The sequence below is a fragment of the Streptomyces sp. NPDC001443 genome (assembly GCF_053597355.1).
In genome coordinates, this window is record NZ_JBSFIA010000001.1 from 64,846 (window position 1) to 119,860 (window position 55,015).

Below are 55,015 nucleotides of genomic sequence, written 5' to 3' on the forward strand. Positions count from 1 at the left end.
TCCTCGTAGCGGGTGACCAGCCAGGCGTGCCCCTCGCCGTGCGGCAGCCTGATCCGGGTGACCGGCTCGTCGCGCAGGACCTCGTCCAGGAAGGGGTCGGGGTCGAGGGCGGGCAGGTCCTCGACGGGCCAGAACCGCACGGGCGGGGGCGGTGCGGCGGCGCCCGGGGCGGTGGAGGGCTCGGAGTCGGGGTCGAAGGGCATGGCACACCACTCCCGTGCGTCCTGGGGTACCGGGAGCCGGCTGGGGCTTCCGCCATGGACAGCCTGCCCGAGCCCGCGGCCGGGCGCGCGCCGGTGCGGCCGTTCGTGGGAGGCCAGGGGGCAGGGGGCAGGGCCGTGGGTGGGCGGTCGGCGGTGCGTGGGCCTGGAGACTTCGGGCCCGGCCGTCTATCTTGCGGCCGTCTGTCCTGCGGTCGGCCCCGGCGGGCGGAGGTGGCGGCGTGCGGATGCGTACGAGTACGGGTTCCCGCGTGCGTACGAGTCCACGTGCGTGTACGAGTTCACGTACACGCACGGGTACGCGGCCACGCTCACCGGTGTGGGCGTGGGCGTGGGCGCGGTCGCGGCCCTGGCCCCGGGTCCGGCCGCGCTCCCGGGTCGTGGAGCACCGCACCCGGCGCCGTCGCGCACGGCTGCGGCGCGCGGTGTGGGGGACGGGTGAACTCCTCGTCACCGCCGGGCTCGTGCTGCTGCTTCTCGTCGTCCACCAGCTGTGGTGGACCAACCGCGAGGCCCGGCAGGGCGCCGATCGCAAGGTGCAGGCGCTGGAACGGCAGTGGGGCGCGGAGACGGATCCGTCCGCCGGCGGCGGTGCCGCCGGTTCCGCGACGGCCTCCGGGACCGGGGCCCCCGAGCCGGCCGCGTCCGGAGGCCCGAGCGGCACCCGCGCCACCGCCGGCCGGCAGGCCGCGGCACCCCGGTGGTCCCAGGCCTACGCCGTCCTCGACATCCCCCGCCTGCACCTGCGCGTCCCCGTCGCCGAGGGCACCGGCAAGCGCGATGTCCTGGACAAGGGCTACGCCGGCCACTATCCCGGTACCCAACAGCCCGGCCGGGCGGGCAACTTCGCCGTCGCCGGGCACCGCAACACCCACGGCGAGCCGTTCCGGCACCTGGACCGGCTGAGGAAGGGCGACGAGGTCCGGGTGGAGACCGGGGGCGCCGTCTACACGTACACCGTCGACCGGACGCTCCCGCAGACCTCGGCGCGTGACTCCGGTGTCATCGCGCCCGTACCCCGCAGCCTGGTGCGGCCCGGCTACGGCTACCGCGCCCCCGGCTTCTACATCACCCTCACGACGTGCACCCCGGAGTACACCTCCCGCTACCGCATGGTGGTGTGGGGCACGCTCACTTCCATGCGGCCACGCTGACCGCGCCGACCGCGGCGAGGGCCGCCGACACCACCATCGCGATGTCCGCGCCGTGCGCCAGGCTGCCCGCCGAGGTGGCGATCGCGATCGTCAGGGCCACGCCCGCGCAGGAGCCGATGTAGCGGAAGGTCTGCTGCGCCCCCGAGCCCATCGCGGCACGCTGGGCCGGTACGGATTCGACCGAGAGCAGCGGCAGGGCGGCGTTGAGCAGGCCGCTGCCCACACCCGCGACCAGCATGCCGGGCAGCAGGCGCGGCCAGGAGCCCGCGTCGAGCGCGCCGAGCATGGCCAGCACGCCGACCGCGTGCAGCGCGAAACCGAGGGCCAGCTGGTGGCGCGGGGCCATCCGGCCCGCGAACCGCCGGGCCTGCAACGCGACCGCGAAGGACAGCCCGGACCAGAGCAGGAACAGCCACGCGGTCTCCAGCGCGGAGAGCCCGAGGGAGCGTTGCAGCAGCGTCGGCAGGAAGCTGAACAGGCCGATGACGGCGAGGCCGGTGAACAGGCCGCCCGCCGAGGAGGCGAGGAAGCGGGGCCTGCGCAGCAGCGCGAGGTCGATCATCGGGGCGGCGGAGCGGCGCTCGACCAGGGCGAAGGCGCCGGTGAGCAGCACGAACGCGGCCAGCAGCAGGCCGACCGGCGCGCGCAGCCAGCCGTCCCGGCCCAGGGTGAGCGCCGCGACCAGGGCGACCAGTGCCAGCCCGAAGGTCACCGCGCCGGGCAGGTCGGGGCGGCCGCCGCGCGGGGCGCGCGACTCGGACAGGGTGCGCGCCGAGAGCCCGGCCACGACCAGGGCGGCGGCGCCGAGGACGGCGTAGCCCAGCCGCCAGTCGGGCAGCGACCCGGTGAGCAGCGGGCCGACGGCGATGCCGCCGCTGACGAACGCGCCCCACACGCCGGTCGCGTGCAGCCGTCCGCGCGGGGTGGGGAAGGCGTGCACGAGCAGTCCCAGGCTGCTGGCGAGCAGGGCCGCGCTCGCCGCGCCCTGGGCGACCCGGGTCAGGGTGAACAGCCAGGTCGAGCCGGCGAGGGCGCCGAGCGCGGTGGTCAGGCCGAGCGCGAGCGTGCCGGCCACGAAGATCCGGCGGCGGCCGTAGTCGTCGGCGAGGCTGCCGGCGACCAGGAGCAGGGCGGCCAGACCCAGCGGGGTGCCGTTGAGCAGCCAGGCCTGGGCGGAGACCGGGGTGTGCAGGTCGGCGGCCATGTCGGGGAGCGTGACCATCGGCGCGGTGTACGTCATCAGCGCCACGGCGGTCGCGGCGCTGGTCAGGGCCAGGGTCGCGCGGGGGCGCGCGGGCGGGTCCGGGTGCTGCCCGCGCACCGCGCCGGTGGCTGTGCCGGGGGTCGTGGCGGGGGAGTCGAGCCGGGTCATGGCTGTCCTTCCGGGGACGGCGACGAGCGAGTTCGGTCAATGAACTTACTGACGCCTCCGACCGTAACATCCATGGTTCGGTCATTGAACCAATAAGAGGGAAAGTGGCTACAGTGGACGTCATGGCACTGGGCAAGGACTACGCATCGCAGGAGTGCTCGATCGCCCGAGCACTGGAGATCGTCGGCGAACGCTGGACGCTGCTGGTGATCCGCGACGCCCTCTACGGCGTACGGCGCTACAACGACTTCCTGGTCCACCTCGGCATCCCGCGCGCGGTCCTCGCCTCCCGGCTCCAGTCGCTGCTGGCCGAGGGGATCCTGGAGAAGCAGCGCTACCAGGAGTCGCCGCCGCGCGACGAGTACGTCGTCACCGAGCGCGGCGCGGCCCTGTGGCCGGTGCTGCGCTCCCTCGGCCGGTGGGGGCGCGAGAACATCGACGGGTCCGTGCTGCGCGAGTTCCGGCACGCCGACTGCGGCACGGAAATCGGCTCGTACGGCGAATGCCCCGCCTGCGCAACCGTCGTACCGGTTCCGGACGTCCTCATGTTGCCGGGACCGGACCTCGATCCGGACCCGGCGAACCCGGTCAGCCGGGCCCTGCTGAAGCCCAGGCGACTGCTGGAACCCGTCGTCATGGAACCCGTCGGCGCGGAATCCGCCGACGGGGATCCCGCCTGACGGATCCCCTCCGGCGGATCGCGTACGGCCGGCAGGGCACACGCACGACCGGCAGGGCACGCACGGGTACGAGAGGGCGAGAGGAGAAGGGGCGATGATCCGCAGCCGGGCCGTGGTGCGCCCGCTCGCCGTGCTGCTGGTCCTGCTGCTCCAGATCGCGCTGCTGGACACCGGCAGCCTCTCGGCCACCGTCGCATTCGCCGCGACCGCCGCGGCCGCCTCCGCCCTCTGCCTCTGTGCCCGCCTCGCCGCGCGCTGCGCACCCGCCGTGCCGCCCACCCGGGTGCGTACGGCCATCCGCGACCGGGCCCGCCGTACGGCGTTCCTGCCCCAGCGCGACCCCGACGCCCCCGGCCGGCGCAGGCCCAGGGCCCCCGGACCCGCCCTCCCGACGATCTCCGCGTAGGCCACGTCGGCCGGGCGCTTTCAGGGCACCGCACTTCCTTCCTGCGGTGACCCCGCACCCTCCGACGTGACCGCACCCGGATCGTCATGCCGTCGCACAGCCACCCGCTCCCGGCACGACGAGACCCCCGGAGGGCTCAGCCATGTCCGTTTTCGCGCACCTCGTCGAGCAGCTCGCCGACCTGCTCGATCCGCTCTTCCACGCCTCCGCGGCCGCCGCCGCGATCGTCCTGTTCACCGCTCTCGTACGACTCCTCGTGCATCCCCTGTCCCGGGCCGCGGCCCGTGGCGGCCGGGCCCGGGCCGCGCTGCAACCGCGGATCGCCGAACTGCGCAGGCGGCACGCGAAGAACCCCGAGAAGCTCCAGCAGGCGGTACTGGAACTGCACGCCGAGGAAAAGGTGTCGCCGCTGTCGGGCTGCCTGCCGAGCCTGCTCCAACTGCCCGCGTTCTTCGTGCTGTACCACCTGTTCTCGAACCGGACGATCGGCGATGCCCCCAACGACCTGCTGAATCACCGGCTGTTCGCCGCGCCCCTCGGCGGCCGTTGGGCCGACGCCCTGGCCGACGGCGGGGCGTTCGGAGCGGCGGGACTCGTGTACGTCGGACTGTTCGTGGTCGTCGCCGCCGTCGCCGTCTTCAACTACCGCCGTACGAAGCAGATGACCGCGACCACGGCCGGTGTCGGGGACGGGGACGGGGGCGGCGCGGGCGAGCGGCTGCCCGGTCTCGGCGCGGTCGGCAGGATCATGCCGTTCATGTCCTTCTTCACGCTCTTCACCGTGGCGGTCATGCCGCTGGCGGCCGCGCTGTACGTGGTGACGAGTACGACCTGGAGCGCGGTGGAACGGGCGGCGCTCTACCGCTGACGGCCCGCCCCCGCATTCCGCCAGGCGGCCTCCGGGGCGATCCCTTTCGGTCCAGTCCGTGAACAGAGTCTTGCGGACTGGACGGGGAGCTTGGACGATCGACCGGTTCTTCGATGGCCGTGTCCGTCGGCCGGGCGCCCGCGAGCGAGGGAGATGGTGACCATGAAGCTGCTGCGAGTGGGTGCGGCGGGTGCGGAGCGGCCCGCGCTGCTCGACGCCGGAGGCGTCCTGCGGGACCTGTCCGGCCTCGTGGCCGACATCGACGGGGCGCTGCTCGCCGACGAGGCCGCGCTCGGCCGTGTCCGTGCCGCCGCAGAAGCCGTCGAGGGCGACGGCGGGCTGCCGGTGCTGGACCCGGACGGGCTACGCGTCGGGCCGCCGGTGGGGCGGATCGGGAAGGTCGTGTGCATCGGGCTGAACTACCACGACCACGCCCGGGAGACGGGGGCGGAGCCGCCCGCCGAGCCCGTCATCTTCTTCAAGGCGGCGGACACCGTCGTGGGACCGGACGACACGGTGCTCGTACCGCGCGGTTCCACCAAGACCGACTGGGAGGTGGAGCTGGCCGTCGTCATCGGACGGACCGCCCGCTACCTGGAGTCGGCGCAGGAGGGGCTCGCCCATGTCGCGGGGTACGCGGTGGCGCACGACGTGTCCGAGCGCGAGTTCCAGATCGAACGGGGCGGGACCTGGGACAAGGGGAAGAACTGCGAGACGTTCAACCCGCTGGGGCCGTGGCTGGTCACCGCCGACGAGGTGGCGGACCCGCAGGGCCTCTCGCTGCGGCTGTGGGTCAACGGGGAGCTGAAGCAGGACGGGTCGACCGCCGAGCAGATCTTCCCCGTGGGTGAAGTGGTGCGTTACGTCAGCCAGTTCATGACCCTGTATCCCGGCGACGTGATCAACACCGGTACTCCGGCGGGGGTCGCCCTGGGGCGGCCGGAGCCGAAGCCGTTCCTGCGGGCCGGGGACGTGGTGGAGCTGGAGATCGACGGACTCGGCCGCCAGCGGCAGGAGTTGAAGGACGCTTGAGCGCTCCGCCGGGGGCGGGGCGGGGTGCGGGCGGTGGGCGCGGGGCCGTCGTGGCTCGTCGCGCGGTTCCCCGCGCCCCTCGACCGTCGCGTCAGCCCAGCAGCTGTGCGAGCCGGCGCCAGCCGGCCCTGGGCAGGGAGTCCCGTGGGTCGCCGTCGATCAGCTGTAGTGCCACGTGGTCGGCGCCCGCCTCGCGGAAGCTCTCGATCCGCTCCCTGATCCGGGAGTCGTCGCCCCAGGCGAACACCGCGTCCACCAGGCGGTCGCTGCCGCCGTCGGCCAGATCGTCCTCGGTGAAACCGTTCCGGAGGAAGTTGTCGGTGTAGTTCGGCAGGGAGAGGTAGACGGCGAGTGCGGCGCGGGCCCGGTCACGGGCCAGTGCCGGGTCCGTCTCCAGGATCACCTTCAACTCCGGTGCCAGCAGCGGACCATCGCCGAGGATCTCGCGTGCCAGGGCCGTGTGTTCGGGGGTGACCAGGTAGGGGACCGCGCCCGCGGCCCGGTCGCCCGCCAGCTTCAGGGTCTTCGGGCCGAGCGCGGCCAGCACCCGGCGCCCGGCCGGCACCCCGGCCGCGTCCAGGGCGTCGAGATAGGAGACCAGTGCCGAGTACGGACGGCGGTACTGGTCGGCGATCTTGGCGTGGCTCACCCCGAGACCCAGTACGAAACGGCCGGGGTGGGCCTGTTCCAGCTCGGCGAAGCGGGCCGCGCTGTCGGCGGCCTCGTACTGCCAGATGCTCTGGATGCTGGTGCCGACCACCAGCCGGGAGGTCGCCGCCAGGAGCGGCGCCGCGTGCCGGGCGTTGCTGCTGCTGCCCAGCCAGGCGGCTCGGAAACCGAGTTCCTCCAGCTCGGCCGCGGATTCGGCGAGTTCGCCGCGTCGGGCCGGGTCGTCATGGCGCAGGCCGGCGCTCCAGATGCCGTACCGTCCGACGGTTTCCTTCAATGCGTCTAATGCGTCACTCATCGCCCGCGGTCCCTCCGGTTGGGTGCTGCGCCGTGCCGTGCCGTGTGGCGCCGGTCGTACAGCGGTCCCAACCGGAGGGACTCCCGGATCATTCCGTCACAGGCCCAGGAACTGCTCCAGGACCTCCACCACGAACCGGTGGTCCTCCAGCTGCGGCAGCCCGGAGACCGTCACCGAGCCGATCACGCCGACGCCCTCGACGTTGATCGGGAAGGAACCGCCGTGCGCCGCGTACGCGTCGGGGTCGAGACGGGAGGAGTCCTCGAACGTGGTGCCCTTGGCCCGGAACCGGGCGCCGACGAGGTAGGACGCCGCGCCGTAGCGCTCGACGACCCGGCGCTTGCGGGCGATCCACGCGTCGTTGTCGGGGGTGGAGCCCGGCAGCGCGGCGTGGAAGAGCTGCTGGCCCGCGCGGTGGATGTCGATGGCGACCGGGGCCTGGCGTTCCCGGGCCAGCTCCACCAGGAGCGAGCCGAGGGCCCAGGCGTCGTCGTGGGTGAACTGGCGGAACACCAGCCGGCGTTCCTGGGCCTCCAGGTCCGCCACGCTCGGGGTGATCTCGGGAGTGAAGCGGGGGGTGACCTCGCGAGCGCTCATCACAGGTTCACCGCCACGCCGTCGCGGGCCGAGCGGCGGGCCGCCTCCAGGACGTCGAGGGCCGCGGCCGCCTCCAGCGCGGTCACCGGGTTCGGGCCGCCGTCGGCGAGGGCCTTCGCCACCGCCGCGTAGTAGGCGGGGTAGTCGCCGGGAAGCGTCGGTACGGCGTCGCCGCCACCGGACAGCGGGGACTCGCCGGAGCCGAGCCGGCCCCACAGCGGCTCGGGCTCCGTGCCCCAGCCGGCGCCGGGGCGCTCGCCGTCGCGCAGCGCCGCCTCCTGCGGGTCCAGGCCGTGCTTGACGTAGCCCGCCTTCGAGCCCAGCACCCGGAAGCGCGGGCCGAGCTGGGCGGTCGTCGCGGAGACGTAGAGGTGGGAGCGGACGCCGCTCGCGTGCGTGAGGGCGATGAAGGTGTCGTCGTCCGCCGCCGCGCCCGCGCGCCGGACGTCCGACTCGGCGTACACCTGCGTGACGGGGCCGAACAGGACGAGCGCCTGGTCGACGACGTGGCTGCCGAGGTCGTAGAGCAGACCGCCGATCTCCGCCGGGTCGCCGGACTCGCGCCAGCCGCCCTTGAGCTGCGGGCGCCAGCGCTCGAAGCGCGACTCGAAGCGCCAGACGTCGCCCAGCTCGCCGCCCTCGATCAGCTTGCGCAGGGTGAGGAAGTCGTTGTCCCAGCGGCGGTTCTGGAACACGGACAGCAGCAGGCCGCGCTCCTCGGCGAGGGCCGCGAGCTCGCGGGCCTCGGCCGCGGTGCCCGCGATCGGCTTGTCGATCACGACCGGCAGACCGGACTTCAGCGCGGCCGTGGCGAACGGCACGTGCGTCTTGTTCGGCGAGGCGATGACGACCAGGTCGAGGTCGGCGGAGCGGTCGAACAGTTCCTCGGCGTTCACGGCGACGCGGACGTCCGGGAACTCCTTGCGGGCCTGTTCCTGGCGCTCGGGGTTCGAGGTGACCACCGTGTCGAGGACCAGGCCCTCGGTGGCGGCGATCAGGGGGGCGTGGAAGACGGAGCCGGCCAGGCCGTAGCCGATCAGGCCCACGCGGAGGGGGGTAGCAGTCATGCCCCCTACTTTCGCAACGCTGTTGCCAAAGTGCAAGCGCGGGGGAGAATGGCGGGGTGAACAGGACCAGGGGTGGCAGTGTCGGCGGGAGCGCCGGCAGCGGCGGTGCGGTCGGCGGGACCGGGACCGGGAGTGGGGCTGGGGCCGGGGCCGGGAGCGGTGGCGGCGGGAACGGCGGCGGCCGTACGGGCGCGACGGCCGGCGCCAATCTGCTCGCGCTGCGCAGCCACAACACCGCGCTGGTCCTCGACCTGCTGCGCACGGCGGGCACCGGGGGCGCGGACGGCATAAGCAGGCTCGAACTCGCCGAGCGGACCGGGCTGACCCCGCAGGCCGTCAGCAAGATCACCGCCCGGCTGCGGGCCGAGGGGCTGGCGACGGAGGCGGGGCGGCGCGCCTCGACCGGCGGCAAACCGCGCACGGTGCTGCGACTGGTGCCCGAGGCGGGGTACGCGGTCGGCGTGCACCTGGACCGGGACGAGTCGCGGGCCGTCCTGGTCGACCTCGCCGGGAGCGTGGTGGCGGAGCGGGGCGGTCCGCTGGACCTGGGAGCGGGGGCCGAGGCCGTGGTCGCGGCGGTGGCTCGGGAGGCGGAACTCCTGGCCGCGGCCCGGCGCTCCGGCTCCCTCCTCGGGGTCGGCGTGGCCCTGCCGGGCCCCCTCGACCACACCCACGGCGTACTGCACCGGGTCACCGGCTTCCCCGAGTGGGACGGATTCCCGCTGCGGGACGCGCTGGCCGGACGGCTCGGCGGGGTGCCGGTGGTCGTCGACAAGGACACCAACGCGGCGGCGCTCGGACTGGCCGTCGGCGGCGAGGGCGGCTCCTTCGCCTATCTGCACCTCGGCACCGGACTCGGCGCCGGGCTGGTCGTGGGAGGTGGCGTCCACCGGGGCGCGCGCACCGGGGCGGGGGAGTTCGGGCACCAGGTCATCCAGCTCGACGGGCCGCCGTGCGGCTGCGGCGACCGCGGCTGCATCGAGGCCCTGTGCCTGGACGCCGTGGCGCGCGGCGACATCGAGGAAGCGGCCCGGGTGCTGGGCGCGGGCGCGGCGAACCTGGTGGGACTGCTCGACATCGACCAGGTGCTGCTCGGCGGGCGTACGGTCGCCGCGGCGCCGGAGCGGTTCGTGCGGGGCGTGGCGCAGGTGCTCGACGCGCGGGCCCGGCGCGGGGGCGCGGCCGAGGGCGCCGTGCCGGTGCGGGTGGCGCCGGGCGGGGCGCGCGCGGTCGCGGAGGGAGCGGCGCAGTTGCTGCTCGGGCCGCTGTTCGGGCGGGACGACACCTGAGGCGGGGGAGCCGCGGGCGAGTGTGCGGCTCCTGGGTCTGCCGGGTCCGGGTCTCCGGGGCGTGGGGCCGTGGTTCCCGGGGCGGCAACCGGGGGTGCGCCGATCGGACGGAATTGCACACTCGTTCGAGTTCTGTCGTCCTTCGGCCCGGCACGGCGTCAGGGCCCGGCCGCCTTCGTCGGGCAGGGTCACATGACCATGCGACCGTGCACGCCCGCTTCCCTGTGTCTGATGGCAGCCGCCGCCCTGCTCCCCGTAGCGACGGCGCCCGCTTCCGCGGCGACCGCTGCCGCCGTGACCGCCTCCGACCCGACCTGTGCCACCTCCGACGGCAACGCCTTCCCCCTCACCACCCGGATCCGCGGCGGCCCCGGCTCCTACGAGCCCGGCGGTGGCTACGGCACCTGGTACCTGGACCTCACCAACACCACCACCCGCCCCTGCGCGGGCATCCACCCGGTCGTCGTGCTGGTCGACGGGCAGCACACCCTGAAGCCGACCCAGCCGCTCCTGGAGTTCTACGACGGCCCGCGCCCGCGTGCCGTCCGCTTCGAGACGACCGACGAGGACGAACTGGTCGGGGCGTTCGACGCGGAGGACGACGGCAAGGACGACTTCGCGGGCTTCACGGTCGCCCCGCGCAAGACCCTCACGGTGAAGGTCCGGCTCGCCCTCACCTCCGACACGGCGGCCAAGGACATCACCCTCAACGCGGCCGTGGTCCAGCGTCACAAGGACGACGGCGACTGGGTCGGCGAGTCGAACGCCTACCGCTTCCGCGTCGCGACCGACGCGGATTCCGACGCCCATCCCGACGCCGACGCCGACTCGGGTACGGGTACGGGTACCGGTACGGGCACGCATCCCGACCCGAACCCGAACCCGAACCCGAGCCCGAAACCGAACCCGAAACCGAACCCGAACCCGAACCCGGACACCGAGGCGGGTGCCCACGCGCGCACGGACACCCCGGCCGCCACCGGCACCGTACGCCCGCCCGGCGCGTCGTCCCCCCGTCCGAGTCCTGGTACCGGTACCGGGACCGGCAGTGATCCGGACGCCGCGCCACGCACCCCCGGCGGTTCCCCCGCCCCCAGCGCCGCCCCGCGGCCCCGCGCCTCGGGCACCTCCTCCGCGTCCGCCACCTCCTCCGCGTCCGCCACCACTCCCGACGACTCCACCGGCCCGGCCGCTTCCGCCTCGGCCGACGACGTCCCCTTCGTCGAGGAGCTCGCCGGTACCGGCCTCGGCGCCCCGGCCGCCGTGCTCGCCGCGACCCTCGCCCTGCTGCTCGCCGGCGGTGCGCTGGTGCTGGTACTGGTGCGCAGGCGGCGCTGACCACGGAGCGGAAGGCCGGTTCCGCAAGATCGGGCCTGTGCCTAGGCTGGGGCTCACGTACCGCGTACGGCAGGAGACCTCGCACATGGCAGACCGCAGGCCCATCGAGTCGTGGCTCACCGACATGGACGGTGTGCTGATCCACGAGGGCGTCCCGATTCCCGGCGCCGACGCCTTCATCAAGAAACTCCGTGAGTCCGGCAGGCCGTTCCTCGTGCTCACCAACAATTCGATGTACACCCCGCGCGACCTGCACGCACGGCTGCGGCGCATGGGCCTGGAGGTGCCGGTCGAGTGCATCTGGACCTCGGCGCTGGCCACCGCCCAGTTCCTGGACGACCAGCGGCCGGGCGGCACGGCGTACGTCATCGGCGAGGCCGGCCTGACGACCGCGCTGCACGACATCGGCTACATCCTCACCGACCACGAGCCGGACTACGTCGTGCTCGGCGAGACCCGGACGTATTCGTTCGAGGCGATGACGAAGGCCGTGCGGCTGATCCTCGGCGGCGCCCGCTTCATCTGCACCAACCCGGACGAGACCGGCCCCTCCGCCGAGGGCCCGCTGCCCGCGACCGGCGCCGTGGCCGCGCTGATCACCCAGGCGACCGGCCGCAAGCCGTACTTCGCCGGCAAGCCCAACCCGCTGATGATGCGCACCGGCCTCAACGCGATCGGCGCCCACTCCGAGAACAGCGCGATGATCGGCGACCGGATGGACACCGACGTGCTGGCCGGCATGGAGGCCGGGATGCGGACGTTCCTGGTGCTCACCGGGCTGACCCGGCCCGAGCAGGTCGAGGACTTCCCGTACCGGCCGTCGGAGATCGTGGACTCCATCGCGGATCTCGTCGAACGGATCTGAAACGCCCGGCACCGGGCGATCCACCCGTACGGAGCAGCGCGGCCCCGGCCGGGGATGCGCGGCCGTGCCCTCCGGAGGAGCCTCCAGGTACCAGGAGGTTTCACGATGGGTTCAAGGAACGTCGCTCTCTGCGCCGGTGTCGCGGCCGTCGTAGCGGTACTGGCACCGGCGGCCCGCGCCGCGGCCGCACACGCGCCCTCGGCCGCCCCCGACACCCCAGCGGCGGCGGCCGCGCACGCCCCCGCGGTCGTCCCCGGCGCCGTCCCCGGCGCCGTCGACGGCGGCGGTGGCGGCGGTGGCGCCCCCTTCGTCTCGGTGGACATCTACGCCGACGGGCCGGGCGCCTCCCGCCCCGTCACCGGCCTGGTCCTGGCAGGTGCCGCCGCCACCGCCGTGATGCTCCGCGGCACGCGCCGCGGCCGCGGGACGGACTGAAGGTCACCGGCCCGGTCGGCGGCCCGCTCCCCCTTGGGGACGCCGGCCGGGCCGGTCCTCGACCGCGTGCGCACGGGTCGCGGGAGTAACCCGGCGAGCGACGCGGGAGGTCGCGAAGGCCATGGTGAGTGCAAGGCCGGCCGGGGCCGGGGCCGTCCGAGAAGACTGTAGAACGGATGGGTCCGCGGGCCTAGAGGGCGTATGACACCGGGTTCTCGTGCCATGGCTCTCCGTCATCCCCGCAGGTGGCCCCCGAGCGCGCCGCGTCGAGGCCGTAACCGCTCGCTGACAAGTTCGGACGACCCGTGGGCGTACGGGCAGGTATGCCAGGATTGGCACCGGGAAAAACTGGGCAGAACAGTGCGCTCTAGGGGGAGTTGGATGTATCGCACGAGGGGGGCGCGGTCCTCGGTCAGGGGTGGGATCTCCGTGGTGGCGCTGGGGGCGGCGCTGGCTGTCACGGGATGCTCCTCGGGCGGCGGGGACGACGGCGAGCCGGGCGGCGCGGCGAGCGCCGGGGTCACCCAACAGCCCGAGCGCACCGACCCGTTCTGGGTGAACCCGGACGGCAACGCGGCACGGCAGCTCGCGTCCTACGCCAAGGCAGGCCGTGAGGACGAGGCCGGGCAGATCCGCAAGATCGCCGAGCAGCCGACCGGTGAGTGGATCGGCCCGGAGAACCCGGAGCAGGAGGCCCGGGGCTTCACCGAGGCCGCCGACCGGGTGGGCCGCACCGCGTTATTGGTCCTGTACGACATCCCGCACCGCGACTGCGGCCAGTACTCGCAGGGCGGCGCCGGCGACGGGGACACCTACCGGGCCTGGATCGACGGCGTGGCCCGGGGCATCGGGGACCGTCCCAGCACGGTGGTCCTGGAACCGGACGCCCTGCTGCACCTGGTGGACGGCTGCACCCCGGAGGACTTCCACGCGGAGCGCTACGACCTCCTGCGGGGCGCCGTCGACAGGCTCAAGTCCCTGAAGAACACGAAGGTCTACCTCGACGCGGGCAACGCGGGCTGGGGCCACCCCGACCAGGTGGCGGACGCGCTGCGGCGGGCCGGTGTCGCGAAGGCCGACGGCTTCGCGGTGAACGTCTCCAACTTCTACTCCACGAAGGACTCCCTCGCCTACGGCAGGCAGCTCTCGGCGAAGGTCGGCGGCAAGCACTTCGTCGTCGACACCAGCCGCAACGGCAACGGGCCCTACACACAAGGCGATCCGGACGAGCGCTGGTGCAACCCGCCGGGCCGGGCGCTGGGCACGCCGCCGACGACCAGGACGGCGGACGCGCTGGCCGACGCCTACCTGTGGGTCAAACGGCCGGGGGAGTCGGACGGCGAGTGCAAGGGCGGCCCCAAGGCGGGCCAGTGGTGGCCCAAGTACGCACTGGGCCTGGCGCGGGCCACCCGCTGAGGCCGACGGAACGGTCATCCGGCCGGCGGTGTCCCCGCGCCTTGAGGGGCGCGGGGACGCCCACCGGCCCGTCGGCTAGGGCACCTTCACCCACTGCGCCTCGCTGGGCGTGCCCCGGTCGTCGTCCACGAACAGCATGTACCAGCCCGACGGCACCAGGTTGCGGCTCTTGGGCACGGTCACCGTGATCCGGTCGCCGGAGGCGGTGAAGTCCAGCGCCACCGACCGCTGGTCGACGTCCGTGACATGGGTCGAGGCGCTCGGCCGGATCAGCCGTACCTTCTTGATCGCGGCGGCGTGCCGCGAGGTGAACGTGCCCGTGCCGCCGCGCGCGATCGTCCGCGGGCCCCCGGACAGCGACGGCCGCGCGTCCCGGTAGAGGTAGGGCGGTGTGTAGATCTCGATGCGCTGCTCGAACGTGCCCGGCTTGGTGTCGGCCCTGTCGCCGTACAGCGGGTCCGAGCCGAAGAACATCACCCGTCCGTCGGGCAGCAGCAGCGAGCCCGAGTGGTAGTTGCGGCCCACCAGCGGGTCGGCCACCCGGTCGAAGGTGTTGGTGTCCGGGTGGTAGATCCGGGCCTGGAGGATGTCGGAGTCGCCGCGCCCCCGGTAGTCCCGCGAGCCGCCCGACACCAGCACGGTGTCGTCCGGCAGCACGGAGGACTGCGGGTACCGGGTGCCCTCCTCCAGGGTCGGCCCGTCCGTGAACGCAGGGTGGGCGTCCTTCAGGTCGATGATCCGCGTCCGGTCGCTGGACAGCTTGGACTCGCCGACCCCGCCACCGCCGATCACCATGAACCGCTCGCCCTGCGCGGGTGGCAGCAGCACCGTGCCCGACGTCTCCAGCCGGTCGGGGTCGCTCAGTCCGGGCAGCTTGGTGAACCGGTTGGTGGCCACGTCCCAGACGCCCGGGTCCCGGCCGACGTTGTCGGGTCCGTAGCCCGCGTTGGAACCCGAGTAGAAGATCTTGCCGTTCTGCATCAGGAACAGCGCCGGATACGTCGGGAACTGACGGATCGTCGAGGTGTAGGTCCACTTCCCGGTCGCCGGGTCGAAGATCTCGTTCTTGCCCGGGACCAGCTGGCCGATGTCGTCGAGGCCGGAGACGCTGAGGATCTTCCCGTCGCTCAGGGTGGTGAGCGTCGGGTACCAGCGGGCCTCGTTCATCGGGTCGACCTTGATGTACTTCTCGGCGACCGGGTCGAACTCGTAGGCGTCCCGGATTCCCTGGAAGTCCTTCTTGTCGAGCGCGAGCTTCTGCGCGATGCCGTACGTGTTGCGGGCGTCGACCCCCGTCAGGCCCTGGACCAGATAGTTGTCCTGGGTGCCGGTCTCGTACGCCGAGCCGCGTTTCTGCGCCTCGACGTAGATGCGGCCAAGACCCGGATCGTTGCGCAGGAACCGGCCGGTCGCCGGGTCGAACACCTTCTTGGCGCGCGGTACGAGCACCGGGTCCTTGGAGACGAAGGTCTTGCGGTTCTCCTTGCCGGTGAACCGGGTGCCCGCGTGCAGGGTGATCGGCCGGTCGGGGTTCTCGTTGTGGACGATCATCAGGCCGCCGGCCTTGGTGACGTCGCCCTTCAGCTTCTCGTACCGCTTGGTGCCGCCCGCGATCAGGATCCTGCCGTCGGCGAGCTGGGTGTGGCCGGTGCAGAACAGGTCGCTCGGCGTGGGCACCTTCTTGACGGTGCCCTTGACCGGGTCCCAGATGCGGCTGTCGAACTTCTTGGCGTCGAAGTTGTCCTGGTTGTTGCCCGATCCCGCCACGAGCAGGACCTTGCCGGTGTGCAGCAGGACGGCGTGGATGGTGTCCTGGCGGTACTCCTCGGGGAACTCCACGATCTGCCAGTGGCCGTTGTCGGCCTTGTACTGCGGTCTGTTGATCGCGTACTCGTGGTACTTCTCGGTCCCGAAGCGGTACATCCACGGGCCGTTCATCCCGGCCAGCGCGAGGACCACCGCCGTTCCCACCGCGAGTCGCCGTGCGCGCCGTCGGCCGGCTCGCTCGCTCATTCCTCACGACCTCCGGGTCCGCCCAGGGCTATCTGCATGGTCTGGTCGCCGCTCCCGCTCGACGCGGCCCGGCCGGGCCGGGGCGCCGGGCCGTGCGCGGTGTGCGGACCGTGCGGTCCGTGCGGCGCGTGGGAGCCGTGGGCCGCGTCCGGCCCGGCCGTGGTGACCTGCGGCGGGACCGCGTCCCGCGGCTCCGGGGCGGGTCCGGCGGCCTGCTTCCCGGTCCGGCGCAGCGTGTACCGCCAGGCGAGGATCGGCGACGCGGTGATCAGCAGGGCGAGCGAGGCCCAGACCACCATCGCGGGGTGGGCGTGCCCCTGCGCGAAGCCGGCCGTGATCGACCCGGCGAACACCACCATGAAGAACAGATGGATACGGAAGGTCCCGAACAGGGTGTCCGGACTGGCCGAGTCGCCCTTGGGCGTCACCACGAACCGGCTCTTGCGGCGCAGCACCGTGTCCATCAGCGAGCGGGCGTAGATCGGCGCGGACAGCGCCGACATCACCATGCCCGCCACCCCGCCGGAGCCCTCCGGCTCGTGCGGGGAGACGTTGTGCCGCCGGTTCCAGACGTACAGGCCGATCTGGAGCGCGGAGGCGTTGCCGTAGAGCATCAGCCACGCGGTCGGGTCGATGTCCACGCCCGAGGCGCCCAGGCCCAGGAACAGCGCGCAGCTCAGTGCCGCGAGGATCCAGTTCAGGGCCGACATCGGATAGAAGATGATCATCATCGTGTAGTTGAAGAGCTTGCCCGGCGGCAGCGAGAAGAAGCCCTTCCAGTACTGCTTGAGGATGGTCTCGTAGGTGCCCCGGGACCAGCGCAGCTGCTGGGTGAAGAAGTCCGTCCAGGCGTTCGGCCCCTCGCCGACCGCGAGCACGTCGGGGGTGTAGACCGACCGCCATTTCTTCCCGGTGGCCGGATTGCGGTGCCGGTGGATCTCGAACCCGGTCGCCATGTCCTCGGTGATCGAGTCGTACAGGCCGCCGATCTGCTTCAGCGTCCTGATGCGTACGGCGTTGGAGGTGCCGACGAACATCGGGGCGCCGTAGAAGTTGCCGGCGCGCTGGATGAGCGCGTGGAAGAGGAACTGCTGCGACTCGGCGGCCTTGGTGACGAACGTGTCGTAGTTGCCGTAGACCTGCGGGCCGATGACGAAGCCGACGTCCGGGTCGCGGAAGAAGCCGAGCATCCGCTCCAGGTAGTTGGGCAGCGGCACGTGGTCGGTGTCGACGGAGGCGAAGTAGTCGTACGCGTCGCCGTGCGCCTCCAGCCAGGCGTTGTAGTTGCCGTGCTTGGTCTTCGCGCGGTGCGGTCCCTTGGGCCGGTTCCACTTCTCGACGCCCTTGCGGGAGAAGTGGTGCACGCCGAGCCGGGCGCAGACCGCCTTGACGTCGGGGTCGTCGCCCTCGTCGAGCAGCCATACGTGCAGCAGTCCCCGGTGGCGCAGCCGGACGGCGGCCTCCAGGGTCCGGGTCACCATCTCCAGCGGCTCCTTGCCGGGCACGAAGGAGGTCAGGAAGGCGACTCTGGTGCCGGTCTCGGGCACGACCGGGACCGGGTCGCGGGCGACCAGCGTGGCGTGCGCGTTCGACAGCACGTTCATGCAGCGGAAGAACTCGATCAGGCCGATCGAGACGAGCATGACGACGTCGAGCGCCGGCAGCCAGGAGTAGGCGGGGTAGTCACGCGAGGTCCAGTGCTCCGGCCGCAGCAGCCAGCCCAGCAGGACCAGGGACAGCAGAGGCGCGGCGCCCAGCATCAGGGCGGCCCGGATCCGGTGCGGCTCCTGCGAGAGCAGCGAGCGGTACTCCACCCGGTACGGCTTGGCCGGGTCGGGCTGGGTCAGCGGACCCGCCAGCCGGCTGTAGTGCTCGTAGTCGTATCTCGGCAGTGTCCTCTTCGCCCGGCGTAACTGGCCGGTCGGATGCGTGGGCACTCTCAGCTGTACCGTCTCTGACGGATCTGGATTGTGCCGGGCGCCCGTCGGCGTCGACGTCATGAGTCATCCCCCCACAACACGCAGGTCTGCGCGTGCCTGTCGGTTTCTGACACCTGCCATGGACCCCCCGGCCCGCACAGGTGTTTCAGTGGCGAGGCGCAGTCGCCGTACAACTCATGGACACGGAACTGCGCACTCCCGGTTGCGGGGCGCCCCCCTGGACACACCCCCGTGAACGGGTTCCTTCTCCCCGCATCAACGGCAACCGGCTTCTTGTCCCCCAAGTGCCGTCAATCGACGGCATTCCGGGAAACAGGGTTCTACGGCGTCCGGCCTGATCGCAAGACGCGAAACGCGGTGTTTACCGGTCATACGCGCTCATTGTTGCAGCCGTGGGGGAGTTGTGGATCAGTTGTGGACAGTCGGGTGCGAATGTTTCCGAAGTGATTTCTTACGGCTGTTTCTGGCTGCTTCTGCTCGAATCGCATCCCCCGAGCGCACCGTGCACGATGTCCCGGCGCCGGCGGCAGGACGAGCTTCTCGATCGGCTCCTGGAGGTCTCGGGCTGCCATGGCGAGAGAGTGTTATCCGGCCACACAACGAAGAAGCCCCTCGCTGCTGCGAGGGGCTTCTTCCGTCTGTGCGCCGCCAGGGACTCGAACCCCGGACCCGCTGATTAAGAGTCAGCTGCTCTAACCAACTGAGCTAGCGGCGCTTGCTGACGTCGTTAACTCTACATGACGTGCGGAGGTGCTTCCGACCACCTCCCGACCGCCTCCCGGCCGCCCCGGAGCGGCCCCGGCCCTTCGGCCCCCTCCGGCCGGCCGCTGTACATCGTTCGGACCGTCAACATGCGCACCCGGAAGACAGTTGGGAAACTGATCTACGTGTACACGCGCGGACAGGCCCACCTGGAGTGTGAGGGGAATCGCACATGAGGACTCCGGTATTCGAGGAATTCGATCCCGCGAGCGACTGCGACTGCCCGGGTTGCGCCCTGTGGCGCCGTGTCCTGCCCTTTTCCCGCACCCGCACCGCCGGCCGTCCGGCCGTCCATCGCGTCCTGGCCGTGGCTGCCGCCTCCGCCGCGTCCGCGGCGTTCGGCGCGGTGGCCGCGGCACCCGCGCACGCCGCCCCGCACGGACCCGCCCGGCCCGACGTCCCCGCAGGTGACGAGCCCGGCGTCCCCGCAGGTGACGAGCCCGGCACCCCGCAGGGCGGCAAGACCCCGCTGCACGGTCCCGGCCGTGGGCAGAGCGGTGCGCCGGGCGGGCTCAAGACGGCCGGGACCACCCGTACGGAGATCATCAACCGGGCGAAGAAATGGATCGACGCGAAAGTGCCGTACAGCATGCTCGCCTATTGGTCCGACGGCTATCGGCAGGACTGCTCGGGTTTTGTCTCCATGGCCTGGAACCTGCCCGGAAACGAATGGACGGGCAGCCTGGACCAGTACGGGGAGCGCGTCACGAAGAAGACGGTCCAGCCCGGCGACATGCTGCTGTTCCACAACGTGAAGGACCCGCAGAAAGGCTCGCACGTCGTCATCTTCGGTGGCTGGACGGACCACACGCACACCTATTACACCGTCTATGAGCAGACGCCGCCGCACGCCCGCCGCCAGGGCACTCCCTACGCCTACTGGAGCCACTCCGACAAGTACGTCGCCTATCGCTACAAGGGGCTCGCGCCTGCGGCGGCGGCCGCGAAGCCGGCCGGCAGTGGCGGAAAACTGATCACGGCGGGCGGACGGCCGGCCGCCCGCGAAGCGGTGACGCCGTACCCCGGAGCGGCCTACTTCGGTCCCGGCGCGAACAACAGGTACGTCGCCCAGCTCGGCCGGATACTCGTGAGCCGGGGCGCGGCCGCCTACTACGCCACCGGTCCGGGCCCCCGCTGGTCGGACGCGGACCGCAGGGCCACCGAGGCGTTCCAGCGCGCCCAGGGCTGGACGGGCGCGGCCGTGGACGGGCGGCCCGGCCGGCGGACCTGGGAACTGCTGACCGCCGGCGCGGGCCGGGACATCACGGCCGGGACGGGCCCGTCGGAGCGTCCCGTCGAGATCCCGGCCTACCCGGGCCGGGGCATGTTCCGGCCGGGCGCGGACAACGCGTACGTCGCCCAGCTCGGCCGGCAGTTGGTGAGGAAGGGGTTCGGCAAGTACCTCACCGCCGGGCCGGGGCCGCGCTGGGGCGAGCCGGACCGGCGGGCGGTCGAGGCGTTCCAGCGCGCCCAGGGCTGGCGGGGCGGCGCGGCGAACGGCTACCCCGGGCCCGAGACCTGGCGCCGGATCTTCTCGTGACCGCCGGGCCGCGGGCCGGACCTCGCCCCGACCCCCCGCCCCCGGCCCGCGGCCCGGCGGTCACCAGCGGCCCACCGGCGACCACGCGCGGCCCCACCGACGACCACGCGCGGACCCCTTACTCGCCCACCGATGTGACGCATCTGGCGCGGAGGCTGGAGGCACGTATGAGCGGTACGACCACGTCACAGACGCCCGAGTCCGGCGGACCGGGACCGGCCGAGGGGCAGTACGCGCCGGGCCGGGCCGAGGGGCCGCACGCGCCGGGCCGGGCCGAGGGGCAGGACGGACCGGGTCCGGCCGAGGAGCAGTCCAGGCCCGTCCGGCTGATCCAGAACGAGGTGACCACCGAGATCCCCGTCCATCTGCTCTTCCGTGACGAGCCGGAGCCGGTGTCCGTACCGGTCGGGCCCGCGGTGGTGGGGCGCCGGCAGGGCACCGGCGAGCAGCCGCGTTTCCGGCGCCCCGGACTCGCGACCGCGCCCGGCCTGCCGCAGGTCGACCCCGACCTGGTGGAGCACCGCGGGCGGGCGCTGCCCGGCGCGCTGGGCGTGCTCGCCGGGGCCTGCGGGACGGCCGGCTGCGCGGTGGTCTCCTGGTGGACGGGTGCGCTGCCGGTGCCGGTCGCGCGGGCGCTGTGGCTGCCCGCGTCGGCGGGTGCCGGGCTCGGTCCGGCGCAGTGGGCGGCGTACGCCGGGACCGTGGCGCTCGGACTGCTCGGGTTCGGCGGTCTCGCCCGGGGCAGGACCGGGCAGGCCTGGGTGCTCGACCAGTTCGGCCGCTACCGGGGGACCGTCCGGCGCACCGGCCTGACGTGGGTCAACCCGCTGCTGCTGCGCCGCCGGGTCGACGTGCGGCTGCGGCACTGGCGCAGCGAGCCGATGCAGGCGGCCGACGGCAACGGGGTCGCGCTGCGGGTCCTGGTGCTGGTGGTGTGGCGGGTGCGGGACACCGCGCGGGCCACGCTCGCGGTCGAGGACCACGAGACGTATCTGCGCGAGTGCGTGGAGGCGGCGCTGGCCCGGGTGCCGGTGGAGATGCCGGGCCCGGCGCACGGCTCGCTGGACGCGGCCGCCGACGCGCTGGGCAGACAGGTGGCACGGGACGCGGGGGCGGTCGGCCTGGAGGTGTTCTCGGTCCGGCCGGTGCGGGTGGAGTACGCCCCGGAGGTCGCCGCCGCGATGCAGCGCCGCCGGATCGCCGCGCTGGACGCGCGGCAGCGGGCGAGCGTGCTCACCTCGGTCCTCGACTCGGTGGAGGACACGGTGACCCGGCTGACCATGCGCGGACTGGTCGAACTGGACGACTACGAGCGCAAGGCGCTGGTGAAGGACCTGACGGTGGCGTTCTGCGCGGGCCGCGGGGAAGCAGGCCCGTGATTGGTATGGACATGTTCAATTGACGGCAATAATCTGAGACTTGGTCTAGACCTGCACGCCTCAGTGAACCTCCCCACGTTCTCCAGGAGCGGCAGTATGCGCACACGGACCAAGTGGTACGCCGCCGTGGTGGGCCTCGCCACCACCGGAGCCTTCGTGCTCTCGGCCGGCGGCGCCAGCAGCCACGGCTACACCGACCTCCCCGTCAGCAGGCAGAAGCTCTGCGCGAACGGCACGGTCACGAACTGCGGCGACATCCAGTGGGAGCCGCAGAGCGTCGAGGGCCCCAAGGGCTTCCCGGCCGCCGGTCCGGCCGACGGCCGGATCTGCTCGGGCAACAACACGCGGTTCGCCCAGCTCGACGGCCCGAAGACCCCCTCGGGCGGAGCCTGGCCGACCACCAAGGTGACCGGCGGACAGAGCTACACCTTCCGCTGGCAGTTCACCGCCATGCACGCCACCACCGACTTCAGGTACTACGTCACCAAGGCGGGCTGGAACCAGAACCACAACCTGACCCGCGCCGACCTCACCACCACGCCGTTCCTGACGGTGCCCTACAACGGCCAGCGCCCGCCGTCCACGCTCTCCCACAGCGGCACGCTGCCGTCCGGGCTGAGCGGCCACCACGTCATCGTCGCGGTGTGGACGATCGCGGACACGGCCAACGCGTTCTACGCCTGCTCCGACGTCACCTTCTGATCCCCCCACGGGCGGGGTCCGGGCGCGCCGGTTCCACCGGTCCCGGCGCGCCCGGGTCCGTCCTGCGCGGATCCGCCGCCGGACGCCCTTCGGCCCGGTGAGTTCTGAGCGTCCCTTGAGCCGATCGGCCGCTGCCCGGGGGTAGGTTCCTGGCACGCCTACCGGGGGGTAGGGCGGACCGGAGATCGGGGGATCCCATGGAAATGATGTTCTACGCAGCACCCGGCCTGATCATCGCCGTGATGTGCCTGATCGCCTACACCGCGCTGCGTCGCCTGATGCGGTTCCGGACGGCCTGGAAGAGCGGGCTGACCGCGGAGGCCCGCTGCCTGCGGACCTTCACCACGGTGCACGGCGGCAGCGGTGACACGAGCGTGAGCACGACCCTGCACCACGTCTACGAGTTCACCGCGCTCGACGGCCGCACCGTCCGCTTCGAGGAGGAGGACGGTCCGGCCACCGTCATGGAGGGCGACTTCGTCACCGTGTACTACAAGGACGGACCCCGCGAGGTGTTCGCCACGGCCCAACCGCCGCACCGGGGCCGGGCGGCGACGGCGACCGCCGTCGGCGTACTGGTCTTCTGCGGACTGGTCGTCGGGCTCTGCGTCGGATTCATGGTGATGTTCACCGAGGCCGTCTCCGCGTCCGACTTCTGAGCGGACCCGATGGCGCGCCGACCCGTCCGTCCCGCACGGGCCTCCACTTCTGACGATGCGTCAACTACCGTGCGCGTCCATGGAGTCCACGCGGAACGCGAGGGTCACGGTCGCCGAACTCGTCGCGGAGCGGTGGGGGGACCACCGACCCGGGCTGTGGTGCGAGGAGCACGTGCTGACCCACCACGAGACGGCGGCCGGGGCGGCGGCCCGGGCGGAGCTGCTGACCGAGCTGCTGTCCGGGGGCGCCGAACCGCACGTGGGCGTCCTGCTCGACAACACCCCGGAGTTCCCGCTGTGGCTCGGCGCGGCCGCGCTGGCCCGGGCGGCCGTCGCGGGCATCAACCCCACCCGCCGGGGGGCCGAGCTGGCTCGCGACATCCGGCACACCGAATGCCGGGTCGTCGTCACCGAGCGGACCCACCTGCCCCTGCTCGACGGACTCGAACTCCCCGGAGTGCGCCTGCTGGTGACCGACACCGAGGAGTACGCCGACCTGCTCGCCCCCTACGCGGACGCGCGGCCTGACGCCTCCCGGGCCACCCCGGCCGACCGCGTCCTGCTCTGCTTCACCTCCGGCTCGACCGGCGCGCCCAAGGCCGCGATCTGCTCCCAGGGCCGGCTGGCCGCCGCCGGCCGCTCGCTCGTGGAGCAGTTCGGGGTGGGCCCGGACGACGTGCACTACGTCTGCATGCCGATGTTCCACGGCAACGCGGTGATCGCCGACTGGGCGCCCGCGCTGGCGGCCGGGGCGGGGGTGGCGCTGCGCCGCCGCTTCTCGGCGTCGCGGTTCCTGCCGGACGTACGGCGTTACCGGGCGACCTACTTCACGTACGTGGGGCGGGCGGTGCAGTACCTGCTGGCCACCGAGGCCCGCCCGGACGACCGGGACAACCCGCTGCGGCTGGGCTTCGGGACGGAGGCGGGCGCGGTGGACGCGGCCGCCTTCGAGCGGCGGTTCGGGGTCCGGCTGGTGGAGGGGTACGGCTCCTCGGAGGGCGGGGCCGCGGTCCAGTGGACGCCGGGGACCCCGTCCGGGGCGGTCGGCAGGCCGGCGCGCGGAAGCGATCTCGTCGTCCTCGACCCCCGGACCCGCGCGGAGTGCCCGCCCGCCGCCTTCGACGCGGCCGGACGGCTGCTCAACGGGGACGCGGCGATCGGCGAGCTGGTCAACCGCGGACCGAACCCGTTCGAGGGCTACTGGCGCAACCCCGGGGCGGAGCGCGAGCGGCGCCGGGACGGCGGCTGGTACTGGACCGGCGACCTCTTCTACCGGGACCCGGACGGCTTCCTCTACTTCGCGGGGCGGACCGACGACCGGTTGCGCGTCGACAGCGAGAACCTCGCCGCCGCGCTGATCGAGAACATCCTCGCCCGGTACGAGGGCGCCGTGGCCGTCGCCGTGTACGCGGTGCCCGATCCGGTGGCCGGGGACCAGGTGATGGCGACCCTCGCGGGGGACTTCGACCCGGCCGGTTTCCTGGAGTTCCTGGCGGCCCAGCCGGATCTGGGGACGAAGATGGCGCCGCGGTTCGTGCGGGTGGTGGAGCGGATGCCGGTGACCGCCACCAACAAGGTCCACCGGGCGGGGCTCAGACGGGCGGGTTTCCGGTGTGCCGATCCGGTGTGGTGGCGCCCGCCGGGCGCGCGTGCCTACCGCAGGTTCGACGCCGAGGACCTGGCCGGGCTGGAGGCGGAGTTCCGGGCACGGGGGCGGGAGGGGCTCATGTCCGAGGAGGCCATGGCGGAGGAGCGCATGGCCGGGGAGCTCAAAGCGGAGGGGCCCTCCGCTTTCGCGGAGAGCCCCTCTTCTGTGCGCCGCCAGGGACTCGAACCCCGGACCCGCTGATTAAGAGTCAGCTGCTCTAACCAACTGAGCTAGCGGCGCCTGACTCTCGCCTTCCGCGCTGTGCGGCCGGCGACGAAGAAAATACTACCTGGTCCGCGGGGGTGCTCGTGACCACGCGGACCGGCGGGTTCAGATCGCCAGTGACAGCAGGACCGGCGCCGCGTTCCGGTTCAGCGCGTCCGCCGCCTGGCGGAGCCGGTGCGCGTGCTCCAGCGGGAGGGACACGGCGAGGCAGCCCACCGAGGACCCGGCGGTGATCGGGACGGCCGCGCAGACCGTGCCGACCGCGTACTCCTGGAGGTCGAGCACCGGCACCGTGGGCGGCTGCGCCTCCAGATGGGAGAGCAGCAGTTTGTCGCTGGTGATGGTGCGCGAGGTGAGACGGGCCATCTTGTGCCGGGCGAGATGGTCGCGCCGGCCGTTGTGATCGAGTTGGCCGAGAAGGCTCTTGCCCACCGCGGTGGCGTGCGCGGAGAAACGGAAGTCGACCCACTCGTTGACCGCCGGGGTCGCGGGGCTGTCGGCGTACTGGGTCACCTTGACCTCTCCGTCTACGTACCGGCTGATGTAGACGGCGGCGCCGACGGAGTCGCGCAGCCGGTCGAGGGTGTGCTGGAGTTTCTCGCGCAGGGCCTGCTCGCGCTCGTGGGTGGAACCCAGGCGGGCGAGGGCGTGCCCGGTGACGTACGCACCGTCGGTGACCTGCTCGACGTAGCCCTCGCGGCGCAGCATGCGCAGCAGCGCGGGCAGTCGCTCCGGGCCCAGGCCGGTCTCGCGGGCGAGCAGGGTGTCGGTGACACCGGCGGAGTGCCGCGCCACCGTCTCCAGCACGCGCAGGGCGTCCTGAGCCGAGTGGTACGGCGCGGTCGGCTCTTGCTTCAGCGCCACGGTGAATCCCCCCGGTCGCTTCCTGGGCCGTGATCCGGACAGCGGATCCCCTCCACGATAACCGGCAAGAAGCGTCCCGGAAGGGGTTGTTGGCGAGAACGTGGCCCCCTCAACTGGGGCTCTGACACTCTGGCATATGCCCAGGTCATGTCACCCCGACAAGACCTGGGGTGATGACTCGTGCGCGTCCTGTAATTGCACGCCAAAACTTTCCTGGTCGGTAACCGAGGTCACAGCACCGCGCCGAGGAACTCCCGGGTGCGCGCGTGATCGGGGTCGCCGAAGAGCTTCTCCGGCGACCCGGACTCGATGACGCGACCCGCGTCGAACATCAGTACCTGGTCGGATATGTCCCGGGCGAAGTTCATCTCGTGGGTCACGCACAGCATCGTGATGTCCGTGCTGCGGGCGATGTCCCGGAGCAGGTCGAGGACACCCGTCACCAGCTCAGGGTCGAGTGCCGAGGTCACCTCGTCGAGCAGCAGCACCGGCTCCGCTCGCCGGCGCCCACGAAGGCGCACCCGGGCGGCGCCCGCCCGCCCGCCGGGCCGGGTTCAGTGCCCGGGTACGTACCCGCGCTTCTTGTCGACCACGTTCGGCAGGCCCCGGCCCGCCGCCCAGCGTTCGTACAGCTCGACGAACTGCGCGCCGAGCTCGTCCCGCCAGCCGACCGTGTCGCCGCTCATGTGCGGGGACACGATCAGCCCGGGCACCTGCCACAACGGGCTCCCGGGGGCGAGGGGTTCGTCCTCGAAGACGTCCAGCGCGGCGCCCGCGATCCAGCGCTTGGCGAGCGCCTGCGCGAGCGCGTCCTGCACGACCAGCTGTCCGCGGCCGACGTTCACGAACCGGGCCGATGGCTGCATGACACCGAAGCGGCGGGTGTCGAACATGCCGCGCGTCTGTTCGGTCAGCGGTGCCGCCGCGATCACCCAGTCGGCGCGGGCCAGCAGCCGGTCCAGGTCCTGGGGGCCGTGGATGCCGGTGCGCGGCACCCGGCCGACCAGCGCGGTCGTCACCCCGAGCGCCTTCAGCGTGCGCACGATCGCCCGGCCGATGGGGCCCGAGCCGACGACGCACGCACGGGTGCCGGCCAGCCGCTGACCCTCCCGGTGACGCCACTCGCGACGGCCCTGCAGCTCCAGGGTGCGCGGCAGGTCCTTGGCCATCGCCAGGACGAGGGCGGCGACGTACTCGGCGATGGGCTGCTCGAAGATGCCCCGCGCGTTCGTCACCACGGTGTCCGACGCCACGAGCTCCGGGCACAGCAGATGGTCCACCCCCGCGCTCGCCGTGTGCACCCAGCGTGGCCGGGGCCCCTCGCCCGGCCACGCGGCCCGTACCGCCGTGGAGGCGAAGTCCCACACGAGCAGCACGTCGGCGTCCGGCAGCCGCTCGGCGAGCGTGTCCGCGTCGGCGCGCACGATCCGGACCCGGCCGGTGAGACGGCCCAGGCGGGGCGGGGGATCGGCGTCGAGGACGAGGAGCGTGGGGACGGTCATGGGCAGCCGTTCTTCGCGGTGGCCTGGGGCGTGCGTGCCGGGCGTCGCCGGGCGGACGGGACTTTCGGGAACACGTCCCGGCGTCCGGCAGGAGCGGATTGACCACGCTCGCACTCGAACCCACCTGCGTCAACACGGGTGCGTACACGGTCTGTTGCCCCGTCCCTCCGTACGGTGAGCAAGGCGCCCGGCACGGGTCCCCGGACCTGGCCCGTCCCCCGGACGGGGGTGCGGGCGTGCACCGGTCCTGTCGGCCAACCAGGTAACGATCCGGTCGGCGCCGCGCAGGCGGGGTACCCGAGCCGTGGGGCCGTATCGGGCGCTGCCGGAGATCTCGGCGCGCGAGCGGCCCGTACTGCCGGAAGAACAGCAGGAAGGCTGGACATGACCGCACTCGGATTCCTCTACCCGGGCCACAGTGCCGAGGACGACTACCCGCGCATCGAACAGCTCCTGGGCAGTGACATCCGGCTGGACGTGATCCACACGGAGACCGGCGAGGAATCGCACCGGGTGGAGGCGCTGCGGGCGATGGGCACGCCGGAGCGGCTCGCGCCGGCCGTCGCGGAGCTGCGGCTGTCCGGGACCGAGGCGGTGGTGTGGGCCTGTACGGGCGGCAGCTTCGTCCTCGGCTGGGAGGGCGCCCGAGAGCAGGTGCGCGCTCTCGCCCGGGCGGCCGGGATCCCGGCCTCCGCGACCTCCTTCGGCTTCGCGCACGCGCTGCGCGAGGTGGAGGTGCGGCGGGTCGCGGTCGGGGCGACCTACCCGGACGACGTGGCGGGACTGTTCGCGGACTTCCTGCGGGCCGGGGGAGCGGAGGTGGTCGCGGTCCACGGCGCGGACGCCGGCGCCGCCGCCGAGGTGGGCGCGTGGGGCGAGGCGGAGCTGTTCGCGCTGGCCCGGGCGGCCGACGACCCGTCCGCCGAGGCACTGCTGCTGCCGGACACCGCCCTGCGCACGGCCGCGCACCTGCCCGCCCTGGAGAAGGAGCTCGGCAAGCCGGTCCTCACCGCGAGCCAGGTCACCGTGTGGGAGGCGCTGCGCCTGGCGGACCGGCGAGTGAACGCTCCGGCGCTGGGCTCGCTGTTCGCTCGGGAGCCACTCGTACAGGTGTGAGCCCGCCCCGCCGGACGACCCCGGAACAGGCCCCGGGACGGGCCCCGGGACGGGCCCCGGGACGGGTCCCGGAACAGGTCCCGGGACGGGCTCCCGGAGCGGCGGACGCGGCGGACACGGCGGATGCGACCGCGAGCGGCCGGGCGCGGCGGGCGCGGCGGTGCGGCCCCGCGTGGCCGGGAGCGGCCTGGGGCGGGCGGGCGCGGTCGGGCGCGGTGGTGCGGCCCCGTGGGGCCGGGAGCGGCGGGCGTGGCCGGGAGAAGCCGGGAACGGCGGTACGGTCCCGCGCGGTCGGAGCGGCGGACGCGGTGGCGCGGGCCCGTGTGGCCGGGCGCGGCCGGGAACGGCGGAACGGCCCCGCGCGGTCGGAAGCGCCGGGCGCGGTGGTGCGGCCCCGTGGGGCCGGGAGCGGTGGGCGTGGCCGGGAGAAGCCGGGGAATGGCGGCCTCGGCCGGGCACGGCTGGGAACAGCCTGGGGTGGCGGGCGCAGCCGGGAACGGCGGAACGGCCCCGCGCGGTCGGGAGCGGCGGGCGTGGCCGGGAAGCGCCGGGCGCGGCGGTACGGCACCGCGTGGCCGGGAATAACCGGGGACAGTCTCCTGTTGCTCGCCCGAGGACAGCGCAGGGCCGAGAGCAGGAGGCACCCACCGTGACGGCAGACGAGATCCCGGGCGAGGCACCGGACACCCGTGGCACCCGCGACGAGGCGCACGGCATCCGGGCCGAGGCCCGGGGCAGCGCGCCCGTCCCCCTGTCCGTGCTGGACCTGGTCACCGTCGGCGCGGGCAGCACCGCCACCGACGCCCTGCGCACCAGCGTGGCGCTGTCCCGGCTCGCGGAGTCCCGCGGCTTCCACCGCTACTGGGTCGCCGAGCACCACTCGATGCCCGGCGTGGCCTCCTCGTCGCCCGCGGTGATCCTCGCCCACCTCGCCGCCCACACCGAGCGCATCCGGCTCGGCTCGGGCGGCGTCATGCTGCCCAACCACGCCCCGCTGGTGATCGCCGAGCAGTTCGGCACGCTGGAGGCGATGGCCCCCGGCCGGATCGACCTCGGCCTCGGCCGGGCCCCCGGCACGGACGGCGCCACGGCGGCCGCCCTGCGCCGCACCGACGGCCTCTCCGAAGGCGCCGACGACTTCCCCCAGCAGCTCGCGGAGCTGCTGCGCTTCCTGGACGACGACTTCCCCGACGGGCACCCCTACGCCCGCATCCACGCGATCCCGGGCCCGGTCCAGGGCAGTACGCCCGGCGGTGTGCAGTCCCCGCACCGGCCGCCCGTCTGGCTGCTGGGCTCGTCCGGCTTCAGCGCCCGGCTGGCCGCCATGCTCGGTCTGCCGTTCGCCTTCGCGCACCACTTCTCGGCGCAGAACACCGTCCCGGCGCTCGACCTGTACCGGCAGCAGTTCCGCCCGTCCGCCGTCCTCGACGAGCCGTACGCCCTCATCGGGGTCTCCGCGCTCGCCGCCGACGACGAGCAGGTGGCCCGCCGGCAGGTGCGGGCCACCACCCTGAACATGATCCGGCTGCGTTCCGGACGGCCCGGCCTCTTCCCGGCTCCCGAGGACGCCGAGGCCCATGTGTTCAGCCCGCTGGAGCAGGAGTTCGTCGACTCCTGGGCGGGCAACATCGTGCACGGTACGGCGGACGAGGTGCGCGCCGGTCTGGACGGCCTCCAGAAGCGCACCGGCGCCGACGAGTTGATGCTCACCTCGCACGCCCACCGCGGTGAACTGCGCCTGCGCTCCTACGAACTCATCGCGGACGCCTACGGGTTGCCGACCGCGTAGGACGTCGTCCCCAGCAGCTCTGAGATACGGTCCGGCGGCACCGGGCGGGAGTACAGCCAGCCCTGTCCGGTGTCGCAGCCGATGTGCCGCAGCCGGGCGGCCTGGGTGAGGGTCTCCACGCACTCGGCGGTGACCGTCAGGCCCAGCCGGTGGGCGAGCTGGATCATCGCCTCCACGACCACCTCGTCCGCCGGGTTCGGGCGCTCGCCGGTCTCGTCGTACTGGAAGCCCCGGACGAAGGAACCGTCCAGTTTCAGTACGGACACCGGCAGCCGGCTGAGGTAGGCGAGATTGGAGTAGCCGGTCCCGAAGTCGTCGATGGCGATCCGCACGCCCATGTCGCTCAGCGCCTGGAGGGCTTGCAGCGGGCGGCCCGCGGAGCCCATCACCGCCGATTCGGTCAGCTCCAACTGGAGCAGGCTCGGGGCTAGTTCGCTCTCCGTCAGCACCGACGCCACATCCGCGACCAGGTCGGAGTCCCAGACCTGGCGGACGGCCACGTTGACGCTGACGAAGATCGGCGGCTCGTCCGGATGGTCGAGCTGCCAGCGACGGGCCTGCCGGCAGGAGGTGGCCAGCGCCCAGCGGCCGAGCTGCACGATCGAGCCGTCCTCCTCGGCCAGCGCGATGAACCGGTTCGGCGTCAGCAGGCCGAACTGGGGGTGGTTCCAGCGCGCGAGGGCCTCGACCCCGTGCAGCCGGCCGTCCTCCATGCCGACCAGCGGCTGGTACTCCAGCACGAACTCGCCGCGCTCGATGGCGGGTCGCAGCGCGGAGGCCAGGGCCTGCCGGGTCATGCGATGGGCGTTGCGCTCCGGATCGAACAGTGTCCAGCGGGACTTGCCGTCGGCCTTCGCCCAGTACAGCGTGGTGTCGGCGGCCTGCATCAGACCGGTGGCGGTGGTCCCGGCCGCGTGCCGCTCCACGACGCCGATCGAGGCGGACAACGACAGTCTGCGGCCCGCCAGTTCGAAGGGCGCCTGGAGGGCCGTCAGTACGGACTCGGCGAGTTCGGCGAGCTGGTCGGTGCCGGTGGAGTCCTCGACGAGCAGCGCGAACTCGTCGCCGCCGAGCCGGGCCACCAGCGGGGTGCCCGCCCTGGCCAGCCCGGCCTGCTCGGCGACCCGGGTCAGCCGTTCGGCCACGGCGGCCAGCAGCCGGTCGCCGACGCGGTGGCCGAGGGTGTCGTTGACCGCCTTGAAGCCGTCCACGTCCAGGTAGCACAGGCCGATCCGTCCGGTGCCGCTGCGCTCGTACGACTCCGCCTCCAGCGCGGCCGTCAGGCGCTCGAAGAACAGGGTCCGGTTGGGCAGCCGTGTCACCGGGTCGTGCATCTGCAAGTGACGCAGTCTCGCCTGGAGTTCACGCCGGTCACTGATGTCGGCGACGGAGAGCAGGACCCCGGGTTCGCCGCCCGCCAGGGGTGCGACGGTGACCTGCACCCACACCGCACGGCCGTCGGGATGCTTCAGTCGGCGGGTGCAGCGCAGCCTCGCCTGCCGGCCGTGCAGCACCTCGCGGTAGGCGTGCCAGGCGCGGGTGTCGGAGGGCAGGTCCACCAGGTCGGCGGCGGAGCGTCCGGGGAGCGTCGCCGGGTCGCTGCCGAGCAGGGTGCCCAGCATGGCGTTGGCGCCGACGACCATGCCCTCGCGGTCGACGACGGCCATGGCCAGGGGCGCCGTCGCGAAGACGGAGCGGTAGATGGACACGCTCCGAGGAGACGCGTCAAGATCACTGTCTGTTACGGCCGACCGGTCGAGGTCTGCCGCGGGCGTCGGCCCTTCGGACGTTCCGCTCACCGCTCGCTCCCGCAGTGCACTCGATCTCTGTCCGCGCAGCAAAGTGTGCCGATCATAGAGGGTGGTCCCAAGGCCTTCCAGCCACTGTCCAGTGTCCCTGACGGTGCGACCTTTCTGACAGATCGTTTCTGCCCGCGCCTGGGCGGCTTCTTCGAGCGGCGGATCGCTTGTGACGTTCCGTGAGTACTTCGGGGGTGTCGTCTGTACCCAGATCCGAGGCCGCTCACTCATCCGGGTCAGATAAACAGGACATAGGACAGCAAAGCTACGCAGGCTGGATGCGGTGTCGTCCCGTGAACCGCATCCGGAGGTCCCGTTGCCGCGTCGGCCGCTTCGTAAGGGACTTGGGCCCAGGGCTCTCAGGAGCCTCGGCCGTGCGGTGCCGCGCTCCCGACTGCGCGGTGTCGCGGCCGTGTTCACCACGATGTCGGCGCTCGCGGCGACCTCGCTGTTCGGCAGCACCTCGGTGGCCGAACCGTTCTCGGTCGAGCCCTGCGCGCTGCGGCGCACCGGCGCCCACCACTCGGAGGGCCTGGACACCTGGAACTCCGCCTATCCGCGGCCGACCCACCCCCTGGACGCGGTGATGGTCTTCCTGTCCTTCCCGGACTCGGTCCCGCGGACCACCCCCGCCCAGCTCGCCGCCGACCACTTTCCGGCCACCAGCCAGTTCTTCGCCCGCGCCTCCTACGGCAGGTTCACGCTCCGCCCGCATCCGCTGCGGCACTGGATCCGGATGCCGAAGCCGTCCACCACGTACGCGATAAGGCGCGACTGGGACACCACGGACCGGTCCTCCTATCTGCGGGACGCGCTCGCCGCCGCCGACCCGCAGGTCGACTTCTCGCGCTACGACATCGTCTACTTCGTCGCCGACCCCGACGCGCCGGGCGTGGACTCGGACGCCACGAAGGTGGTCAACCTCGACACCCCGCTGCGGGCGGACGGCACGGACCTGCGCCGGGTGGTCACCGTCTTCGAGAAGCACCCCCCGGACCGGCTGGTGCTCGCCCATGAGACCGGCCACGTGTTCGACCTGCCGGACCTCTACCACCGGCCGGTGGACGGCAAGGGCGACTGGGACACCTACGTCGGCGACTGGGACCTGATGGGCAGCCAGTTCGGGCTCGCCCCGGACCTGTTCGCCTGGCACAAGTGGAAACTGGGGTGGCTGGATCCGCGCCAGGTGGTGTGCGTACGCGGGGCCGGGCCGACCCGGCTGACCCTCGAACCGCTCGCCGCGGGCCCCGGCGTCACCGTGCCCGGCGCCACCGGGGCGCCGGCGTTCGGACTGGGGGGCGGCACCAAGCTCGCGGTGGTGCGCACCGGGGCCGACAGCGCGCTCGCCTTCGAGGCGCGCGGCCCGCTCGGCAACGACAAGGCCGCCTGCAACTCGGGCGTCCTCGTCTACCGCGTGCACAGCGGCGCGGAGTCGGGCCGGGGCCCCATCGAGGTGATCGACGCCCACCCGCGCGGCGACGACTGCTGGGGGAGCTCGGTCTACCCGCCGCTCGCCGACGCGCCGGTGGGCCTGGGCGAGAGCTTCACGGTGCCGGGCGAACACGTACGCGTGACGGTGGAGGGACGCACGGCTTCCGGGGCCTGGACGGTGGAGATCGCCATGGGGGCCGCCCTGCGGCGGTGACGCGGGCGGCGGGGGCGCGGAGGTGAGAGGCGCGGGGTGTTTCGAGGCCGCGTCCCGAGGCCGTGATCTCGCGGCCGGATACGACGACGGGGTCCGTGGAAACCACGGACCCCATCACCTTCATCACGTGCGCCGCCAGGGACTCGAACCCCGGACCCGCTGATTAAGAGTCAGCTGCTCTAACCAACTGAGCTAGCGGCGCCTGCTGACGTCGTAGACATTAGCATCCTGGTCGGCGGGAGGAAAAATCGAAATCCGTACGGCCGCGCGAGCCGCCCGCACCGCCGCCCAGAACAGGATCTCGGGGCCCGGAAGCCAGGGGTGCCGGGTGTCCGGAGCGACCAGCCAGCGGGTGGCGGCCCGGCTCACCCCGGCGGCCGTGTCGGCGGCGGCCGGGCCGGGCGTCGCGGGGGTGAGGGGCGGTACGGTCACCGCGTCACCGCCGCCGTGGCACAGCAGCGGCGGAACGGCCCGCGTACGGCCGTCCCGGCGGCCGTGGGCCCCCCACTCCTCCCACTCCAGCAGGGAGGGCAGCCGCTGGGCCGTGCCGGGCGCGGCGAACAGCAGCATCCGCCCGCGGAACACGGCCACCGGCCCGGAGCCCGGCCCCTCGTCCCAGAGCCGGTCCAGCATCCGGCGCCCGAAGATCGCGGGAGCGCTGACGATGTCGAAGACCGCCCCGCACGGCAGCACGACCGGGGCCTGGGGCCGCTCGCGCCAGAACGTGAGCGTGCTGCGCGGATACGTCCCGGCGGAGGCCAGCCAGTCGGCGCCGTCCGCGGTGACCCCCGAGACGTCGCAGCGGTCGCGGCCCGACGGCGGCTCTTCCTGTGTGCTGCTCATGTCGCCCACATCTACCCGCTGTGAGCGACCGGCTGCCGAGGGTTGCGGGAAACCGGGACAAGAGGGGCTGGGGGCGGGTATCTTGCCTGCCTGGCATATGCCGTGGGGGTGCCCGCGGGTACGGCCACTCGTCAGACCGGGTCGACGTGCTCCTGACCCTCGACGCCGCCGCGCATCAGGTCCCGGCCGAACTCGACCATCTTCTTCGCGTAGTCCTCGGTCCACTCGGCCCGCTGGGCGATGTCCGCCGCCGTGAGCCGGTCGAACCGGCGGGGATCTGCCAGCTGAGCGGCGGCGAGGGCCTGGAACTCCACCGCCCGGTCGGTGGCCGCACGGAACGCCAGCGTCAGCTCGGTCGCCCGGGCCAGCAGCGCCGCCGGATCGTCGATCGACTCCAGGTCGAAGAAGTGCTCCGGGTCGGCCGCCACCTCCGCGGGCTCGAAGAGCAGGGGCGCGGGGCGTAGCCGCGGTTCGTTGCGACGCGGCGTGGGCTCCGCCATGTCTTCTCCTCCTCGTACGGTTGCGGGTGGCACCGCCCTGTGGGTGGTCCACCCTCCATTCTCTCCCGGGGGCGCAAGGGCATGCCGGGACGGGCGAACCGCCCGAAGACACCGCGCCCCGCACTCTCAAGCCCCTCGGACCCCGCGTTGTTCCCGCGACCTCTGCCGCGCCCGGGACTCGGGCCCACGGGACGCCCGTGGGCCCGGGAGCCCGCCGGCCGGGGCGTTCACGGTCGCCAGGACACCCGGTGTTCGGCCAGGCGGGCCAGGACCGCGTGGTTGGCCTCCCAGCCGTCCGGGCTGTGCTCGTCGGCCGCCTGCGGCGGCGTGCCGGACTCCGTCCGGCGGGCGGAGCGGCGTCGCGGTGATCGTCTGCCGGGGCTGTTTGGCGGGTGGCCCCGGCGCCGGATGCTTGCCGGGTCCCGTCCGTCGGGGGTGGTCAGGGGCGCCAGGACACCCGGTGTTCGGCCAGGCGGGCCAGGACCGCATGGTTGGCCTCCCAGCCGTCCGGGAACTTCACCAGGGTGCCCAGCTGGACCGGTTCCGTGGACGGGTAGTCGTCCAGGAGGTCGCTCACACCGGCCCGGCACACCACGATGCAGGCGTGGCGGTGGCGGGAGGCGAGGACGCACAGCCGGCCCGTCTCCAGGTGGAAGGCGGTGGCGTCGGGGCGGCCGGAGAGCGGGTGGAGCACCACCGTCACGTCGAACTCCCGGCCCTGCAGCCGGTTCGCCGTGTCCACGGTGACGTCCGCGACCCCCAGCTCGGCGAGCGCGGCCCGTACCGCCGCCGCCTGGTCCCGGTGCGCCGTACCCACGGCGATCCGGTCGGCGGTGAGGGGAGCGGCCGCGGCGGAGCGCTCCGAGGCCGCCGCGCCGCCCCGGTCCAGCAGCCGCCGGACCACCGTGGCCACCGCGCGCACCGCCTCCGGATCGGTGCGCGGGGTGTGCCGCGCGGGCAGTTCGAGCAGGCCCCAGCCCGACAGCGCGGCCTCGTCGATCACCCGGTCCGGGCCCGAGCCGTCCGACGGGACGGCGAAGGAGAGCCGTCGGTCGCCGTGGTCCGTGCCGCTGCGGAACGGGGTGAACGGGTAGAAGGCGTCCGAGACCAGGGGCGCCGCCGAGGCCGGCAGCCGCCAGGACACCGGCAGCCGGTGCTGAGGCAGCTCGGGGTTGTGGGCCAGCAGGGTCGTCACCGCGGAGGCCGAGGGGTCGTACGACAGCCCCGCCCACTGCTCGCTGCCGACGAGCGCGAACGGGTCGAGCTGCCCCGGGTCGCCCACGAACAGGGCCCGCTCGAACAGTCCGGCCACGGCGAGCAGCGCGTCCGAGCGCATCTGGTAGGCCTCGTCGACGATCGCGTGCCGCCACGGTTCGTCGACCTTGACGTGGGCCCACTTGGCCGCGGTGGAGACGACCACCGGCAGCCCGGCGAGGTCCGCCGCCTTCGCCGACTTGCGGACCTGCGGCTGGGCGTCCAGCGCCTTGTCGTACGGGTCGGCGTCGCTGCTGTGCAGTCGGCCGACCGGCAGGTCGGGGCTCTTCTCGGCGAGCCGCAGGACCAGGTCGTCGACCTGGGCGTTGGTCTGCGCGACGACCATCAGGGGCCGGCCCGCCTCGGCGAGTTCCAGCGCGGCACGGACGACGAGCGTGGACTTGCCGGCGCCCGGCGGGGAGTCGACGACGACCCCGCGATGGGTGCCCCGCACGGTGTCGCGCAGGATCGCCTCGGTGGCCCGCGCGGCCGCGGCACCGGGGTCGAAGGCGGCCTCGGTGATCACAGGACGTCCTCCTCGGTGACGGGGTCGGCGGCCTCCGGCAGGGCGGCCGCCTCACCGGGTGGCCCGCCGTGCGTCCACGGCGTGTGCTCCGGGTCGGGCAGCTTCGCGCCGCCGCGCTGGTCGTGCTCGAACAGGGTGAAGCAGATCAGGTCGCCCTTCTCCGGCAGGGACCCGGCCTCGGGCTCCTTGCCGCGGCCCATCCGGTCGAGGATCCGCAGCACGAGCAACCCCTCGCCCTCGTACCCGACGAACTCGGCCGTCTGCGGCTTCCCGCCCAGCGAACGGTGGACCTTGACCCGTTCGCCCAGGTACGGCAGGTCGTCGGTGCACACGGTGACCAGCGGGCGCGGGCTGGGCCGCTTGCCCTCGCCGTACGCCATGACCACATCCGTGACCTCGCCCGCGAACGCCTCCCCGGCCAGCCGCCGGCCCGCCATCACCAGCGGGTCGTCCAGTGCCTCCTGGGCCTCCAGCCGGGCCTGTTCGCGCTCGCGGGCGGCGAGCTTGCCGGCCGCGGTGACCGCGTCGTCGCGGCGCGGCTGCGGCGGCTCGCCGGCCAGCACCCGGTCGCGATGGGCGGTGAACGACCAGCGGTCGCGCGTCCACCGCTCCTCGACGTGCGCCCCGTCCGGCAGCGCGCGCAGCAGCTCCAGGCCGTCCCACACCTTGTCCCAGGTGGGCCGGGTGGCGTCGGCGACCAGGGCGCGGATCGCCTGCTCGGCGGCGGTCACCTCACCGAGCCGGTCGTCCGCCTCCAGACCGTCCTCGGCGGTGGCGAGGGCGGTACGCGCGCGGTCGTAGCGCTCGATCGCGGGCGCCAGCAGTTTGTTGTCGAACGCCGGGTCGGTCGCCGGGCCCGCTGGCGGGCACAGCAGCTGCCCGTCCGCGTCGCGGCCGAGCTCGGCGCGCAGCGCGGCCTCGGCGCCCTGGACGCCCTCCGGCGGGTCGATCCAGGCCAGCAGCGCGCCCAGGTGCTGGTCCTCCAGACTGGACTGGCCGGTCGCCCAGTGCCGGCCCAGCACCTCGGTCAGGGCCAGCAGCAGCGCGGAGCCGGGCACTCGGGAGCGCTCCCCGAAGTGGGTCAGCCAGCGCCCCAGCAGCGGCACCCGCGGCGGCGCCGGATGCGGGGTCTCCGGATCCTGTTCGGCGGTGCGGCGAAAGCGCATGGAACGGCCCAGCAGCCGTACGAAGTCCAGGCCTGCCCGGCTCGGCACGATCAGCTGGGGCGCGTCCGCGCACAGCTCGACCTCGACCTTGACCCGCTTGCCGGTCGCCGGGTCGGTCTCGTTGCGCTCGGCGGCCTCGACCTCGGCCGCGTACCCGTCGACGTAGGGAAGGACCACGTCGGCCAGCTCGGCCAGGAACGCGAACCGCAGGTCGCGGTCGCGCGGCTGCGGCACGACGAGCAGGGTCGGCGCGTCCCGGTCGGTACCGACCAGCGCGCCGAGCGGGGCACCGGCCTCGCCCGCGGTGACGAGCGGCACGAGGACCAGCGGCCGTTCGGACAGATGACGGTGCCGCACGGTCGCGACGGGCTGGGCACGCCCGGTGGCGACGGCCTCCAGCCGGGCGAGAGTGGAGATCAGGGACAAGGCGCCGCCTCCCGGCCGAATGCCTGACCGGATACCTGGCCGAAGATCCGACCGGATGCCGCGCCGAGCGCCTCGGCACGCAGCCGGTGCGCCCGGCGCAGTGCCGCCACCGCCGGGTCGGCCGGGTCGCCGGCCTCGCCGCGGGCCGCCGCGAGGACGTCCTCGACCGTGGCCAGGCCGCCCAGGTCGGCCCGTACCGAACGGCCCAGCGAGGTCACCGCGCCGTCCGTGCGGGAGCGGTCACGGCAGTGGAAGGCCAGCTCACAGGCGGCCAGGCACTCGGGGGCGTACGCCGCGGGCACCGACTCGACGGCGGCCGTGAGCTCCTCGGCGGGCAGCCCGGGGGAGAAGCAGGCGCCCTCGGGGACGGCGTCGGCGATGTCCTGGAGGCGGGTGAGCCGGGCCAGCTGCCGACTGGTGACCGCGCGCTGTTTGCGCACGTCGACGGCCGAGGCGGTGGGCAGGTTGGAGAAGTCCTTGGGGCACACCAGCAGGATCCGGTCGCGCACCCGCGGGACCGACTCCAGCCGGGCGGCCACCGCCTCCAGCGCCAGCACGTACACCGCGGCCTGCCGCGCGGCCGCGCCGACCTTCGCCGGGTCCGCCGAACCGTCCAGCATCGGGAAGGACTTGATCTCCACGACCGTCCAACTGCCGTCCGGGTGCACCACCACCGCGTCCGGCTCGAGGAAGGCCGGCGAGCCCGCCACGTCGAGCGCGAGCATCGGATGGTCCAGCAGCGTCCAGACGCCGGGCGCCGCGGTGGCCTCGCGCAGCGCCAGCTCCGTCCGCGTGGTGCGGCCCTCGGGGCCGACGGCGGCCAGGTCGGGGGCGTCGACCCGGCCCGGCTCCGGCGGCGGGGCGGTCCGGTCCAGCCGTTCGTGCACCAGCCGCAGCAGTTCCGCGCCGCCGTCCGCCTTGACCCGGGCCTCGAAGGCGTTGCCACGAGTGAAGGCGAACTGCGACTGGCCGAAGACCGACGGCGAGCCGAGCGCGCCCGCCAGCGCCGTCTTGTCCACACCGGCGCCGTCGAGGAGCGCGCGCCGTCTGCATCCGGGGTTGGCGGCGAGCGCCGCGAGGGCGCGCGCGTCCAGCGCCTTGGCCGCTACGTCCGGTCCGCGCAGCTCAGCGAGCCGCTGCCGGAGTGCCCTCGCCGGCGTCCGTGGGGGAGGCACCGGGCTCGGCTCCGGACCCGAGCCGCGCGTCTCGCTGCCGTGGAAATCGCTCACCCGGGGAAGTCTGGCATCCGGCACTGACAATCGGGGTGCCTGCGCCCGCAGAGGCCGCCGGGGCGGCCGGGACCCGCGTCCCCCACCGGGTCGCCAGGGCCGTCCGGATCCGGTCCGCGATCCGCGTCACCAGCGGCGTCAGCAGCAGTCCGACGCCCATCACGGCCGCGCCCGCGACCGCGTCGAGGAAGTAGTGGTTGGCGGTGCCCATCACCACGATCGTGGTGAACAGCGGGTAGACGATCCCGGCCGCCTTCGCCGTACGGGTGCCGCCGTGGCGCCAGAGCATGACCCCGCACCACAGCGCCCAGCCCACGTGCAGACTCGGCATCGCGGCGTACTGGTTGGTCATGCCGCCCATACCGCGCGGCGCGCTCGCCTCGCCGCCCCACCAGCCGTACGAGCTGTACTGGGCCATCGTGTCCACGAAGCCGTACTCCGGCGACAGCAGCCGGGGCGGGCAGGTGGGCAGCAGGGTGAACCCGATGAGACCTATGAAGGTCGAGGTCATCAGCCAGGTGCGGGCCGCCCGGTAGAGCTCGGTGCGGGAGCGGAACAGCCAGACCAGGAGCGCGGGCGTGACCAGGTAGTGCAGTGACGCGTACCAGAAGTCGGCCGGCACGCCGAGCCACGCCTCACGGGTGAACAGCCGGTTGAGCGGGTGCTCGGCGTTGATGCGCAGGAACTTCTCGATGCGCAGGATCGTCGTGCCGTGGTCGACGGCGCCGGATATGTCGCCCCTGGCCAGGAGCCGGCCCGCGGAGTAACAGCCGTACACCAGCAGGATCAGCGGCAGCTCGGTCCACCAGCGCAGCCGGGTCCGAGGGGCCGCCTCGATGCGAGGTGCCTCCGTCTGCGGCATCCGATTCGCCCTTCCCCTCCGTGGTCCCTGATGCGCCCGGTGGCGCGGCCGTGACACTTTACGGCGTGCACACGCGCCTGGTCCCGGGCCCCCGGCTCTCAAAGACGCAGCGGCCGCCCCCCGGGTTGCCCCCGCCGGTGGTGAGCGATGCCCCCGCCGGTGGTGAGCGATGATGGAGGAGATCGGAACGAAGACTTCCCGGAAGGTCCCTCATGGCACCGCGCATCCTGCTGGCCCGGCACGGACAGACGCAGTGGTCGTTGTCCGGCAAGCACACAGGCAGGACCGACATCCCCCTCCTCGACGAGGGCCGACGCGGTGCCGAACTGCTGGGCGAGCGGCTGCGCGGGGCGCCGTTCGACGGACTGCCCGGTGTCGAGGTGCGCACCAGTCCCCTCGTACGCGCGCGTGAGACCTGCGAACTCGCCGGCTTCGGCGACCGCGCGCGTACCTGGGACACGCTCATGGAGTGGGACTACGGCGCCTACGAGGGCATGACCCCGGCCGAGATCCAGGCCGTGCGGCCGGGCTGGCTGATCTGGCGCGACGGTGTCCCGCAGGGCGAGAGCCTGGCGGAGGTGACCGCGCGGGCGGACGAGGTGGTCTCCTGGGCGCGGGAGGAGGACCGGGACGTGCTGGTCTTCGCCCACGGACACATCCTGCGGTCGATCGGCGCCCGCTGGCTGGGGCTGCCGATCGCGTTCGCGGCGCGGATCCGGCTGAACCCGACGTCGCTGTCCGCGCTCGGATGGGCGTACGGGGAACCCGCGATCGAGAGCTGGAACGACCTGGGGCACCTGGCGGCCGCCTGACCGCCCCGCGCGGCGCTCACGCGTGCGCGGTGCTCACGCATGCGTGGCGCTCGCCGCGTGCGCGGCGCTCACGGCGTGCGGGGGCGGCCGGCGTGGCGTTCCAGGAAGGCCGAGACCCCCGAGGCCCGCCGGTGCGGCAGCAGCACCCGCGCGGTTCCCGCCAGCATCGTCTGGATGCGCGAGGACTGGACCTCGTCCAGCAGGTCGAGCACCCGCATCCCGGCCGTCGCCGCCTCGTCGGGGCGGCCGCCGCGGGCGAGGTCGTCGGCGAGCTCGGCCGTGTACAGGGCGATGTTCCGGGTGAAGTGCGGGTCCTGGAGCCGGGCCGCCTGCCGGGCGTGCCGTGCCGCCCGCTCCCAGTCGCCCAGCGTGGACCAGCACTGGGCCTCGAGGCCCTCCAGCTCCGCCTCCCCGTAGAAACTCATCCATTCGGGGTCGGCGTCGCAGGAACCCCGCTCGTAGAGGGCCTGGGCCCGGACCAGGGCCTGCTCGCAGCCGGTGCGGTCGGCCAGGCCCGCCCAGCCCCCCGCCTCGCGCAGCGCGAGCAGTGACATCAGCCGCGCCGAGCCCAGCGGGCGGGCCACCCGCTGCGCCGCCTGGGCGGCCCGCACCGCCTCCCGGGGACGGCCCGAGTCGCGGGCGAGGAAGGCCGTGTTGCAGAAGGCGTGCGCCTCCAGCGCCGGATCGTCGGTCACCCGGGCGGTGGCGAGCGCCTCCGCGTAGTGCGAGCGGGCGTCGTCGTATCTGCCCGAGTCGTGGGCCAGCCAGCCCACGGAGATGGCCAGTTCACCGGCGCCCGAGTGGAGCCGGTCGACGGTCGCCTGCCGGGTCGCGCCGGCGTCCAGCAGCGCGTACGCGGTGCGCAGCGGGGCCGCCGCGCGCCGGTAGAGGCCGTCGGCGCCGTGCCGGTCGTCGAGCAGCCGGATGCGGCGGACGGCCTCCTCCAGGGCGCTCGCCTCGCGGACTCCGGGACGCCGGGGCGGCCGGTTCGCCGCCACTGCGTCGTGCGGGAGCCCCAGGGGAGCCAGCGAGGCGGCCGCCATGGTGGCGCCCCCGCGGGTCATGAATGCGCGACGCAGCACGTCGCTCTCCTCGTGGTCGTGGTGCGTTTCGTACGGGTCCTGCGGGTCCTGCGTTTCATACGGCTCGTACGCCTCGTGCGTCTCACCGATGGTGTGCGCCGGGCTCATGGTGTGAGCCGGGGGCGCCTCCCCGTCCGCCCGCGCCGACCGTCCGCGGACGGTCGAGCGGGGCGCGAAGCCGAGGTCGGTGAGCGTGCGGCCGGGGAACATGTGCAGGAACACCCGTTCGTACGCGTAGTTGGGGCAGCGGATCTCGCCCGCCTCCACCCGGCCGATGTAGCGGGCGTCACAGCTGACCTGCTCGCCGATCTCGCGAGCGGCCCGCCGCACCAGCGCGGCGAACTCGCCCGGTGAACGGTGTCCGCGTATCCGCCGGAAGGCGAGATTGGGCCGTGCGGGCCGGTTGGGCTGGGACGAGGTCACCATTGACGACGCCATGGCCGGGTCCTCTCGTGCGAACCGTCGAACCATGCCGGATTGGGGATGAGTTGTCCGTGTGCCACCCTGTTTCCGGCGGGCAAGAAGGTACCTGTTGTGGTCGGCCCGCCACACAGTGTTTAGCTACAAACCGGATATCTCATCCCCGATCCGCCATGAACTGCCATCCTTTGCGGCTGAATTTCGCCGTAGCCCTTGACGCCGTGACGCGTTGAACCGCCCGAACTGCAAGAAGGTTCTGTGGTGGAGGCCGGGATGGGGACGAGCCAAAGCGTCGGTCCTTGTACGACGGTTACGCCGATGGCGCCGGCGGTCGCGGCGACCGCGGTGACGGCGATGACCGGAGCGACGGCGGTGACTTCGGTGACTTCGGTGACGGCGGTGACTTCGGCGACGGCGGTGGTCGCGGAGCGCTTTCCGCCCCCGGAGTGCGGCGGGCCGCCCGAGGAGGCCGACGGGTGCGACCTCGTCACGGTCCCTGCCCGTCAGGGCCTGGAGGCGGTCGACATCCTGCGCCGGGCGGACGTGGACGCGATGGGGCCCGTACTGCACGACGACAGGTGCGACACGCTCGGCTTCCTCGTGCCGTCCGGCACCGCGGCCGGGTGGGACGTCCCCGGCAGCGTCTGCACGCAGACCGACGGGCGGGGGCTGCGGCCCGACCCCGAGCCGCCGGTCGAGGGTTCGGACTGGCTGCTGCCGCCGGGCGAGGCGGACCTCGCGACCGATCCGGCGGTGCTGCGCCGGGCCCTGGGCGAGGCGGCCCGACTCATCGAGGCGGCCGACAGCCGCCGCTGAGCGGACACGGCCACCGCCGGGCGGACACGGCCACCGCCGGGCGGACACGGCCACCGCCGGGCGGCGGGACAGCCGCCGCGACGGCCGCTGAGCGGGACGGCCGTCGAGCGGGCACAGCCACCATCGGGCGGCACAGCCATCGGGCAGGCACGGGCGCCGTCGAGCGGGACGGTCATCGAGCGGGACGGTCGCCGGCGAGCGGGCGCAGTCGTTGAACGCGGCAGCCCTGGCGAGCGGGCTGCCGAGCCCGCCGGGCGGCCTGGCAGGCGCGGGCGTCGTCGAGCGGGACAGCTGTCCAGCGAGCACAGCCGCCGTCGAGCGGGAAGGCCGTCGAGCGGGACAGCCGTCGAGCGGGCGGAGCCCTCGGCGAGCGGGCCGCCAGGGGCCGTGGAGCGCGGGCTGTCGGCCGCCGCGGCAGGCCGCCCGGCGTCGGCGAGCAGGCCGCCCGGCGTCGGCGAGCGGGCCGCCCGGTACCGCCGCGGCGGGCCGTCCGGTGCCGTCGGGTGGGCCGGTGGTCGTCGCCGGGCGGCACGGGGGCCGGGCGCTTGCGAGAATGGCCCCATGGGAAAGTCCAGGAACCTCCGGCGGCGGCCGGACGCCGACGACGCCGTCGTCGAGCCCGTCGACGGCGGGCTCGCCGAGCTGATACGCGACCGGGACCGGGCGCGTGCCTGGACCCTGCTGATCGACGGCGCCCCGCAGTCGCACGTCGACCTGGACGACCCCGGGTACCTCTCCTTCGAGTACCAGCGCCGCCTCGGCCACGTCATCGACCTGGCCGCCCCGCCCGCCCGGCCCGTGCACGTCGTGCACCTCGGCGGCGGCGCCCTCACGCTGGCCCGGTACGTCGCCGCCACCCGCCCCCGCTCCACCCAGCAGGTCGTCGAGCGGGACGCGGCCCTGGTGCAACTGGTGCGCCGCGAGCTTCCGTTGGCGGCCAACACGCGCATACGGGTGCGCTCGGCGGACGCCCGGGAAGGGCTCGCCAAGGTGCCGGACGGCTGGGCCGACCTCGTCATCGCCGATGTGTTCAGCGGCGCCCGCACCCCCGCCCACCTGACCTCGACCGAGTTCCTCGACGAGGTCCGCAGGGCGCTCAAGCCCGGCGGGCTCTACGCCGCCAACCTGGCCGACGGGCCGCCGCTGGCGCATCTGCGCGGCCAGATCGCCACGGCCGCCGCCCGCTTCGGCGAACTCGCCCTGGTCGCCGATCCGACGGTGCTGCGCGGCAAGCGGTTCGGCAACGCGGTGCTGGTCGCCTCCAGCCTCCCGCTGCCCATCGCGGAACTGACCCGGCGGGCGGCCTCGGACCCCCACCCGGGCCGGGTCGAACACGGCCGCGCGCTCACCGACTTCGCCGGCGGCGCCCTGGCGGTGACGGACGCGGCGGCGGTCGCGTCCCCCGCCCCACCGCCGTCGGTCTTCCGCTAGCGCCCACCGGCCCGAGGACCGGCCCGAGGCCCGGGGGCGGACCCGTCCGGCTCAGTACGTGACGACCTGCACCTGGGGCGGTCCGTCGTGCCAGGTGCAGAACACCGACACCCGGTCCGTGCCCGCGCTGAACTCCACCCGGATCCAGGTCTCCGTCTTGAACACCTGCATCGACCAACCGGAGGCCGGGGTCGCCGACACCAGCGTCGCGTACGTGTCGGCGATGTCGAAGACCGAGCGGCCGCCCTTGGTGTCGTAGCTCTTGATCCGGCTGTCGGCCGTGGCCGAGGCGGTGGCGGACGCTCCGGAGGTCGGCTCCGTCGTCGCGGGCGCCGACTTCGAGGGCGACGGCGTGGCCGTCGGACCGGCCGGTGCGGCCGATCCGGTCGGCTTGGCCGACGGGCTCTTCGAAGGGGTCACCCGGTGGGTCGACGAGGCCAGCGGCCTCGACCGCTGCATGGTCGGGTCGACCGCGGCGATGGGCAGGGCGCGCGGCGGGTCGTAGGCCGTGCCCGTCATCACCGTGTGGACGCCCCACCATGACAGCGTGACCGCCGCGCCCGTGGCGAGCAGCCAGGCCAGTACGTGTACAAGTCCTCTGCGCATCGCGGGCCATACTGCCTCACCCGTCCCACCGGCCGCACCTGGTCGAAGTTATCCACAGGCGCCGATCGTTGTCGTCCGAATGGCGTACGGTGCGGCGCATGGCAAGTGTGCTCGTGGTCGAGGACGACCAGTTCGTCCGCTCGGCGCTCATCCGGCATCTCACAGACGCGGCCCATGTGGTGCGCAGCGTCGGCACCGCGCTGGAGGCGCTGCGCGAGGTCGCTCATTTCCGTTTCGACGTGGTCATCCTGGACCTCGGCCTGCCCGATCTCGACGGGTCGGAGGCCTTGAAGATGCTGCGCGGCATCACCGACGTCCCTGTGATCATCGCCACGGCCAGGGACGACGAGACGGAGATCGTACGGCTGTTGAACGCCGGGGCGGACGACTACCTCACCAAGCCGTTCTCGGTCGAGCACCTCTCGGCGCGGATGGCCGCCGTGCTGCGCCGGTCCCGCGCCGTCGCCGCGGACACCCCGCCCTCCACCGTCATCCGGGTCGGGGGCCTGACCGTCGACCCGCTGCGCCGCCAGGCCGAACTGGACGGCACCCGGCTGGATCTGACGCGCCGGGAGTTCGACCTGCTCGCCTTCCTGGCCGGCCGGCCGGGAGTCGTCGTACCCCGCAGGGAACTGCTCGCCGAGGTCTGGCAGCAGTCGTACGGCGACGACCAGACCATAGACGTCCATCTCTCCTGGCTGCGGCGGAAGCTGGGCGAGACGGCGGCGCGGCCCCGCTATCTGCACACGCTGCGGGGCGTCGGCGTCAAGCTGGAGCCGCCCGTGGAGCCGGCCCGATGAGGTGGGCGCTGGTCAGGGTGTGCCTGGCGGTCACCACGATGGTCGTGATCGCCTTCGCCGTGCCGCTGGGGCTGGTCATCAAGGAGATGGCCCGCGACCGTGCCTTCTCCAACGCGGAGCGGGAGGCCGCGGCGATCGTCCCGGCGCTGTCCATCACCACCGACCGCGACGAGCTGGAGCGCGTCATCGCCTCCGCGGGCTCCGACGCCGGGATGGCCGTGCACATACCCGCGGTCGACGGCCAGGCGGCCGTCGAACTCGGCCGGCAGCGCGCCGCCGAGGGGGACATCGCGATGGTGCGGAAGCTGGGCCGGGTCTCCACCACAGAGGTGCGCGGCGGTTCGATCCTGCTCCAGCCGGTCGCGCTGAGCTCCGGCGCGATGGCCGTGGTCGAGGTGTACGTCCCCGAGTTCGAGGTCAGCAACGGCGTCGGCACGGCCTGGGCGGTGCTCGCCGGGGTCGGCGCCGCCCTGGTCGTCGGCTCGGTCGCGGTCGCCGACCGGCTGGGCGTCAGGATGGTGCAGCCGGCCGAGCGGCTCGCCGACGGCGCGCACGAACTCGGCGAGGGCCGGCTCGGCGCCCGGGTGCCGGAGGAGGGGCCGACCGAACTGCGGCTGGCCGCCGTCGCGTTCAACTCCATGGCCGACCAGGTCGTCCAACTGCTCGCCAACGAGCGGGAGCTGGCCGCCGACCTGTCCCACCGGCTGCGCACCCCGCTGACCGTGCTGCGGCTCAACGCGGCCTCGCTCGGCGAGGGACCGGCCGCCGAGCAGACCCGGGCGGCCGTCGCGCAGTTGGAGCGCGAGGTCGACACCATCATCCGCACGGCCCGCGAGGCCAAGCCGCAGACCGTGGCGGCGGGCCTCGGCGCGGGGTGCGACGCGGGCGAGGTGGTGCGCGAGCGGATGAAGTTCTGGTCGGCGCTGGCGGAGGACGAGGGCCGCAAGGTACGGGTGGCCGTGGCCGACCACCCGGTGCGCATACCCGTGGCCCGCGCGGACCTGGCGGCGGCGCTGGACGCGCTGCTCGGCAACATCTTCCGCCACACCCCCGAGGGCACGGCCTTCGCGGTCGACGTGCACAACGGCGAGGACGCGGTGATCGTGCTGGTCTCGGACGCGGGGCCGGGCATCCCGGACCCCGAGGCGGCGATGGCCCGCGGGCGGGGATCGGGCAACGACGGCTCGACCGGGCTCGGCCTGGACATCGTGCGGCGGCTCGCGGAGTCGACGGGCGGCGACGTGCGGATCGGCTCCTCCGTGCTCGGCGGCACCGAGGTGCGGATCTGGATCCAGCTCGACGGGCGCGAGCCCGAACGCGGCGGGCACCGCGGACGGGTCCGGCGGCGCAGGCGGGGACAGAAGGTGCGCTGAACCCGTCTCACCGTCCCTACCTTTAACCGTCTCCGATGCCTTCCTTAAGCGCACCCTAAGATCTCCAACGGCCCCCCGGATAAAGCGGTTTGCCCGATTCCGGATCGCTAGCGTGCTGCCACGACCCAGGTCTGGGACGCCCCCCGTGAGCAGTGAGTGAAGGCAGGCACGCGATGAGCACGCACCGGCGCAGAATCAGTGGCAGGAACAAGGCGATCGGCGGAGCGGTCGCCGCGGCCGTGATCGGTGGCGGCGCCGTCATCCTCGCCGGCGTCGCGAACGCGGCCAGTGTCGGCGCCGCGTACACCAAGACCAGCTCCTGGTCGACGGGTTACACCGCGCAGTACGTCGTGACGAACAACAGCGGGGCGCGGGAGAAGGACTGGACCCTGGAGTTCGACCTCCCCGCGGGCACGAAGATCGGCTCCCTGTGGGACGGCGAGTCGACCGTCAGCGGCCAGCACGTCACCGTCAAGCCGCCGAAGTGGGACACGGACGGACTGGCCGCGGGCGAGTCGGCCACCGTCGGCTTCGTGGCCAACGGCAGCGGCGATCCGACCGGCTGTCTGATCGACGGCGCGAGCTGCTCCGTCGACACCGGCGCGACGCCGCAGCCGACCGGCCGTCCGACCGAGACGGCGACCCCCACCGCGACCCCGACCGCGACCGCCGCCCCCACCAGGACGGCCACGCCGACGCCCACGCAGACCGCCACCCAGACCCCCACGGCGTCCCCCTCGCAGAGCACCGGCACGGGCACCGGCACGACGGCGGGCTTCGCGCCGTACGTCGACACCTCGCTCTACCCGGCCTACGACCTGCTGGCGAACGTCGCGGCGACCGGAGTCAAGAACTACAACCTCGCCTTCGTCACCGACGGCGGCGGCTGCACCCCGAAGTTCGGCGGTGTGTCGGACCTGGCGAACGACGGTGTCGCCTCGCAGATCGGCGCGCTGCGCGCCAAGGGCGGTGACGTCCGGGTCTCCTTCGGCGGCGCGTCCGGCTCCGAACTGGCCACCACCTGCTCCTCGGCGGACGCGCTGGCGGCGGCGTACGGCAAGGCCGTGGACACCTTCAAGCTCACCAAGGTCGACTTCGACGTCGAGGGCGGCGCGCTGCCCAACACGGCCGCGAACACCAAGCGCGCCCAGGCGATCGCCAAGCTCCAGAAGCAGCACCCGGGCCTGGACGTCTCCTTCACGCTCCCCGTCATGCCGGAGGGCCTCACCCAGGACGGCGTGAACCTGCTCGCCAACGCGAAGCAGAACGGCGTCTCCATCAACACCGTCAACATCATGGCGATGGACTACGGACCGGCGTACAGCGGCGACATGGGCACGTACGCCGAGCAGGCCGCCACCGCCACCCAGGCCCAGATCAAGAGCGTGCTGAGCCTCTCCGACAGCGCTGCCTGGAAGGCGGTCGCCGTGACCCCGATGATCGGCGTCAACGACGTCGCCAGCGAGATCTTCAAGGTCGACGACGCCGCCCAGCTCGTCGCCTTCGCCAGGTCCAAGGGCCTGGGCGGGCTGTCGATGTGGTCCGCCACCCGTGACAAGCAGTGCGCGGGCGGCGCGAAGAACGTCGCGGACGCCACGTGCAGCTCGATCGCCCAGAGCGACTCCGCGTTCTCGAAGGCGTTCGCCGCCTTCAACTGATCAGGGCCACATCTGATCAGGGCCACACCTGATCCGAGCCGCAGCTGATCCGAGCCACATCCAGGAAACGGGGTCGCGCGCCCCGGCCGGTTCCCACCCCCCATCCGGCCGGGGCGCGCGTGTGTGTTCCGGACCGGCGGACGTCCCCTCCCCCGGGACGGGGACCTCCGCAGGTCCGGGCTCAGGCGCTCTCGACCTCCGGCAGCGCGCCCGTACGGGCCGCCTCCCCGTACCAGAGGGCGCTCGACTTCGGCGTACGCTCCAGCGTCGCGTAGTCCACGTACACCGCGCCGAAGCGCTTCTCGTAGCCGTACGCCCACTCGAAGTTGTCCAACAGGGACCACAGGTAGTAGCCGCGCACGTCGGCGCCGTCGGAGATGGCCCGGCGGACCGCCGAGAGGTGGCCGTGCAGGTAGGCGACGCGCTCGGGGTCGTGGACCCGGCCGTCCGGGTCCGGCTTGTCGTCGTAGGCCGCGCCGTTCTCCGTGATGTACAGGGGCAGGCCCGGGGCCTCCCGGTTGTACCGCATGATCAGCTCGTGCAGGCCGGTCGGGTCGATCGTCCAGCCCATCTCCGTGCGCTCGCCCGGGGTCTGGTGGAAGTCGACGTCGTCGGCGGCCGGCCAGGGCGAGTGCTCGCTGGCCCCGTGACCGTCCGCCCGCGCGCCCTGCCGGTCCGGTCGGGCGGCCGACACCAGCGTGGGGGTGTAGTAGTTCAGGCCCAGCGTGTCCAGCGGCTGGTTGATCGTCCGCAGGTCGCCGTCGAGGACGTACGACCAGTCCGTGACCGACGACGTCGCCGCCAGCAGGGTCTGCGGGTACGCGCCGTGCAGGATCGGGCCGTGGAAGACACCGTTGGCGAGGTCGTCGATCTTGCGGGCCGCGGCCAGGTCCGCCGGGTCCTGGGTGAGGGGCCTGACCACCGAGGAGTTGAGGCTGAGCCCGACCGTGTTGCGGGCGGGCATCACCGAACGCAGCGCCTTCGCGCCGAGGCCGTGCGCGAGGTTGAGGTGGTGGGCGGCGCGCAGCGACGCCTCCGGGTCCGTACGGCCGGGGGCGTGCACACCGGAGCCGTAGCCCAGGAAGGCGCTGCACCACGGCTCGTTGAGGGTGATCCACTGCTCCACGCGGTCGCCGAGCGCCTCCCCGACGATCTGCGCGTACTCGGCGAAACGCAGCGCCGTGTCGCGCTCCGGCCAGCCGCCGGCGTCCTCCAGCTCCTGCGGAAGGTCCCAGTGGTAGAGGGTGACGGCCGGCTTGATGCCGTGGGCGAGCAGGTCGTCGACGAGACGGCGATAGAAGTCCAGGCCGACCTGGACCGCCGGACCCCGGCCGGTGGGCTGCACCCGCGACCAGGAGATCGAGAACCGGTACGCGCCCAGCCCCAGACCGGCCATGAGCTCCACGTCCTCGTGGAAGCGGTGGTAGTGGTCGACAGCGATGTCACCGTGGTCGCCGCCGGCCGTCTTGCCCGGCGTATGGCTGAAGGTGTCCCAGATCGAGGGGGTGCGGCCGCCCTCGCGCACCGCCCCCTCGATCTGGTAGGCGGAGGTCGCGGCGCCCCACAGGAAGTTGGGGGGAAAGGCCACGGGCGTAATGGGTTCAGGCATGGAAGCGCTCCCAAGGGAAGTCGGGGTGACCGACGGAAGGAAAGAGGGGAGTGAGGGGCGGGCCGCGGGGGCCGGGGCGGCGGTGGCCCGGCCCCCCTGGACGGCAGGGACGTCAGCCCTTGATCGCGCCCTGCATGATGCCGCCCACGATCTGCTTGCCGAACAGCAGGAAGGCGATCAGCAGCGGCAGCGTGCCGAGCAGCGCGCCCGCCATGATGACGGCCTGGTCGGGGATGTAACCGGTGCCCAGAGAGTTGAGGGCGACCTGGACCGTCGGCTCCTGCTGGTTCAGGGCGATGATCGGCCACAGGAAGTCGTTCCAGGCCATCACGAAGGTCAGCAGGCCGAGCACGGCCATCGCCGGGCGGGCCGCCGGGAAGACGACGTGCCACACCACGCGCAGACTGTTCGCGCCGTCGACCCGGGCCGCCTCGATCAGTTCGGAGGGCAGGGCCTGCACCAGGTACTGCCGCATGAAGAACGTGCCGAAGGCGCTCACCAGGGTGGGCAGGATGACCGTCTGGAGCTGGTTGGACCAGCCCAGGTCGCTCATCCACAGATACAGCGGTACGACGGCGAGCTGCGGCGGGATCATCATCGTGCCGACGGTCAGCAGCAGCAGGAGTCCGGAGAACTTGAACTTCAGCTTGGCGAAGGCGAACCCGGCGAGCGTGGAGAACACGACCGTGCCGATGGTGATGGTCCCGGCCACGATCGTCGAGTTGATCATCGCGGTGCCGAGTCCGGCCTGGTCCCACGCGGACTCGAGGTTCTTGAACAGGTTCGCGCCGAACCACAGCGGCGGCGGTGTCTGCGCCAGCCGCGCGTTGTTGCGCGAGGCCGCGATGGCCGTCCACACCAGCGGAGCGAGCGAGACCAGCGCGAAGACGGTCAGGACGATGTAGGTGACCGGACCCGCGTGCAGCTGCTTGCCCGCGCCGAGCACCCGGCGGCGTCCGGGCTCCCGGTCGGCCTTGGTTCCCTTCGACTCCGCCGTGGAGACAGTGAGTTCAGTCGTGGTCATTGGGATTTCCTCAGCCGTCGGGTGATCAGCATGTTGATCGCGGCGACGATCAGCAGGATCAGGAACATCGTCCACGCGATCGCTGACGCCTTGCCGAGGTTGCCGATGCCCCAGCCCTGGTCGTACATGTACAGGCCGAGCGTCTGGTACTGGTGCGCGGAGCCGCCCTTCGAGCCGCTGACCCCGCCGAACAGGAGCGGCTCGCCGAACAGCTGCGTCGCGCCGATCGTGGACACGACCACCGTGAACAGGATCGTCGGCCGCAGCATGGGGATCGTCACGTGCCGGAACTGCTGCCAGCGACCGGCGCCGTCGAGCGCGGCCGACTCGTACAGGTCCGTGGGGATCGCCTGCATCGCCGCGAGGTAGATCAGCGCGTTGTAGCCGGTCCACCGCCAGATCACGATCGAGGACACGGCGAACTGCGAACCCCAGTCCGACTCGCGCCAGTTGATCGGGTGGACCCCGACGAAGTGCAGCAGCCAGTTGACCATGCCGCCGTCCCACGAGTACAGCAGCGTGAAGACCAGCGTCGCCGCCGCCACCGAGGTGGCGTACGGGGTGAGCATCACGACCCGCCACACGGTCGAGCCGCGCAGCCGGTAGTTGAGCAGGTGTGCGAGGCCGAGCGCCATCAGCAGCTGCGGCACCGTGGAAATCACGCCGATGCTGAAGGTGTTCTCCAGGGCGTTCCAGAAGAACTCCGAGGACAGCAGGTTCTTGTAGTTGTCCAGACCTGCCCAGGTCTGGTGGTCCAGGCCGGAGAGCTGCACATTGTGCAGCGAGTACCAGGCCGTGTAGAGCAGCGGGAAGAGGCCGAAGGCCCCGAAGATGATGAAGAAGGGGGAGATGAATGCGTACGGCGCCGCCTTCATGTCCCAGCGGTACAGCCGGCTGCGCCAGGAATCCGGGCCCGGCGGCGGCGTACCCCGACCCTGAGCGCCCCGGGCCGCGCCCGGCTGTGAGCCGGGCGCGGCGTCGGCGCTCGTCGCGGTCTGCGCGAGAGCCTGCTTGGAGCTGGTCACTGGCCGAGCACGTCCTTGATCTCAGCCTTTGCCGCGTCCCAGCCCTGGGCCGGGGACTTGCCCTTCTGCTCGACCTGGAGGATGCCGACGTCGGTGATCGCGGTGCCGATCGGCTGGTCCTTGGTGCCGAAGTACTGGACCGGGATGGTCTTCGCCGAGTCGCCGAAGATCTGCGTGATCGGCGCGTTGGAGAAGTACTCCGTGGTGGCGGCGGCCGGCGTCAGGGTCGAGTAGGCCGACGGGGTCGACGGGAAGCTCGCCTGCTTGGCGAAGACCTTCGCCTGCTGCTCGGGCGCGGTCAGCCACTTGGCCAGCTCGATGGCCTCCTTCTGGTGCTTGCCGGCCGTCGGGACACCGATGAACGAACCGCCCCAGTTGGCCGCGGTCGGCGCGGCCGCCACGTCCCACTTGCCCTTGCCGGCGTCACCGGACTTCTCCTGGATGTAGCCCATCATCCAGGCGGGGCAGGCCACCGTCGCGAACGAGCCCTTGGCGAAGCCCTGGTCCCACGTCGGGTCGAACTGCTTCAGCTTCGCCGACATGTCGCTGGTCGCCACGGTCATGGCGGCGTTCCAGGACTTCTTCACGCCCGTGGACTTGTCCCAGATGACGTTGCCGTCCTTGTCGTAGTACCGCTGGCTCTCGCCGCCGAGGGCCGCGTTGTAGACCGAGGAGGCGGAGTCCACGAACTTGGTGCCGCTCGGCGCCTTCTTCATGTACTGCTTGCCGAGGTCGACGTACTTGGCCCAGTCGCCCTTCCACTGCGCGGCGAGCTTGGTGCGGTCGGTCTCCAGACCGGCCTTCTCGAAGAGGTCCTTGCGGTAGCAGATCGCCATCGGGCCGATGTCGGTGCCGAGCGCGATGGTCTTGCCGTCCTTGGTGGTGGCCTGGGAGAGCTTCCAGTCCAGCCACTGCGACTTGTCGACCTCCTTGCCGAGGTCGACGAACTTGTCGGCCTGGGTCTGGACGGCCTCGGTGATGTTGCCGACCTCGATGGCCTGGATGTCGTCCGTGCCCGAGCCGGCCTGGAGGCGGGTGAGGGTCTTGGGCCAGTACACGTCGGTACGGGTGGTGACGTTCTCCTTGATGGAGATGTTCGGGTGGAGCTTCATGTACTCGTCGTAGAGGCCGGCCTGCTTGTAGCCGAAGACGCCGAAGGTGCCTATCGTCAGAGTGGTCTTGCCCTTGGCGTCTCCGCCACCGTTCGAATTCGACGAGCTGTCGTCCGAGTCGCTGGAACAACCGGCCAGCAGCCCCGTAGCCAGCGCGGCGACGACCGTGAAGGCCATCATCCGGCGGGACCGGCGGGTACTCGTGCGCATAGCGTCCTCCTGTTGCCTGACGTGCCGACCCCCCGGCCAACTGCATTGGTGGCGCCCGTTGTTCTCGCTGCGGCTCGGGCGGGGAACGTGCGGGATGTGTATGTGTCAGGTACTGTGGGAGCGCTCCCACAGGTGATGAGTTGAAGAGTCGCGGGTCCGCGCGGGGGTGTCAAGGGAGTCGGCGCGGGAAGATGCGTTCAGTTATCGGGCTGTTAACTGGAGTTAGAGGTTCCGTTTGATACCGGAACCGGAACCGGGACGGTGCCGCATCGGCCCGGAGCCGCTTCGGTCCGGTTCAGGGCTGGTTCGATCCGATTCGGGGTCGCTTCGGTCCGGTTCAAGCGGAGGTCCGGTTCGGGGGAGGTCCCGATCGGGGCTTCCGCCCGGTCGGCGGACGTGCCCCGCGGGGCCCCGCGCCCGCAGGGCACGGCCGTCTCCCGGGCGGGACTGTTAGATTCCAGGCCGAGGTGGGGTACGGGGTGACTACGGGAGGGCGGAGCGCATGGCAGGCCACGGAGCTCGGAACCGGAGCGGCGGGCGGCCGACCCTCGAAGAGGTCGCCGCGCGTGCCGGTGTCGGCCGCGGCACGGTCTCCCGGGTGATCAACGGCTCGCCCCGGGTGAGTGACGCGACCCGCGCGGCCGTGGAGGCCGCCGTCGCGGAACTGGGCTACGTCCCGAACACCGCGGCCCGCGCCCTCGCCGCCAACCGAACCGATGCCATCGCGCTGGTCGTCCCCGAGCCGGAGACCCGGTTCTTCGCGGAGCCGTACTTCTCGGACATGCTGCGCGGTGTCGGGGCCGAGCTGTCGGACACCGAGATGCAACTGCTGCTGATCTTCGCGGGCAACGACCGGGAGCGGCAGCGGCTCGCCGAGTACCTGGCCGCGCACCGGGTGGACGGCGTCCTGCTGGTGTCCGTGCACGCCGACGACCCGCTGC

The 55,015-nt window shown here is 72.9% G+C and carries 47 protein-coding genes, 3 tRNA genes and 1 pseudogene (2 of these 51 running past the window's edge); 25 read left to right on the forward strand and 26 right to left on the reverse strand.

The window, feature by feature from the left end:
* A protein-coding gene (locus tag ACWC24_RS00320; RefSeq protein WP_450660589.1) for a cytochrome P450 crosses the window boundary here: on the reverse strand, positions 1-203 show its 5' portion. It extends 1,048 nt beyond the left edge of the window; the window shows 203 of its 1,251 coding nt (coding positions 1-203); it begins with the start codon at positions 201-203; the stop codon falls past the left edge of the window.
* A gap of 398 nt (positions 204-601) precedes the next feature.
* Here ACWC24_RS00320 and ACWC24_RS00325 point away from each other — a divergent pair, with 398 nt between their 5' ends.
* On the forward strand, positions 602-1,375 hold the full coding sequence (locus ACWC24_RS00325) for a class E sortase (RefSeq protein ID WP_450660590.1): 774 nt from the start codon (positions 602-604) through the stop codon (positions 1,373-1,375).
* Here ACWC24_RS00325 and ACWC24_RS00330 read toward each other — a convergent pair.
* Positions 1,353-2,747: an MFS transporter gene (locus ACWC24_RS00330; protein WP_450660591.1), complete on the reverse strand. Its 1,395-nt coding sequence runs from the start codon at positions 2,745-2,747 to the stop codon at positions 1,353-1,355. The two genes, ACWC24_RS00325 and ACWC24_RS00330, sit on opposite strands and share 23 nt — an antisense overlap.
* A 122-nt stretch (positions 2,748-2,869) precedes the next feature.
* On the opposite strand from ACWC24_RS00330, the gene ACWC24_RS00335 reads away from it, so the two are divergent.
* From ACWC24_RS00335 to ACWC24_RS00350, 4 genes are all read left to right on the forward strand, one after another.
* Positions 2,870-3,427: a winged helix-turn-helix transcriptional regulator gene (locus tag ACWC24_RS00335; protein WP_450660592.1), complete on the forward strand. Its 558-nt coding sequence runs from the start codon at positions 2,870-2,872 to the stop codon at positions 3,425-3,427.
* 94 nt (positions 3,428-3,521) lie between these two features.
* The gene (locus ACWC24_RS00340; protein WP_450660593.1) at positions 3,522-3,833 is read left to right on the forward strand and encodes a DUF6412 domain-containing protein; all 312 of its coding nucleotides are present in this window, start codon (positions 3,522-3,524) and stop codon (positions 3,831-3,833) included.
* A 142-nt stretch (positions 3,834-3,975) separates the two neighbouring features.
* Positions 3,976-4,701, forward strand: coding sequence for a YidC/Oxa1 family membrane protein insertase (locus tag ACWC24_RS00345; protein WP_450660594.1), 726 nt, complete (start codon positions 3,976-3,978; stop codon positions 4,699-4,701).
* Positions 4,702-4,863: 162 nt separating this feature from the next.
* Positions 4,864-5,733: a fumarylacetoacetate hydrolase family protein gene (locus ACWC24_RS00350; protein WP_450660595.1), complete on the forward strand. Its 870-nt coding sequence runs from the start codon at positions 4,864-4,866 to the stop codon at positions 5,731-5,733.
* A 91-nt stretch (positions 5,734-5,824) separates the two neighbouring features.
* On the opposite strand, the gene ACWC24_RS00355 is transcribed toward ACWC24_RS00350, so the two are convergent.
* From ACWC24_RS00355 to ACWC24_RS00365, 3 genes are all read right to left on the reverse strand, one after another.
* On the reverse strand, positions 5,825-6,700 hold the full coding sequence (locus ACWC24_RS00355) for an LLM class F420-dependent oxidoreductase (RefSeq protein WP_450660596.1): 876 nt from the start codon (positions 6,698-6,700) through the stop codon (positions 5,825-5,827).
* A 96-nt stretch (positions 6,701-6,796) separates the two neighbouring features.
* Positions 6,797-7,297 carry a heme-degrading domain-containing protein gene (locus ACWC24_RS00360; RefSeq protein WP_450660597.1) on the reverse strand — a complete coding sequence of 167 codons (501 nt, stop codon included), beginning with the start codon at positions 7,295-7,297 and terminating at the stop codon, positions 6,797-6,799.
* On the reverse strand, positions 7,297-8,364 hold the full coding sequence (locus tag ACWC24_RS00365; RefSeq protein ID WP_450660598.1) for a Gfo/Idh/MocA family oxidoreductase: 1,068 nt from the start codon (positions 8,362-8,364) through the stop codon (positions 7,297-7,299). Before ACWC24_RS00365 ends, ACWC24_RS00360 begins: the two co-directional genes overlap by 1 nt.
* Before the next feature lie 209 nt (positions 8,365-8,573).
* Between ACWC24_RS00365 and ACWC24_RS00370 the strand changes: the two genes are divergently transcribed.
* The 5 genes from ACWC24_RS00370 to ACWC24_RS00390 all read left to right on the forward strand — a co-directional run bounded on the left by ACWC24_RS00370 (position 8,574) and on the right by ACWC24_RS00390 (position 13,707).
* Positions 8,574-9,653 carry an ROK family protein gene (locus ACWC24_RS00370; protein ID WP_450661016.1) on the forward strand — a complete coding sequence of 360 codons (1,080 nt, stop codon included), beginning with the start codon at positions 8,574-8,576 and terminating at the stop codon, positions 9,651-9,653.
* A gap of 231 nt (positions 9,654-9,884) precedes the next feature.
* Positions 9,885-10,991: a hypothetical protein gene (locus tag ACWC24_RS00375; RefSeq protein WP_450660599.1), complete on the forward strand. Its 1,107-nt coding sequence runs from the start codon at positions 9,885-9,887 to the stop codon at positions 10,989-10,991.
* An 85-nt stretch (positions 10,992-11,076) separates the two neighbouring features.
* Positions 11,077-11,856 carry an HAD-IIA family hydrolase gene (locus ACWC24_RS00380; RefSeq protein ID WP_450660600.1) on the forward strand — a complete coding sequence of 260 codons (780 nt, stop codon included), beginning with the start codon at positions 11,077-11,079 and terminating at the stop codon, positions 11,854-11,856.
* Positions 11,857-11,961: 105 nt separating this feature from the next.
* Entirely contained in the window at positions 11,962-12,291 is a 330-nt protein-coding gene (locus tag ACWC24_RS00385; RefSeq protein ID WP_450660601.1) for a hypothetical protein, read from the forward strand.
* A 381-nt stretch (positions 12,292-12,672) separates the two neighbouring features.
* Positions 12,673-13,707 (forward strand): glycoside hydrolase family 6 protein, encoded by a 1,035-nt coding sequence (locus ACWC24_RS00390; protein ID WP_450660602.1) that lies wholly within the window; start codon positions 12,673-12,675, stop codon positions 13,705-13,707.
* A 75-nt stretch (positions 13,708-13,782) separates the two neighbouring features.
* On the opposite strand, the gene ACWC24_RS00395 is transcribed toward ACWC24_RS00390, so the two are convergent.
* The 3 genes from ACWC24_RS00395 to ACWC24_RS00405 all read right to left on the reverse strand — a co-directional run bounded on the left by ACWC24_RS00395 (position 13,783) and on the right by ACWC24_RS00405 (position 18,375).
* Positions 13,783-15,720: a galactose oxidase-like domain-containing protein gene (locus ACWC24_RS00395; RefSeq protein ID WP_450660603.1), complete on the reverse strand. Its 1,938-nt coding sequence runs from the start codon at positions 15,718-15,720 to the stop codon at positions 13,783-13,785.
* Positions 15,717-17,720: a glycosyltransferase family 2 protein gene (locus ACWC24_RS00400; RefSeq protein WP_450660604.1), complete on the reverse strand. Its 2,004-nt coding sequence runs from the start codon at positions 17,718-17,720 to the stop codon at positions 15,717-15,719. Before ACWC24_RS00400 ends, ACWC24_RS00395 begins: the two co-directional genes overlap by 4 nt.
* A 581-nt stretch (positions 17,721-18,301) precedes the next feature.
* Positions 18,302-18,375: transfer RNA gene (locus ACWC24_RS00405), tRNA-Lys, on the reverse strand.
* Between the two features lie 219 nt (positions 18,376-18,594).
* Here ACWC24_RS00405 and ACWC24_RS00410 point away from each other — a divergent pair.
* The 5 genes from ACWC24_RS00410 (at position 18,595) to ACWC24_RS00430 (ending at position 24,551) form a co-directional block, all read left to right on the forward strand.
* Positions 18,595-19,962: a peptidoglycan-binding protein gene (locus tag ACWC24_RS00410; RefSeq protein WP_450660605.1), complete on the forward strand. Its 1,368-nt coding sequence runs from the start codon at positions 18,595-18,597 to the stop codon at positions 19,960-19,962.
* Between the two features lie 167 nt (positions 19,963-20,129).
* Positions 20,130-21,341: an SPFH domain-containing protein gene (locus tag ACWC24_RS00415; RefSeq protein ID WP_450660606.1), complete on the forward strand. Its 1,212-nt coding sequence runs from the start codon at positions 20,130-20,132 to the stop codon at positions 21,339-21,341.
* A 96-nt stretch (positions 21,342-21,437) separates the two neighbouring features.
* A complete protein-coding gene (locus ACWC24_RS00420; RefSeq protein WP_450660607.1) occupies positions 21,438-22,043 on the forward strand; it encodes a lytic polysaccharide monooxygenase auxiliary activity family 9 protein in 606 nt (201 codons plus the stop codon).
* A gap of 203 nt (positions 22,044-22,246) precedes the next feature.
* A complete protein-coding gene (locus tag ACWC24_RS00425) occupies positions 22,247-22,702 on the forward strand; it encodes a DUF3592 domain-containing protein (RefSeq protein ID WP_450660608.1) in 456 nt (151 codons plus the stop codon).
* Positions 22,703-22,781: 79 nt separating this feature from the next.
* The gene (locus tag ACWC24_RS00430) at positions 22,782-24,551 is read left to right on the forward strand and encodes an AMP-binding protein (protein WP_450660609.1); all 1,770 of its coding nucleotides are present in this window, start codon (positions 22,782-22,784) and stop codon (positions 24,549-24,551) included.
* Here the strand turns inward: ACWC24_RS00430 and ACWC24_RS00435 are convergent.
* From ACWC24_RS00435 to ACWC24_RS00450, 4 genes and pseudogenes are all read right to left on the reverse strand, one after another.
* Positions 24,517-24,590: transfer RNA gene (locus tag ACWC24_RS00435), tRNA-Lys, on the reverse strand. The genes ACWC24_RS00430 and ACWC24_RS00435 overlap by 35 nt on opposite strands.
* Before the next feature lie 90 nt (positions 24,591-24,680).
* The gene (locus tag ACWC24_RS00440) at positions 24,681-25,439 is read right to left on the reverse strand and encodes an IclR family transcriptional regulator (RefSeq protein WP_450660610.1); all 759 of its coding nucleotides are present in this window, start codon (positions 25,437-25,439) and stop codon (positions 24,681-24,683) included.
* A 230-nt stretch (positions 25,440-25,669) separates the two neighbouring features.
* Positions 25,670-25,930, reverse strand: a pseudogene (locus tag ACWC24_RS00445) (L-cystine ABC transporter ATP-binding protein YecC); the annotation flags it as partial.
* A 63-nt stretch (positions 25,931-25,993) separates the two neighbouring features.
* Positions 25,994-26,941, reverse strand: coding sequence for a D-2-hydroxyacid dehydrogenase (locus ACWC24_RS00450; protein ID WP_450660611.1), 948 nt, complete (start codon positions 26,939-26,941; stop codon positions 25,994-25,996).
* Between the two features lie 384 nt (positions 26,942-27,325).
* Between ACWC24_RS00450 and ACWC24_RS00455 the strand changes: the two genes are divergently transcribed.
* Together ACWC24_RS00455 and ACWC24_RS00460 are read left to right on the forward strand one after the other, a co-directional pair.
* Entirely contained in the window at positions 27,326-28,057 is a 732-nt protein-coding gene (locus ACWC24_RS00455) for a maleate cis-trans isomerase family protein (protein ID WP_450660612.1), read from the forward strand.
* A 649-nt stretch (positions 28,058-28,706) separates the two neighbouring features.
* Positions 28,707-29,846, forward strand: coding sequence for an LLM class flavin-dependent oxidoreductase (locus tag ACWC24_RS00460; RefSeq protein WP_450660613.1), 1,140 nt, complete (start codon positions 28,707-28,709; stop codon positions 29,844-29,846).
* Here ACWC24_RS00460 and ACWC24_RS00465 read toward each other — a convergent pair.
* Positions 29,825-31,645 (reverse strand): putative bifunctional diguanylate cyclase/phosphodiesterase, encoded by a 1,821-nt coding sequence (locus ACWC24_RS00465; RefSeq protein ID WP_450660614.1) that lies wholly within the window; start codon positions 31,643-31,645, stop codon positions 29,825-29,827. The genes ACWC24_RS00460 and ACWC24_RS00465 overlap by 22 nt on opposite strands.
* A gap of 424 nt (positions 31,646-32,069) precedes the next feature.
* On the opposite strand from ACWC24_RS00465, the gene ACWC24_RS00470 reads away from it, so the two are divergent.
* The gene (locus tag ACWC24_RS00470; RefSeq protein WP_450661017.1) at positions 32,070-33,290 is read left to right on the forward strand and encodes a M6 family metalloprotease domain-containing protein; all 1,221 of its coding nucleotides are present in this window, start codon (positions 32,070-32,072) and stop codon (positions 33,288-33,290) included.
* Positions 33,291-33,418: 128 nt separating this feature from the next.
* On the opposite strand, the gene ACWC24_RS00475 is transcribed toward ACWC24_RS00470, so the two are convergent.
* The 7 genes from ACWC24_RS00475 to ACWC24_RS00505 all read right to left on the reverse strand — a co-directional run bounded on the left by ACWC24_RS00475 (position 33,419) and on the right by ACWC24_RS00505 (position 40,096).
* Positions 33,419-33,492, reverse strand: a tRNA-Lys gene (locus ACWC24_RS00475).
* On the reverse strand, positions 33,483-34,133 hold the full coding sequence (locus tag ACWC24_RS00480; protein ID WP_450660615.1) for a bifunctional DNA primase/polymerase: 651 nt from the start codon (positions 34,131-34,133) through the stop codon (positions 33,483-33,485). Before ACWC24_RS00480 ends, ACWC24_RS00475 begins: the two co-directional genes overlap by 10 nt.
* 131 nt (positions 34,134-34,264) lie before the next feature.
* Entirely contained in the window at positions 34,265-34,633 is a 369-nt protein-coding gene (locus tag ACWC24_RS00485; RefSeq protein ID WP_450660616.1) for a hypothetical protein, read from the reverse strand.
* Positions 34,634-35,072: 439 nt separating this feature from the next.
* Positions 35,073-36,410, reverse strand: a complete 1,338-nt coding sequence (locus ACWC24_RS00490) for an AAA domain-containing protein (protein WP_450661018.1) — start codon at positions 36,408-36,410, stop codon at positions 35,073-35,075.
* The gene (locus tag ACWC24_RS00495) at positions 36,410-38,005 is read right to left on the reverse strand and encodes a hypothetical protein (RefSeq protein ID WP_450660617.1); all 1,596 of its coding nucleotides are present in this window, start codon (positions 38,003-38,005) and stop codon (positions 36,410-36,412) included. Before ACWC24_RS00495 ends, ACWC24_RS00490 begins: the two co-directional genes overlap by 1 nt.
* Complete coding sequence (locus tag ACWC24_RS00500; RefSeq protein ID WP_450661019.1) at positions 37,996-39,180, reverse strand: hypothetical protein; 1,185 nt, start codon at positions 39,178-39,180, stop codon at positions 37,996-37,998. Before ACWC24_RS00500 ends, ACWC24_RS00495 begins: the two co-directional genes overlap by 10 nt.
* On the reverse strand, positions 39,131-40,096 hold the full coding sequence (locus ACWC24_RS00505) for a phosphatase PAP2 family protein (protein ID WP_450660618.1): 966 nt from the start codon (positions 40,094-40,096) through the stop codon (positions 39,131-39,133). Before ACWC24_RS00505 ends, ACWC24_RS00500 begins: the two co-directional genes overlap by 50 nt.
* Positions 40,097-40,308: 212 nt before the next feature.
* Here ACWC24_RS00505 and ACWC24_RS00510 point away from each other — a divergent pair, with 212 nt between their 5' ends.
* A complete protein-coding gene (locus tag ACWC24_RS00510; protein ID WP_450660619.1) occupies positions 40,309-40,908 on the forward strand; it encodes a histidine phosphatase family protein in 600 nt (199 codons plus the stop codon).
* A gap of 68 nt (positions 40,909-40,976) precedes the next feature.
* Here ACWC24_RS00510 and ACWC24_RS00515 read toward each other — a convergent pair whose 3' ends face one another.
* On the reverse strand, positions 40,977-42,428 hold the full coding sequence (locus tag ACWC24_RS00515; RefSeq protein WP_450660620.1) for a hypothetical protein: 1,452 nt from the start codon (positions 42,426-42,428) through the stop codon (positions 40,977-40,979).
* A 300-nt stretch (positions 42,429-42,728) separates the two neighbouring features.
* On the opposite strand from ACWC24_RS00515, the gene ACWC24_RS00520 reads away from it, so the two are divergent.
* Both ACWC24_RS00520 and ACWC24_RS00525 read left to right on the forward strand, forming a co-directional pair.
* Complete coding sequence (locus ACWC24_RS00520) at positions 42,729-43,226, forward strand: hypothetical protein (RefSeq protein WP_450660621.1); 498 nt, start codon at positions 42,729-42,731, stop codon at positions 43,224-43,226.
* Between the two features lie 561 nt (positions 43,227-43,787).
* Positions 43,788-44,657, forward strand: a complete 870-nt coding sequence (locus tag ACWC24_RS00525; protein WP_450660622.1) for a spermidine synthase — start codon at positions 43,788-43,790, stop codon at positions 44,655-44,657.
* 51 nt (positions 44,658-44,708) lie between these two features.
* Here the strand turns inward: ACWC24_RS00525 and ACWC24_RS00530 are convergent, their stop codons facing one another.
* Complete coding sequence (locus tag ACWC24_RS00530; protein WP_450660623.1) at positions 44,709-45,263, reverse strand: hypothetical protein; 555 nt, start codon at positions 45,261-45,263, stop codon at positions 44,709-44,711.
* Positions 45,264-45,361: 98 nt separating this feature from the next.
* Between ACWC24_RS00530 and ACWC24_RS00535 the strand changes: the two genes are divergently transcribed.
* The 3 genes from ACWC24_RS00535 (at position 45,362) to ACWC24_RS00545 (ending at position 49,094) form a co-directional block, all read left to right on the forward strand.
* Positions 45,362-46,063, forward strand: a complete 702-nt coding sequence (locus tag ACWC24_RS00535) for a response regulator transcription factor (RefSeq protein WP_450660624.1) — start codon at positions 45,362-45,364, stop codon at positions 46,061-46,063.
* The gene (locus ACWC24_RS00540) at positions 46,060-47,436 is read left to right on the forward strand and encodes a sensor histidine kinase (protein WP_450660625.1); all 1,377 of its coding nucleotides are present in this window, start codon (positions 46,060-46,062) and stop codon (positions 47,434-47,436) included. Before ACWC24_RS00535 ends, ACWC24_RS00540 begins: the two co-directional genes overlap by 4 nt.
* Positions 47,437-47,609: 173 nt before the next feature.
* Entirely contained in the window at positions 47,610-49,094 is a 1,485-nt protein-coding gene (locus ACWC24_RS00545; protein ID WP_450660626.1) for a glycoside hydrolase family 18 protein, read from the forward strand.
* Positions 49,095-49,275: 181 nt separating this feature from the next.
* Here the strand turns inward: ACWC24_RS00545 and ACWC24_RS00550 are convergent, their stop codons facing one another.
* The 4 genes from ACWC24_RS00550 to ACWC24_RS00565 all read right to left on the reverse strand — a co-directional run bounded on the left by ACWC24_RS00550 (position 49,276) and on the right by ACWC24_RS00565 (position 54,074).
* On the reverse strand, positions 49,276-50,703 hold the full coding sequence (locus ACWC24_RS00550; RefSeq protein WP_450660627.1) for a GH1 family beta-glucosidase: 1,428 nt from the start codon (positions 50,701-50,703) through the stop codon (positions 49,276-49,278).
* A 112-nt stretch (positions 50,704-50,815) separates the two neighbouring features.
* Positions 50,816-51,727, reverse strand: a complete 912-nt coding sequence (locus ACWC24_RS00555; protein WP_450660628.1) for a carbohydrate ABC transporter permease — start codon at positions 51,725-51,727, stop codon at positions 50,816-50,818.
* Complete coding sequence (locus ACWC24_RS00560) at positions 51,724-52,752, reverse strand: carbohydrate ABC transporter permease (RefSeq protein WP_450660629.1); 1,029 nt, start codon at positions 52,750-52,752, stop codon at positions 51,724-51,726. Before ACWC24_RS00560 ends, ACWC24_RS00555 begins: the two co-directional genes overlap by 4 nt.
* Positions 52,749-54,074, reverse strand: a complete 1,326-nt coding sequence (locus tag ACWC24_RS00565) for an ABC transporter substrate-binding protein (RefSeq protein ID WP_450660630.1) — start codon at positions 54,072-54,074, stop codon at positions 52,749-52,751. Before ACWC24_RS00565 ends, ACWC24_RS00560 begins: the two co-directional genes overlap by 4 nt.
* 502 nt (positions 54,075-54,576) lie before the next feature.
* On the opposite strand from ACWC24_RS00565, the gene ACWC24_RS00570 reads away from it, so the two are divergent.
* On the forward strand, positions 54,577-55,015 hold the beginning of the coding sequence (locus ACWC24_RS00570; RefSeq protein WP_450660631.1) for a LacI family DNA-binding transcriptional regulator. The gene runs 617 nt beyond the window's last position; the window shows 439 of its 1,056 coding nt (coding positions 1-439); its start codon is at positions 54,577-54,579; its stop codon lies off the right edge, out of view.

What these genes read in the sequence shown, in the direction of transcription:
- ACWC24_RS00330 (WP_450660591.1), bottom strand. Translation starts at nt 2,747, where the DNA reads ATGACCCGGCTCGACTCCCCCGCCACGACCCCCGGCACAGCCACCGGC.
- ACWC24_RS00335 (WP_450660592.1), top strand. Translation starts at nt 2,870, where the DNA reads ATGGCACTGGGCAAGGACTACGCATCGCAGGAGTGCTCGATCGCCCGA.
- ACWC24_RS00340 (WP_450660593.1), top strand. Translation starts at nt 3,522, where the DNA reads ATGATCCGCAGCCGGGCCGTGGTGCGCCCGCTCGCCGTGCTGCTGGTC.
- ACWC24_RS00345 (WP_450660594.1), top strand. Translation starts at nt 3,976, where the DNA reads ATGTCCGTTTTCGCGCACCTCGTCGAGCAGCTCGCCGACCTGCTCGAT.
- ACWC24_RS00350 (WP_450660595.1), top strand. Translation starts at nt 4,864, where the DNA reads ATGAAGCTGCTGCGAGTGGGTGCGGCGGGTGCGGAGCGGCCCGCGCTG.
- ACWC24_RS00355 (WP_450660596.1), bottom strand. Translation starts at nt 6,700, where the DNA reads ATGAGTGACGCATTAGACGCATTGAAGGAAACCGTCGGACGGTACGGC.
- ACWC24_RS00360 (WP_450660597.1), bottom strand. Translation starts at nt 7,297, where the DNA reads ATGAGCGCTCGCGAGGTCACCCCCCGCTTCACTCCCGAGATCACCCCG.
- ACWC24_RS00365 (WP_450660598.1), bottom strand. Translation starts at nt 8,364, where the DNA reads ATGACTGCTACCCCCCTCCGCGTGGGCCTGATCGGCTACGGCCTGGCC.
- ACWC24_RS00375 (WP_450660599.1), top strand. Translation starts at nt 9,885, where the DNA reads ATGGCAGCCGCCGCCCTGCTCCCCGTAGCGACGGCGCCCGCTTCCGCG.
- ACWC24_RS00380 (WP_450660600.1), top strand. Translation starts at nt 11,077, where the DNA reads ATGGCAGACCGCAGGCCCATCGAGTCGTGGCTCACCGACATGGACGGT.
- ACWC24_RS00385 (WP_450660601.1), top strand. Translation starts at nt 11,962, where the DNA reads ATGGGTTCAAGGAACGTCGCTCTCTGCGCCGGTGTCGCGGCCGTCGTA.
- ACWC24_RS00390 (WP_450660602.1), top strand. Translation starts at nt 12,673, where the DNA reads ATGTATCGCACGAGGGGGGCGCGGTCCTCGGTCAGGGGTGGGATCTCC.
- ACWC24_RS00395 (WP_450660603.1), bottom strand. Translation starts at nt 15,720, where the DNA reads ATGAGCGAGCGAGCCGGCCGACGGCGCGCACGGCGACTCGCGGTGGGA.
- ACWC24_RS00400 (WP_450660604.1), bottom strand. Translation starts at nt 17,720, where the DNA reads ATGACGTCGACGCCGACGGGCGCCCGGCACAATCCAGATCCGTCAGAG.
- ACWC24_RS00410 (WP_450660605.1), top strand. Translation starts at nt 18,595, where the DNA reads ATGAGGACTCCGGTATTCGAGGAATTCGATCCCGCGAGCGACTGCGAC.
- ACWC24_RS00415 (WP_450660606.1), top strand. Translation starts at nt 20,130, where the DNA reads ATGAGCGGTACGACCACGTCACAGACGCCCGAGTCCGGCGGACCGGGA.
- ACWC24_RS00420 (WP_450660607.1), top strand. Translation starts at nt 21,438, where the DNA reads ATGCGCACACGGACCAAGTGGTACGCCGCCGTGGTGGGCCTCGCCACC.
- ACWC24_RS00425 (WP_450660608.1), top strand. Translation starts at nt 22,247, where the DNA reads ATGATGTTCTACGCAGCACCCGGCCTGATCATCGCCGTGATGTGCCTG.
- ACWC24_RS00430 (WP_450660609.1), top strand. Translation starts at nt 22,782, where the DNA reads ATGGAGTCCACGCGGAACGCGAGGGTCACGGTCGCCGAACTCGTCGCG.
- ACWC24_RS00450 (WP_450660611.1), bottom strand. Translation starts at nt 26,941, where the DNA reads ATGACCGTCCCCACGCTCCTCGTCCTCGACGCCGATCCCCCGCCCCGC.
- ACWC24_RS00455 (WP_450660612.1), top strand. Translation starts at nt 27,326, where the DNA reads ATGACCGCACTCGGATTCCTCTACCCGGGCCACAGTGCCGAGGACGAC.
- ACWC24_RS00470 (WP_450661017.1), top strand. Translation starts at nt 32,070, where the DNA reads ATGTCGGCGCTCGCGGCGACCTCGCTGTTCGGCAGCACCTCGGTGGCC.
- ACWC24_RS00480 (WP_450660615.1), bottom strand. Translation starts at nt 34,133, where the DNA reads ATGAGCAGCACACAGGAAGAGCCGCCGTCGGGCCGCGACCGCTGCGAC.
- ACWC24_RS00485 (WP_450660616.1), bottom strand. Translation starts at nt 34,633, where the DNA reads ATGGCGGAGCCCACGCCGCGTCGCAACGAACCGCGGCTACGCCCCGCG.
- ACWC24_RS00505 (WP_450660618.1), bottom strand. Translation starts at nt 40,096, where the DNA reads ATGCCGCAGACGGAGGCACCTCGCATCGAGGCGGCCCCTCGGACCCGG.
- ACWC24_RS00510 (WP_450660619.1), top strand. Translation starts at nt 40,309, where the DNA reads ATGGCACCGCGCATCCTGCTGGCCCGGCACGGACAGACGCAGTGGTCG.
- ACWC24_RS00515 (WP_450660620.1), bottom strand. Translation starts at nt 42,428, where the DNA reads ATGGCGTCGTCAATGGTGACCTCGTCCCAGCCCAACCGGCCCGCACGG.
- ACWC24_RS00520 (WP_450660621.1), top strand. Translation starts at nt 42,729, where the DNA reads ATGGCGCCGGCGGTCGCGGCGACCGCGGTGACGGCGATGACCGGAGCG.
- ACWC24_RS00525 (WP_450660622.1), top strand. Translation starts at nt 43,788, where the DNA reads ATGGGAAAGTCCAGGAACCTCCGGCGGCGGCCGGACGCCGACGACGCC.
- ACWC24_RS00530 (WP_450660623.1), bottom strand. Translation starts at nt 45,263, where the DNA reads ATGCGCAGAGGACTTGTACACGTACTGGCCTGGCTGCTCGCCACGGGC.
- ACWC24_RS00535 (WP_450660624.1), top strand. Translation starts at nt 45,362, where the DNA reads ATGGCAAGTGTGCTCGTGGTCGAGGACGACCAGTTCGTCCGCTCGGCG.
- ACWC24_RS00540 (WP_450660625.1), top strand. Translation starts at nt 46,060, where the DNA reads ATGAGGTGGGCGCTGGTCAGGGTGTGCCTGGCGGTCACCACGATGGTC.
- ACWC24_RS00545 (WP_450660626.1), top strand. Translation starts at nt 47,610, where the DNA reads ATGAGCACGCACCGGCGCAGAATCAGTGGCAGGAACAAGGCGATCGGC.
- ACWC24_RS00550 (WP_450660627.1), bottom strand. Translation starts at nt 50,703, where the DNA reads ATGCCTGAACCCATTACGCCCGTGGCCTTTCCCCCCAACTTCCTGTGG.
- ACWC24_RS00555 (WP_450660628.1), bottom strand. Translation starts at nt 51,727, where the DNA reads ATGACCACGACTGAACTCACTGTCTCCACGGCGGAGTCGAAGGGAACC.
- ACWC24_RS00565 (WP_450660630.1), bottom strand. Translation starts at nt 54,074, where the DNA reads ATGCGCACGAGTACCCGCCGGTCCCGCCGGATGATGGCCTTCACGGTC.